45 protein-coding genes, 1 tRNA gene and 4 pseudogenes (2 of these 50 cut by a window edge) are annotated in these 57671 nt (G+C 53.7%); 32 read left to right on the forward strand and 18 right to left on the reverse strand.

Annotation, left to right across the window (positions count from 1 at the left end; genetic code table 11):
• On the forward strand, positions 1 to 371 hold the end of the coding sequence (locus tag WH277_RS08815) for an acyltransferase (RefSeq protein ID WP_133844713.1). The gene continues 625 nt to the left of window position 1, outside the view; the window shows 371 of its 996 coding nt (coding positions 626-996); its start codon lies beyond the left edge, outside the window; the stop codon is at positions 369 to 371.
• On the opposite strand, the gene WH277_RS08820 is transcribed toward WH277_RS08815, so the two are convergent.
• From WH277_RS08820 to WH277_RS08830, 3 genes are all read right to left on the reverse strand, one after another.
• Positions 364 to 801: a SemiSWEET family sugar transporter gene (locus WH277_RS08820; RefSeq protein WP_133844711.1), complete on the reverse strand. Its 438-nt coding sequence runs from the start codon at positions 799 to 801 to the stop codon at positions 364 to 366. The genes WH277_RS08815 and WH277_RS08820 overlap by 8 nt on opposite strands.
• A gap of 211 nt (positions 802 to 1012) precedes the next feature.
• Positions 1013 to 1933, reverse strand: coding sequence for a GlxA family transcriptional regulator (locus WH277_RS08825; protein WP_339505294.1), 921 nt, complete (start codon positions 1931 to 1933; stop codon positions 1013 to 1015).
• Position 1934: 1 nt separating this feature from the next.
• Positions 1935 to 2477 (reverse strand): isochorismatase family protein, encoded by a 543-nt coding sequence (locus tag WH277_RS08830; RefSeq protein ID WP_227535427.1) that lies wholly within the window; start codon positions 2475 to 2477, stop codon positions 1935 to 1937.
• Positions 2478 to 2648: 171 nt separating this feature from the next.
• Here WH277_RS08830 and WH277_RS08835 point away from each other — a divergent pair.
• The 6 genes and pseudogenes from WH277_RS08835 to WH277_RS08860 all read left to right on the forward strand — a co-directional run bounded on the left by WH277_RS08835 (position 2649) and on the right by WH277_RS08860 (position 8322).
• A tRNA-Sec gene (locus WH277_RS08835) sits at positions 2649 to 2743 on the forward strand.
• Between the two features lie 197 nt (positions 2744 to 2940).
• Positions 2941 to 3078 (forward strand): annotated as a pseudogene (locus WH277_RS28685) (Arm DNA-binding domain-containing protein); the annotation flags it as partial.
• 465 nt (positions 3079 to 3543) lie between these two features.
• The gene (locus tag WH277_RS08845) at positions 3544 to 3708 is read left to right on the forward strand and encodes a hypothetical protein (RefSeq protein WP_339505297.1); all 165 of its coding nucleotides are present in this window, start codon (positions 3544 to 3546) and stop codon (positions 3706 to 3708) included.
• Positions 3709 to 3760: 52 nt separating this feature from the next.
• The gene (locus tag WH277_RS08850; protein WP_339505298.1) at positions 3761 to 5809 is read left to right on the forward strand and encodes a hypothetical protein; all 2049 of its coding nucleotides are present in this window, start codon (positions 3761 to 3763) and stop codon (positions 5807 to 5809) included.
• Positions 5810 to 5840: 31 nt separating this feature from the next.
• Positions 5841 to 7274, forward strand: coding sequence for a hypothetical protein (locus WH277_RS08855; protein WP_339505300.1), 1434 nt, complete (start codon positions 5841 to 5843; stop codon positions 7272 to 7274).
• A gap of 443 nt (positions 7275 to 7717) precedes the next feature.
• Positions 7718 to 8322: pseudogene (locus tag WH277_RS08860) on the forward strand (virulence RhuM family protein).
• Here the strand turns inward: WH277_RS08860 and WH277_RS08865 are convergent.
• The 6 genes and pseudogenes from WH277_RS08865 to WH277_RS08885 all read right to left on the reverse strand — a co-directional run.
• Positions 8302 to 8493 (reverse strand): annotated as a pseudogene (locus WH277_RS08865) (integrase core domain-containing protein); the annotation flags it as partial. The pseudogenes WH277_RS08860 and WH277_RS08865 overlap by 21 nt on opposite strands.
• Positions 8494 to 8697: pseudogene (locus tag WH277_RS28690) on the reverse strand (hemagglutinin repeat-containing protein); the annotation flags it as partial.
• A 444-nt stretch (positions 8698 to 9141) separates the two neighbouring features.
• Entirely contained in the window at positions 9142 to 9996 is an 855-nt protein-coding gene (locus tag WH277_RS08870) for a hypothetical protein (RefSeq protein WP_339505302.1), read from the reverse strand.
• Positions 9997 to 10307: 311 nt separating this feature from the next.
• Positions 10308 to 10787 carry a hypothetical protein gene (locus WH277_RS08875; protein WP_339505304.1) on the reverse strand — a complete coding sequence of 160 codons (480 nt, stop codon included), beginning with the start codon at positions 10785 to 10787 and terminating at the stop codon, positions 10308 to 10310.
• Entirely contained in the window at positions 10787 to 18055 is a 7269-nt protein-coding gene (locus WH277_RS08880; protein WP_339505306.1) for a hemagglutinin repeat-containing protein, read from the reverse strand. The genes WH277_RS08875 and WH277_RS08880 overlap by 1 nt, the downstream gene beginning before the upstream one ends.
• Before the next feature lie 50 nt (positions 18056 to 18105).
• Positions 18106 to 19710, reverse strand: coding sequence for a ShlB/FhaC/HecB family hemolysin secretion/activation protein (locus tag WH277_RS08885; protein ID WP_339505385.1), 1605 nt, complete (start codon positions 19708 to 19710; stop codon positions 18106 to 18108).
• Between the two features lie 712 nt (positions 19711 to 20422).
• Between WH277_RS08885 and WH277_RS08890 the strand changes: the two genes are divergently transcribed.
• The 20 genes from WH277_RS08890 to WH277_RS08985 all read left to right on the forward strand — a co-directional run bounded on the left by WH277_RS08890 (position 20423) and on the right by WH277_RS08985 (position 43346).
• Complete coding sequence (locus WH277_RS08890; protein WP_339505308.1) at positions 20423 to 21457, forward strand: hypothetical protein; 1035 nt, start codon at positions 20423 to 20425, stop codon at positions 21455 to 21457.
• Positions 21458 to 21825: 368 nt separating this feature from the next.
• Positions 21826 to 22476 (forward strand): hypothetical protein, encoded by a 651-nt coding sequence (locus tag WH277_RS08895; protein ID WP_339505309.1) that lies wholly within the window; start codon positions 21826 to 21828, stop codon positions 22474 to 22476.
• A 178-nt stretch (positions 22477 to 22654) separates the two neighbouring features.
• Positions 22655 to 23137: a hypothetical protein gene (locus tag WH277_RS08900; protein ID WP_133844691.1), complete on the forward strand. Its 483-nt coding sequence runs from the start codon at positions 22655 to 22657 to the stop codon at positions 23135 to 23137.
• Between the two features lie 82 nt (positions 23138 to 23219).
• A complete protein-coding gene (locus WH277_RS08905; RefSeq protein WP_133844689.1) occupies positions 23220 to 24368 on the forward strand; it encodes a tellurite resistance domain protein in 1149 nt (382 codons plus the stop codon).
• A 50-nt stretch (positions 24369 to 24418) separates the two neighbouring features.
• Positions 24419 to 25930: an SrfA family protein gene (locus tag WH277_RS08910; protein ID WP_159338596.1), complete on the forward strand. Its 1512-nt coding sequence runs from the start codon at positions 24419 to 24421 to the stop codon at positions 25928 to 25930.
• 18 nt (positions 25931 to 25948) lie between these two features.
• A complete protein-coding gene (locus WH277_RS08915; RefSeq protein ID WP_133844685.1) occupies positions 25949 to 29017 on the forward strand; it encodes a virulence factor SrfB in 3069 nt (1022 codons plus the stop codon).
• Positions 29017 to 31725 (forward strand): virulence factor SrfC family protein, encoded by a 2709-nt coding sequence (locus tag WH277_RS08920; RefSeq protein ID WP_339505312.1) that lies wholly within the window; start codon positions 29017 to 29019, stop codon positions 31723 to 31725. Before WH277_RS08915 ends, WH277_RS08920 begins: the two co-directional genes overlap by 1 nt.
• Entirely contained in the window at positions 31719 to 32792 is a 1074-nt protein-coding gene (locus WH277_RS08925; RefSeq protein WP_133844681.1) for a hypothetical protein, read from the forward strand. Before WH277_RS08920 ends, WH277_RS08925 begins: the two co-directional genes overlap by 7 nt.
• Entirely contained in the window at positions 32789 to 34759 is a 1971-nt protein-coding gene (locus WH277_RS08930; protein ID WP_133844679.1) for a vWA domain-containing protein, read from the forward strand. The genes WH277_RS08925 and WH277_RS08930 overlap by 4 nt, the downstream gene beginning before the upstream one ends.
• On the forward strand, positions 34759 to 35496 hold the full coding sequence (locus tag WH277_RS08935; RefSeq protein WP_159338593.1) for an ABC transporter ATP-binding protein: 738 nt from the start codon (positions 34759 to 34761) through the stop codon (positions 35494 to 35496). The genes WH277_RS08930 and WH277_RS08935 overlap by 1 nt, the downstream gene beginning before the upstream one ends.
• Positions 35486 to 36700 (forward strand): ABC transporter permease, encoded by a 1215-nt coding sequence (locus WH277_RS08940; RefSeq protein ID WP_339505315.1) that lies wholly within the window; start codon positions 35486 to 35488, stop codon positions 36698 to 36700. Before WH277_RS08935 ends, WH277_RS08940 begins: the two co-directional genes overlap by 11 nt.
• Positions 36701 to 36745: 45 nt before the next feature.
• Positions 36746 to 38302: an SUMF1/EgtB/PvdO family nonheme iron enzyme gene (locus tag WH277_RS08945; RefSeq protein ID WP_133844673.1), complete on the forward strand. Its 1557-nt coding sequence runs from the start codon at positions 36746 to 36748 to the stop codon at positions 38300 to 38302.
• 229 nt (positions 38303 to 38531) lie between these two features.
• Positions 38532 to 39014, forward strand: coding sequence for an Hcp family type VI secretion system effector (locus WH277_RS08950; RefSeq protein ID WP_339505318.1), 483 nt, complete (start codon positions 38532 to 38534; stop codon positions 39012 to 39014).
• Between the two features lie 25 nt (positions 39015 to 39039).
• Positions 39040 to 39663: a peptidoglycan recognition protein family protein gene (locus WH277_RS08955; protein WP_159338333.1), complete on the forward strand. Its 624-nt coding sequence runs from the start codon at positions 39040 to 39042 to the stop codon at positions 39661 to 39663.
• Complete coding sequence (locus tag WH277_RS08960; RefSeq protein WP_159338334.1) at positions 39657 to 40091, forward strand: hypothetical protein; 435 nt, start codon at positions 39657 to 39659, stop codon at positions 40089 to 40091. The genes WH277_RS08955 and WH277_RS08960 overlap by 7 nt, the downstream gene beginning before the upstream one ends.
• Positions 40092 to 40327: 236 nt before the next feature.
• The gene (locus tag WH277_RS08965; RefSeq protein WP_159338335.1) at positions 40328 to 40939 is read left to right on the forward strand and encodes a peptidoglycan recognition protein family protein; all 612 of its coding nucleotides are present in this window, start codon (positions 40328 to 40330) and stop codon (positions 40937 to 40939) included.
• Between the two features lie 68 nt (positions 40940 to 41007).
• On the forward strand, positions 41008 to 41370 hold the full coding sequence (locus tag WH277_RS08970) for a hypothetical protein (RefSeq protein WP_339505321.1): 363 nt from the start codon (positions 41008 to 41010) through the stop codon (positions 41368 to 41370).
• Between the two features lie 191 nt (positions 41371 to 41561).
• On the forward strand, positions 41562 to 41708 hold the full coding sequence (locus WH277_RS08975; RefSeq protein ID WP_171149447.1) for a hypothetical protein: 147 nt from the start codon (positions 41562 to 41564) through the stop codon (positions 41706 to 41708).
• Positions 41709 to 41886: 178 nt separating this feature from the next.
• Positions 41887 to 42648 (forward strand): 2-dehydro-3-deoxy-D-gluconate 5-dehydrogenase KduD, encoded by a 762-nt coding sequence (gene kduD / locus WH277_RS08980; protein ID WP_159338338.1) that lies wholly within the window; start codon positions 41887 to 41889, stop codon positions 42646 to 42648.
• 59 nt (positions 42649 to 42707) lie between these two features.
• On the forward strand, positions 42708 to 43346 hold the full coding sequence (locus WH277_RS08985) for an RpiB/LacA/LacB family sugar-phosphate isomerase (RefSeq protein WP_133844663.1): 639 nt from the start codon (positions 42708 to 42710) through the stop codon (positions 43344 to 43346).
• Positions 43347 to 43417: 71 nt separating this feature from the next.
• On the opposite strand, the gene WH277_RS08990 is transcribed toward WH277_RS08985, so the two are convergent.
• Complete coding sequence (locus tag WH277_RS08990) at positions 43418 to 43738, reverse strand: cupin domain-containing protein (RefSeq protein ID WP_212813516.1); 321 nt, start codon at positions 43736 to 43738, stop codon at positions 43418 to 43420.
• A gap of 3 nt (positions 43739 to 43741) precedes the next feature.
• Positions 43742 to 44923: an oligogalacturonate lyase family protein gene (locus WH277_RS08995; RefSeq protein ID WP_339505325.1), complete on the reverse strand. Its 1182-nt coding sequence runs from the start codon at positions 44921 to 44923 to the stop codon at positions 43742 to 43744.
• Between the two features lie 504 nt (positions 44924 to 45427).
• Between WH277_RS08995 and WH277_RS09000 the strand changes: the two genes are divergently transcribed.
• From WH277_RS09000 to WH277_RS09015, 4 genes are all read left to right on the forward strand, one after another.
• Complete coding sequence (locus WH277_RS09000; RefSeq protein ID WP_167864179.1) at positions 45428 to 47002, forward strand: MFS transporter; 1575 nt, start codon at positions 45428 to 45430, stop codon at positions 47000 to 47002.
• 83 nt (positions 47003 to 47085) lie between these two features.
• Positions 47086 to 49167: a right-handed parallel beta-helix repeat-containing protein gene (locus WH277_RS09005; protein ID WP_339505328.1), complete on the forward strand. Its 2082-nt coding sequence runs from the start codon at positions 47086 to 47088 to the stop codon at positions 49165 to 49167.
• 24 nt (positions 49168 to 49191) lie between these two features.
• On the forward strand, positions 49192 to 49872 hold the full coding sequence (locus WH277_RS09010; RefSeq protein WP_133844653.1) for an oligogalacturonate-specific porin KdgM family protein: 681 nt from the start codon (positions 49192 to 49194) through the stop codon (positions 49870 to 49872).
• A 236-nt stretch (positions 49873 to 50108) separates the two neighbouring features.
• Positions 50109 to 50771 (forward strand): hypothetical protein, encoded by a 663-nt coding sequence (locus WH277_RS09015; protein WP_159338341.1) that lies wholly within the window; start codon positions 50109 to 50111, stop codon positions 50769 to 50771.
• A gap of 66 nt (positions 50772 to 50837) precedes the next feature.
• Here WH277_RS09015 and WH277_RS09020 read toward each other — a convergent pair whose 3' ends face one another.
• From WH277_RS09020 to WH277_RS09050, 7 genes are all read right to left on the reverse strand, one after another.
• A complete protein-coding gene (locus WH277_RS09020) occupies positions 50838 to 51779 on the reverse strand; it encodes a metallophosphoesterase (protein ID WP_159338342.1) in 942 nt (313 codons plus the stop codon).
• Positions 51780 to 51790: 11 nt separating this feature from the next.
• Positions 51791 to 52618 (reverse strand): carbohydrate ABC transporter permease, encoded by an 828-nt coding sequence (locus tag WH277_RS09025; protein WP_374760147.1) that lies wholly within the window; start codon positions 52616 to 52618, stop codon positions 51791 to 51793.
• A gap of 8 nt (positions 52619 to 52626) precedes the next feature.
• The gene (locus tag WH277_RS09030) at positions 52627 to 53538 is read right to left on the reverse strand and encodes a carbohydrate ABC transporter permease (RefSeq protein ID WP_133844645.1); all 912 of its coding nucleotides are present in this window, start codon (positions 53536 to 53538) and stop codon (positions 52627 to 52629) included.
• A gap of 9 nt (positions 53539 to 53547) precedes the next feature.
• Positions 53548 to 54828, reverse strand: coding sequence for an ABC transporter substrate-binding protein (locus WH277_RS09035; protein ID WP_339505331.1), 1281 nt, complete (start codon positions 54826 to 54828; stop codon positions 53548 to 53550).
• A gap of 28 nt (positions 54829 to 54856) precedes the next feature.
• Positions 54857 to 55960 (reverse strand): ABC transporter ATP-binding protein, encoded by a 1104-nt coding sequence (locus WH277_RS09040; protein ID WP_159338344.1) that lies wholly within the window; start codon positions 55958 to 55960, stop codon positions 54857 to 54859.
• 162 nt (positions 55961 to 56122) lie between these two features.
• Entirely contained in the window at positions 56123 to 56734 is a 612-nt protein-coding gene (locus tag WH277_RS09045) for a hypothetical protein (protein ID WP_259152182.1), read from the reverse strand.
• A 129-nt stretch (positions 56735 to 56863) separates the two neighbouring features.
• Positions 56864 to 57448 (reverse strand): HD domain-containing protein, encoded by a 585-nt coding sequence (locus WH277_RS09050; protein ID WP_133844637.1) that lies wholly within the window; start codon positions 57446 to 57448, stop codon positions 56864 to 56866.
• A 63-nt stretch (positions 57449 to 57511) separates the two neighbouring features.
• On the opposite strand from WH277_RS09050, the gene WH277_RS09055 reads away from it, so the two are divergent.
• Positions 57512 to 57671, forward strand: the beginning of a protein-coding gene (locus tag WH277_RS09055; protein ID WP_133844634.1) for a MarR family winged helix-turn-helix transcriptional regulator. It continues 299 nt past the right edge of the window; the window shows 160 of its 459 coding nt (coding positions 1-160); it begins with the start codon at positions 57512 to 57514; its stop codon lies off the right edge, out of view.

Raw genomic sequence — 57671 nt, forward strand, 5'->3', positions numbered from 1 at the left:
GGGTGTTTGTGGCCTGTGTGCTGATGATTGCCTTTGGCACCAAACGGCAGTTCGCGATCAATGGAGCTTTTGCCGATACCTGGTATCTTTACTGCGGCCCGGCGGTATTTTTCGCCGCCGTCAGCCTGTTGGTGCTGTTTAAAAACACCCTTAACGACCACGTTAACCCGTTCTTTGCCCTGATTTCCCGCTGTTCACTGCCGATTTACGGCTTCCATGCGCTGTTTATTCACTTTATGCGCACCCACGACCTGGATAACACCGACCATCCGCTGATCGATATCCCGCTGATATTCGGCATTACCCTGGCAGGCAGCCTGCTGCTGGCACTCGGCTTGCAGAAGCTGGATAAACGCCACCTGGTTAGCTGACTTTTTTCCCCTGCTCCGGGGCGTTTTTCAGCGGACGCAAACGGCGGATGCGTGGATTAAGGATCACTCCGGGCATGCGTACCAGCCTGCGGCGGTTAGGGTTAGGCAGCGGGCGCTCGTGCCACAGTTTGAGCAGAATCACCGTCAGCGCCAGCAGGGAGGTAATGCCGTTGGCGACCATCACTGGCACATCGTTCATCCGGTGGCCGTACCACGTCCAGCAGGAAACGCCAAAGAACAGCGCTGCCCACATCCCCAGTGACAGGCCGCTGGTATCCTTATTTTTCACGATATGCAGCACCTGCAGGCAGAACGAGCCGGTCGTCACCCAGGCCGCCAGCGTCCCCAGCCAGACCGGCCACGGCGACAAAAAGTAAATCGACAGCAGTGCCAGCGCCACGGTAGCGGCAACAATTAACAGGTTCTTCATAATGATGTGCCTCGTATTTTGTTAAGCCGGAATCGCCTCTTATGGTAGCTAAATCGGTTTAGCTTTTAGGGCGAAAAAGGGCGAATGTTACGAGTAACACTAGCACAAACGTTGAGCAAATTGAAATCGGGTGGGGTGCTCACTGGTGAGAGTGAGCAGAACGGCCTTTTTTCTGACGACGATTATTTCAGGGTTTTATCACCCTCCTTTTTCACGCCTGCCAGCGCTGTAGCGCACGGCGCAGCTGGCGCGAGGAAGAGAACCCGGCCGACAGTGCTGCGCGTTCATTGCCTTCGCCCTGTTGCAGACGCTGTTGGGCAATCGTCAGCCGCAGCTGTTCGTGATAGTCACGTACGCTGATGCCCAGATGCTGGCGGAACAGACGCGTCAGATGGCGTGCGCTGACGTGCACTTTGGCGGCAATATCCTCCAACGGCCACTCCTGCTCCGGTTGCAGGGTCAGCAGATCCTGCGCACGGTGGATCGCCGGATGGATATGGTTGCGATAGCGCAGCCAGGGCGACAGCTGCGGATCTTCCCCCGAACGCCGGAAATAGACCACCATTTCACGTGCCACATCCATCGCCGTCTGCGCGCCGCACAGGCGGTTAATCAGATGCAGTGACAGATCGATCCCGGCGGTAATCCCTGCGCTGGTCCAGATACCGCGATCTTCAACGAAAATGCGGTTTTCTTTCACGATCGCACCGGGTTCAGCCACTTTCAGTCGCTCGATCACCTCATGATGAGTCGTACACTGCACGCCGTTCATCAGCCCGGCTTTTGCCGCCAGCAGTGACCCGGAACAGACGCAGACTAAGGTCACCTCGCGGGCATGAATGGCGGGCTGAATGCGCATCAGCCAGTTGCGGGCTGCCACCGCCTGCGGCGTGTCGAACCACACTTTTGAGTCACTGACGCCGGGGATCACCAGCAGGCTCCCGGCGGGCAATGCCTCCGGCAGCGGTTCAATGCGGCTGATAACCATCTCTGTGGAGGTGAGAACGCTCTCATCCGGGCCGATATAGCGCAGTGAAAACGCATCCCTCGCCAGCTTCAGCGTTTCCGCCGGACCGGTGAGGTCCAGCGTCATCACACCGGGCAGGGTTAAAAACCACACCGGGGTTGTCATGTTATGCAAGCTCCTTGAGGAGGCCCTCAACGGTACGGATATCGGCAAAACGATTGATCAGCACGCTTTCGGTACGGTGACGTAAATCGGCAATGCTCAGGGTAATCCCATCATGGGTGATTGGGAAGGTCAGCGTCGCTTCCGTCACATAGGTCACGTGGTAGCCGAAGTCCGACGCCACGCGGGCGGTGGTTTCACAGCACTGCTCAGAGCGCAGGCCGGTGATAATCACGTGCTTCACCGCGTTCTGTTCCAGCCACTGTTGCAGGCCCGATTCCGTCAGGGCGTTGTGCACTTTCTTACGGAAGCTGGCGACCGGTTGGTGATCCAGGAACGGCAGACGCACCACCAGACCGGATTCCGGCGCAAAGGCACCTTCACTTTCCACATGGAATACATCTACTACCGGAATGCCCTTCGCCTGACAGCCCGCGACCAGCGTGGTTAACGCTTTTTCGAAAGCCGGGGTTTCCGGGGCTTCATTGTAGCCACGCTCATAGAAGGATTGCTGCGCATCAATCACTAACAGTACGGTATCGGTCATTTCTGGACTCCTGCTGAATGGGATTAACGCTATGATGGACGGGATTAGGCAAGGAAAGAAGACCAAAAACGGACAGCTTACTGTCGGTGGCGGACATCAGTGAAATAATGATAAAAACCGGAGTTTATTTGTGGTCATTGGCGATGCTATACTCAGCGCCTCTGCAGTAAGGGAAGATCGTCGTCTCCGGTGAGGCGGCTGGACTTCAAATCCAGTTGGGGCCGCGAGCGGTCCCGGGCAGGTTCGACTCCTGTGATCTTCCGCCAACTCTCCCCTTTTTGCGTTAACTAACCTCAATAAATCAAAAAAAATCAGCTATTTAAGTTGAAATTATACATCTCCTGATGTCAATCTATCTCTACTGAAATCTACTCCCAATTAGGGGGTTAAAAATCGCTGTGAAAATCGATATCCCCAGAAGGAGACGCAATGGCATGACGTCAAGGCGCGCACGGCAAAGCCCTTGGATAAACCTTACAAGCTTGCGGATGGTGGCTTGCTGATCAGTGTAAATGGCTCTCGCTACTGGCGGATGAAGTAGCATGTTATGGGGCGGGAGAAATTATTGTCTATCGGTGTCTATCCTGATGTGTCGCTAGCTTTCAATACGCATGAAAACCTTGTTAAGATGATTACCTGCCCGCCTCAGCCGGAACCGGCCACGGCGACGCCACCTCCGGCGCCGGGGTGGGAAAAACAGACGCTGGGGCGATACGGCTCCGCATTCAGACACTGATCACAACTCCTGCGTATCCCTGCCACCCGGCGGGGATTTTTTTGCCTCAAAACTAAAGATTTTCTGCATGGTGACGAGTATAAATAGTGATGCATGCAAGAGCTGCATGGTTTTGCATGCATAAAATGCACGCCCAGAGGCCCGTCAGCGGCAGAGCTGACGCCGCCTGAGTGCCTGCATGCACTTGCATGAAAAGCGATGCATAAAGCGGGCAGGCGTGGCGGGGATAGCATTGCGCGCAGCTTCTGAAGAGTGATCTTAGTTGCGATCACATTAGACAATAGTGTAAAATACGAACAATTACGTTTGTGCAAACATGAAGGTACTCCAATGAGCGACGAGGATTTTATCCGGATGACAAGCCAGACTGTTATCGATGATCGCTACATCGACGAGCTAAGAAAACGTCTGAATGAGGCTGAGACGGCTTTTGAAAACGAAGCAAGAGACAAGGCAGTGGACGATTCTTTCTTAGCCAGAACTTACAGTTTGTAATCATGTTCTAATCAGCAGCTCCTTAGAGCTGCTTTTTTTTTGGCAAAAACAAATGACACCATATTTAATTTGTAAGTTTGAAAAGCAGACTTTAACTAATCTGGTAAAAGAATGCTTTGGTTCTGACTTTCCCGATATCTTTAATAAGAAACAGACTGATTATATATATAATTACCTTTCAGATATTAATTGTAATTCTGTCCTCTTAGAGTTTGAATATCTTGACAAAGATTACTTAGACGATTACATAAGATATTACTCGAAAAGTTATAATAACAGAGGGGCTAAGTCAGCACGCCTTCATTTTTTTTCGAATGAGATAAATCACACAAGATTTGAGGAAATCCTTCGTTCAAACGTCAACACAATTGAATTGCAGGAAAATTATCTTGGTTTTATGGTTGTTAAGCCTCTGCAGAAAACATTTATTGGCAGAACATGCTTAAAGAGGTATCCGGACACTGATAAATCCAGAAAAGTGATTTTATCAAGAAATTATAACGTTGATTTATTTGGCGTAAAACTTGAGGTGAATTCAATTGCGTTTCAAGAACAAGACAAGGTTTTATCAGCATGTGCTGCGACTGCAATTTGGTCATCATTAAACGCCATTCAATCTAAGGGCGTAAGAGACATACCATCCTGCAGCGAAATCACTACTAATGCAATTAACCACATAGCTAAATCTAACAATAGCTTTCCAAAAAAGGAACTGTCAAACAAGCAGATTTTACGAGCAATTGACTTTGAGGATCTAAAGCACCACTCTGAATCAGTAAGAAAACTTAGCATACAAAAGTTTATCGACATTGTAAAACTGCACATTAATAGCAAAGTGCCAATGATATTAGGAGGGCAGATTTACTCTATCGATGATGATGGAAAATTAGAATATAAAGGTGGGCATGCTGTATCCATTATTGGATACAAACTTACTCTTGAAGATAATAGAACATTAGCCATTTATATTCATGATGATCGTCTTGGTCCTTTTGTAAAAGCGACTTTTGAAACGATAGAGAATAAGTACACAAACAAAAGCTCCTATTCTATTAGTGAATGGGGCATGGTAGTTCAAAAGAAAGATTGTTCTGGACAATGGCTTAATGCCCATGAAATCATAATACCAGACAGTTTGATAATATTAACAAATAAAAAAGTGAGGTTGCCTTACAATTTCATGATGGCAACATCAGATTTGATAATTTCTGAATATAAAAATCACCTATCCATACTTAATGTTGCTGACGAAAAAAGATTCAGTGATATTCGATTTGAAATAGTATTAAAAGAAATATCAGAAGTGCGTCAAAAATGTATATCTATTGATTATATAGAGGAAGAATTAAGTACTGAGGATTTAAATTCTGCTCAAGAAAACAAGGTATCATTTTTGACCAAGAATTACTCTAGATTTCAATGGGTATCACAGTTCTATCTTGAAGATGTTGAAGTTTTCTGTTATTTAATTGATGCAACAGACATCCCTCAAGGAGATGCTGTGACAGGTATATTCATCGATAACTACAAAAAATCCAAAGTTATCCTAACATATTTTAATACTCTTGCTAACTCATATACTCCCCAGCAAAATGCAATATCTGATGCCAACTCTAACTTCTATATCTCTTTTATTAAGAAACTAAAAGAGAATAAAGATAACTTATTCTCATACTTAGATAATACTTATGGGAAACCACGAGCGCCAAAATATTTAAAAAGCAATGAAATCAGTAATGGTGCACTTGCGCAAAACCCAACATTAAAAATTTATTATGGAACAATTGACAAAACACTCACTGAATCATATCCAAATTTAATTAGGGATGATGAAAACTCATACCTTCTTTGGGCAATATCTTATGATGGTGCACTTCTCATCGGTGAGGAAAAGAAAGGGATTGGCCACCCAAGCCTAACTGGATTCAAACCTGCGAGAATTGCTGGAGAATTGAAGCGTGTAACAGGGGGATGGAGCTTAAGTTCTAAATCAGGTAGATACAGCGGAGATTACGCTAATGCAGGTAAACTAGTTGACAATGTAATTATCAAGATAAAAACAATATTCAAAGATGATAAAAAAGATTTCTTTAAACACTAATAACTACATTAATAATTAACATGGGGTGTGTATGAAGTTTTCAGAATATTTTAAATTAGATCGTTCCCAACCTTATCTTGACTTTGTTGATATTCCACTAGACACCGACATCCCGGTTTTTCTTGAGCCTGGAGCTATAAAAAGCTTACATTCAAATTGGGGGCATGAACTAACATCATACCTCCAAAATTTTTTTGAAACAGTTTTGAATTTAATAAAAAAAGGGGAAAACTCAAAAGCCCAACATTTACTAGCATCACTAAATGAAAGGAATGAATATCATCTCGGTTACTCATCCGGGAAATCTAGAGGGCATGGTTTTGGGCAAGGATCAGCCCATTCCGTTTGGAATGCACTCACAAAAAGTAAAGCAGTGTCTACCGGTTTGCTTACAGATTTAGAGGATACAGCTTTACTTATTGAAGGTATCGGAACAGATATGATTTCCGATGCAATTAGCAATATTTTGAGAGGTCCATTCATAAGATACACACAGGAAGTTTGTGCAAACTATGGTATTCCTTTAACACAAAATATTAATTCTGGTCCCATATGGGATCCCCAAGACGAAAAATGGTATAGCACATTTGTATCGTTGCCATTGACTGAATATGGAAAAGTTATCCTTGTTCCAAAAATCATAGTCAGACATAGGCTTTGCATGCAGTACGATGAATTTTATAATCATTACTTGCTACCAGAGATGCAAGATGAACATATTAGGAACCATTCATCCTTAGTCAAGTTGTTAAAAGATGGAACTCCTCGAGTAACTAAAAAAAGTCTCAAAGAAAAATATGGGAGTGATAAACTATCAGTTATAAATCAAACAGTTGAAAGACCGTCTGTTTATGAGGATTACAAAAAGCATAAGGAAACCAATCCATCTTTACCGCTGTCGCATGAAAAATTTAACGAGTTAGAAAATAATGATGTAAAAAATGATGTTTACCCTCTACTAAAAGAATTGCTAACTATAAATCCCGGAAATGCTCATGCTTCGAAGTATGAAGATGTAATTGAAAAAATTTTCTCTAACATTTTTTACCCCTCACTATTTTTCCCAATAAAACAGCATGAGATTCACAATGGTCGTAAAAGGATTGATATAACTTATGTAAACGAGGCGAAGTACGGATTCTTCTATTGGCTGTCACAGCACTATACTTGTCCTAAAATCTATATTGAATGCAAAAATTACACCTCAGAAATAGCAAATCCTGAGCTTGATCAATTATCAGGGAGATTTTCTCGAAATAGAGGGAATGTGGGAATATTAGTCTGTAGAAAAATTGAAAACAAGAAACTATTTAGAAATAGATGCTTAGACACTGCTAATGACGGACGTGGATATATAATATCTTTAGATGATGAAGATGTTAAAATATTATGTGAAGAGTATATGAACGAAGGAGGGCAATCTTTCAAAAGCTTAAGGGATATCTGGGGGCGCCTTATAGATTGAAACGAATAAACGATGCCACATCTTGCTAGACTAGCAGGCAGGATGTGGGGGTATCAATGGGGGTGCATAAATAATAAAATTAAAAATTAGCAATGATTAACAAACACTTAAACCAAAATAACAGTCCTGTGATCTTCCGCCAAGAAGCATCTCTCACACTCTCCTGAATTTAATAAATCCTCCGTCATTACTGGTTATTAACCATGTCGTTGTCTTTGCAACTCAACCAGTAAATATCATGCTACCGCACGTACCAAGACACTATCTCGCCGGGCTGAGTTCATGGCTTATCTCTAATGGATACTACTGACTTGCCAGAACATGGTGAAAGCTGAAAGCGGGATATATCAGTAACAGTCGATTTTTTGAGTAAAGAGATCCCGCCCCGATCTCTGGCATACTAAACAACTCAAACACGCTAAATCAGACCAAGCGGAGGCAACATGAAAAAGGAACACATTATTCAGTCCCCGGCAGGCGAGTTTGTCATGTTTGCCAGCAGTGATGGTAGCGTGCGCGTCGAATGTCGATTTGAACAAGAGACGCTGTGGCTTTCGCAAGCAGCTATCGCCGATCTGTACCAGGTTACACCTCAAGCCATTACTCAGCATATCAAGGCAATTTACGAAGAAGGCGAACTTGAACAAAACGCAACCTGTAAGTCTTACTTACAAGTTCAAAAAGAAGGTGCTCGTCAGGTAAGCCGCAATACGCTTCACTATAGCCTGCCAGTTATTCTCGCTGTGGGTTATCGCGTCCGCTCCACCCGGGGCACTCAGTTCCGTCAGTGGGCGACCCAAACGATCGAGGAATATCTGATAAAAAGTTGGATCAGTTCCTGCAATTCAATGATCGTGAAGTTTTGGAAGGCGCAGGAAAGATCAGTAAGAAAATGGCAGATGAAAAAGCACAGGCTGAATATGTACAGTTTGCTGAGCAGCAGCGCCGCTTAAAAGAAGCAGATGGGGAGAGAGATATTGCCAGTTTACTACAGTGGAAAACAGATACCAGTGTAAGTATCCCGGCTTTAGTTCCACGCACTTTTTGAGAGTTCCGGTTTTTCAGCCATCAGCTGGTAGTCTTCTGGCGTCAGGTTGTTCAGGGATTCATGAGGCTGCTCGCTGTTATATTCAGTCAGCCAGCGCTCCGTAATTTCACGCGCTTCATTCAGGGTTCTGAACAGATAAAAATCCAGTATCTCCGTCCGGTATGTCCGGTTGACCGCGCCGTTAAGCTGGGTGTGTTCACCGACGGTAACGTCAAAGCCGCCTTTGCCCGCGAAGATGCCGGTCTGCTCAACCACGCTGTCGTAGTTGCTGTGCATTTTGTCACGGCTGAGGTTGACGCTGGCGGAGCCGGTCATGGAGCCGAAGGTAAAGCTGCCGCCGACGCTGGCGTTCTGCTGCTTCGAGTCGTAGCGGTCTCATAAAGTAGACAGAAGGAATTTGTATTCCGAAAACCTACCTATACCATCTCATCTATCGTGAATAAGTGTTTTAGCCTGTCATGAATTACCTATTCTTTTTATGTTGAAAATATTGAATAAGACAAGATACTGTGCTTAAAAAGCAACCCGAACATATCGCGATCGCTGCATATTCAATGAGACTTTCATAACTGAAATAGAATATACCTTTAGTTACATAGAAAAATATGGCCGCCAATAGTTTAATTATAATGAATATGAAGACCATCATTGATGAGAAAATAAATGAAAGGTAGGTGAAGTAATATATTTTCATCTCGTTTCTATTTTTTAGATGCATGTCCATTTCTCGGGATTCGATGAGTGACGAATCTATCACTACGCCGCACAGCATGATGAAAATATAGGTCTTATTATTAAGGCAAGACCTATATTTTTTCTTTAATGCTTTTTTCTATTGGTGATTAAAATAACAATGAACCATAATGCGCCAAATATGGGGCCAATTAATAACCCTGATTTTATATCACTCAATAAATTCATAGTGGTATAAGGATTCCATTTTCCTTGATCTATAAAAATATATCCTCTCGCGACAAATGCCGAAAAGAGGTTTAATACAATAAATAATGTAATGGAAATAGCCATTACAAAGGAAAAGAAAATATATTTTTTTAATTTTTTCATTTTATTTTTTTTCTCTGTTTGCTCTTCAATTTCTTTACCACTTCTTTCTGATGCATATGAGCCACCTGATGCACCTATTATGGATGGTAAGTAGTTGGTTTTCGGCGGATTTGTTATAGCAGGGAATACAGTATTCGGTGAGTCCTTGAAACCGTTTCTCCATGGGTTAAAATATTTTTTATCTCCGATTTCAACAATCTTCCCGAAAGAATACCCTACAAGAGAGCCTCCTGCTGCACCCACCATTTTGGGGATTGGATTTTTACCATCAATCATACCATCTATGCCAGCACCCACGGTGCTGACGATAACAGTTCCCGGTATTTTCATGCCAGTACTTACTCCCGCAGAAATCGTTGCAATAAACAAGCTTGCAGGATTAAATTGTTCTTTCGGGTCGTTGAGCATGTTTTGTATTTGTGAGGTTGTATTGGCTGCACCTGCAATACCTGCACCAACAAGCCTCTGAGCAACCGCCTGGCTTCCTACCCATTCACCAATTGCAGGTGCAACCGCTTTACTCAGCACGGGTATCGCCAAAGAAATAGTCGCAATTGCTGCTTTAGGTATATTGTTACTCCATTGCAGTTTCTCATAGTTATCAATCACTGGGTTAAGTTGATTAATACTATATTATGTCAGTTTCTTGCAATCTGTGTTGCAGCCTGGGGATTGAATTTATCTGAATAATTAATCTTTTTGTTGAGTCAGTTATTCTTTTGAAATCTCCCCCATCGTTCTGCTGCTGAGTAGCTTCAGCTTTGGATACAGGCTCTATTAGTCGATTTCGTTCTTCATTTGTGGAGGAAGGTTTTTATTTTTCTAGCCAGGGCGTGGTCTGTTCCGCACTCAGATAATTACTCTCCACTGTCTGGTTGTAAAAAAATCCCGTCAGCTAAGGGCGGGATTTTTATTAATTATTAATAAGGTAAACAATATGCCCCGTCTAAAGATTCATACTGTGTGATAGCATCTCTACCTTCTGCAAGATACTCAACATCGATTGGTTCTGGCGGGAAGTCTTTTGTATAAGATCCTTCCAGGAATAAACGATACTGCTCCAGCACATATAATGTTTGCTCTATGGTTAAAAGCACCTGTTGCTCTTCCACATACTCACACCCAATAAATACTTTATCATGCGTAACCATCACCCAATGGGCATTACCTATTCCGAAGTTGCCTTCAGTTGTTTTTCCTGATGCAAGCTCAGTGAGGTTTTTTACCCAGATATCAACAGAATGAATACCATATTGAATGTCATTGGATAACCACCCTGAAATCTCACGTGCTCCATACCCCAATACCCCTCCATCAAAGGAGTTACGTATTTTTCCACCTACAGGAACAAATAAATTACTATTTTCATCCCACCAGAAAATGATTTTATCATTCAACATTACTTATTCCTCCCTGTATAAACAGGCCATGCAGTCGCACCTGTTCCATCGGGTTTGCCATAATAGCCTTGAATCTTCACACCGCTAGATGATTTCCCGCTCCACATTTCTGTATTAGGTATTCTTTCAGAATTTTTGAACGCACTCTCAATCTCCTGAGCCGTCTGTCTTTTTGACCACTGCTCAGGGAAGAATGTAGTTTCAGCTTTCTTATTTATCCATTGTCCCGTTGCTGGATCTCTCACTGATATATATCCTGTCGAAACGCCATTGGAATCAGGTGTACCCGTTACCTTATCTACTTTAATATTTGAATCACGAATATAGTGGCCACCAGATCCAGCTTTTGTCCCATCCTTGAGGGTTTTCACTTCCCCGTTAAGGATATGATCCATCCTGATATATGCAGTTTGTGAACCTTTGCCAGCCTGCTCTTTAACCAGTTCCAGAGGTGTGGGGGAAGGTTTAAAGTCATCAAGATAGTCACCTGCTTTCCATGATGGGTTATTCTTCGCCGCATTAGCCGCCACAGTTTCTGCTTTCGCAGCAGCAGCTTCCGCCGCTGTCTTCCCTATCCCAACAGCACCCCCGGCCCCCACTCCGCCCGGGACGATAATCTCTGAAGCTTGAAGCCCAAGATTATTAATACACAGTGCCAGTGCTCCGGAACAGGATTCAATTCCAGCCTTCAGAATAGCGGCAATTTCAGGCGTCGCCGCTGCTAGCACACCACCACCAAGTCCAGCAGGAAGTGCTACGATCAGAGCTTCATTCATAGCCTGACCACGTTGACACGCTGCACCTGTCGGGTTATCTGTACAGGATGCTACATCCTTTCCATGCTCCTGTACAAACTTCGTCTGGCCTTCTTCAGTCCCGCCCATCAGGTTATTCTCCGCCGTCGTCTTCCCTGCCTGCGCGGCATAAACGGCACTTTCGGTACTGTCCCCGGCCAGGCCACCAGCCAGCCCGGATGACAGGGTTGCCAGAGCGCTCAGGGTCTGTTTCTGCGTTTCGGTCAGGTCAGCAGCCGGGGTATCACCGTACAGCTGGTCCTTCAGTATCCCCGCGGTTATCTCACCGAGCGCCGCGCCGGTCGCGCCCGCCGCCGCATTCTGCCCCTGGGCGGCCGCCAGCGCTGCGCCGACGATGGCGTGGGCCACCGCTTTTGCTTCTGGGTTATTGTCGATGCCCATTCTGTGACCAATCGCTTCGGCCAGATACGGTGCTGAACCGTTAGCAATGGCCGCAGCGATATCGCCGCCCGCCAGGCCCTGCACCACGGCGGTGGCGGCCTGGATACCCTGCTGGACGGCGCCGCCGGTGCCGAGCCCGGTGGCGTTAAACGCCTGGTCGTAGAAGTTCTGGTAAACCTGGCCGTTGATGGCGTTCTCATCCGGGGTCTGACCCGGATGGGCTTTCACCCAGTCTTTCTGCGCCTGGTCTCTGTCGGCATCGGTGATACTGCCCATCTTGTCTTTTGCATCTTTCGCCGCGCTGATGGCGCCCTGGGTACGCACGATATCGGACACCTGGGTGCTGATTTCACCAATCAGCTGCGCCTGCTGAATGCGCTTCTGCTCTTTCTCTTTGTCGAATATCTGGCTGATGCTGCCGTTGGCGTTCTCCGCGTCGCGGCTGAGGTTCGCCACGTCCTGGGCCTGTTTATCCTGGTCGCGGATGACCAGGGTGCCGTCGCTGACGGCGGCTTTCGTGGTGCCGCTGTCGTGGCCGTCTTTGTTGACGCCCACCAGCAGGGTGTTGGCCATGTTGCCGATGGCCTGGCCGCCGATGCTGCCCCCGGTGCTGAGGCCGATACTCTGGTGCTCGACCTTATAGTCGGCCCGGTTGTGGATGTCGCTGAATCCGAGGGTGCCGGTGTCGAGCTTATTGTTGTCCGCGGTGGCGGTGGAGCCGATGACCGCGCCGTTCAGCTGGGTGTGTTCACCGACGGTAACGTCAAAGCCGCCTTTGCCCGCGAAGATGCCGGTCTGCTCAACCACGCTGTCGTAGTTGCTGTGCATTTTGTCACGGCTGAGGTTGACGCTGGCGGAGCCGGTCATGGAGCCGAAGGTAAAGCTGCCGCCGACGCTGGCGTTCTGCTGCTTCGAGTCGTAGCGGTCGCTGTCCTGCTCGCTGGTCATCGTCAGGTTGCGGGCGACGTCGGCCCTGACCGTCTCGCCGCTGACCTGCGCGCCCGTCAGGGTGGTGTCGCGGCCGCTGACCAGGTTCACTGCCTGCCCGGCGTTAAGCAGCGTCTCCGTATGGGTGGTGCCATTGCCGCTTTCGTGGCCTTTGCCCTTGTTGAGGCTGGCGGAGACGCTGATGCCGAACCCGCCGGAACCGACGCCGAGACCGACCCCGACGCTGCCGCCGCTGCTCTTGTTGCTGCCGGTCAGCAGGGAGGTGTTCTGCGCGGACGTCAGGGTGATATCGCGGTTAGCCGTCAGGTCGATGTTTTTTCCGGCCTGCACGGTGGTGCCCTGGAGCAGGATATCGCCGTCGGTGCCTTTGGTGCCGCTGCCGTTCGCGGTGATTTTTACGTTATTCCCGGCGGTCAGGCTGCCGCCCCGGGCGGTAACCTGCTCGCTGTGCTGTGTAGAGGTCGACGACTGAGAACCGTAAGAGAGGCTGATCCCGACCGTATTGTCTGACGCGCCCGGCGTCCCGGACTGGGCGCTGGCCAGGCTCGCGGCCTGAGCGGCCTGCACCCCGGAGAGTGCCGCTTTGGTCTGCTGCAGGGCGGCGATGCGGCTGTCCTCGGTTTCCTGCGCCTGGTTGGCGGTCTCGACGGCGGTGTTGAGCGCGCTGCCGACGGCGCCGGAGAGGGCGAGGGTTAAGCCGCTCTGTTTCTGCTCGACCCTGTGAGTCTGTGCGCTGCTGTCGCTGGCGGCGGTAATGGCAACGTTTTTGCCCGCCAGGCTCATCTCTTTCGCGGCAATCAGCTCAGCGCTGCGGGCGGAGAGGTCGTTGCCTGCTTCAAGGCTGAGGCTGCCCGCGCTGCTGCCGACGGTGCTGATGGCGTGGGCGGTGCTGTTGCCGTCGTCGGTGGTTTTGACGCTCTGACGGCCGTAAGAGAAGCCGATACCGCCGGTCCCCATCAGGCCGGATTTGCTCTCTTTGATAAGATGGTTTTCCTGACGCTGCTCTTCAGCGGTGTCGAGGGTCAGGTTATTGCCCGCCGCCAGCCGGACGTCGTTTTCGCCCGCCACGTTGCTGCCGCGTACCGTCAGATTGTTACCTGCCAGCAGGGTCACGCTGTCGCCGGTCACGTTGCTGGCGGTTGCCTGGGTGGCCTCGATCTCATCGTGGGTCTCCAGCGAGCGGCCGGAGAGGAAGCCCTTGCTGGTCTGCCTGCTGTGTTCGGTCAGATGATACGCGGACTCCCCGGCCATGATATTCATATCGTTCCCGGCTACCGCGCTCAGGGCATCGGTGGCACTGATCGAGGCCGCAAGGGCGTTCAGGTCATTGCCTGCCGACAGCTGCACGCTGCCGTTGCCGGCGATCTGGCTGCCGACGTCGCTGCGCTGGGTGAGGTCGCGATAATTATCGCCGCCCCAGTCGCCGCGTTCGCTGTGGGTGGTGGCGATCGTGCCGAGGTTAATGTTGTGCCCGGCGCTCAGCACGGTGGTGCTCTCTTTGCCGTTATTACCCACCAGAGTGGCGTTAAGGTTGATGTCGTTCACGCCCTGCAGGACCAGTTTACCGCTGTCATTCTGGACGTAAATCCCGGCGGTGCGATCCAGGCTGCGGTTGCTGTCATCGCCGCTCAGGGTGCTGGTACTGTTCAGGTTGCGTCCGGCAGTGACCTGCAGGGCATCGTCCGCCAGCAGTGTGCCGCCCACGTTGTTGAAATCGGTGAGGGTGGCGATATCGATCGTGCCGCCGCGGATCAGACCGCTGTTAGTGACGTTGTTCGCCGCGATGGCAGTGATCTCGCGCCCGGCGAGGGTGCCGCTGTTGTTGAGGTCGTCTGCGGCCTGCAATGCCACGCGGTTGCCCGCCATCAGGGAGCCGTTACCATCCACGTCGCCCTCTTTCACCCGCACATACACCTGCGGGACCAGCACGCGCTGGCTGCTGCCGTCCGGGAGCTGAACGGTCTGCTCTACCATCCACACCATATCCGATGTCAGCAGGGCCATCTGTTCCGCGCTGAGCGCCACGCCCGTGGTGAGGTTGTGCTCACGGGTAAAGGCGACTCCGGCATCCATCAGGGCCTTGTACTGGGCATTATCATCGTCGAAGCCGCTGAGATAGCGCTGGCCGGTCAGGCTGGTGACCTGGTTGCGGATCAGCTGCTGTTCATAGAAGCCGTCGCCGAGGCGTTTAAGGATCGTATCCCCGTTCGATGACAGGGCGTTCTGCATATAGTCGGAGCCCAGCCAGGTGCGCTCTTGGGTAAAGCGCGGATCGGTCTCCACCAGGTAGTGGCTGGTCGTGGAGGCGTGAACCGTATAGAGGCTGCCTGAGGGAACGCGGGTGTCCCCGACGCCGGTGCGCACGACTTCGCCGCTGCTGTTTTTCGCGCTTTCCCACGTCTGGCCTGCAGGCAGCGCCACCGGGCGATCGCTGCCGCCCTGGGCCGGGTTATTGTCTTCCCATGCCATCGTACTGAGGGAGATAGTCTGGGTCACCGGAGAGGGGCGGTAGCTGTTGGTATCTTTCCCCTGCGAGGTTTTGGTACCGCCCAGTTTCTTTTTCTTTTTCTTCGCATACCAGCGGGTCTGGCTGCCAATGTCGGTGATGATTTTCACCCCACTGGTGGCATCATTATTGAGCAGGCTAATCACCCCACCCAGCACCTTCGCGGCGATGACCTGGCTGTCCAGGTTATTCATCTGGTCGCTGTTAATGGTGAGGTTGCCGCCAGAGAGAATTTTCCCCGGATCGCTCTCAATAACACGCGTTTCCTGGACGGTGCGGGTGTAGTTGTATTCGTAGAATTTATCGCTGCTGCTGCCGTCCGGCATTTTCGCCGAGTGGACGCCGTACTTATTTTTCTGACTGGTGTTAACCTGGCTCCAGTCGTAGCGCTGAGTCTTGCCGCTCAGCACGGCTTCATGGTGGCGGCTGGTCCCCGTCACCACCACGTCCGTCACCAGATGGTTATTCAGGTTATGGATAGTCTCCATATCAAGGCGCATATCGCCGCCCGACTCAATGGTGGCACCGCGATTGGTCAGCACTCCGCCGCGCCCGGTGGCGTTCAGATTCGTGTCCAGGCTGCCGCCTATGCCCATCGCACCCGCGCTGTAGATCAGCCCATGGCCGGTGTTGTTCAGCGTCCCGGCGGCGATATCCAGCCGATCGCGGGCCGCCACGGTCGCGGCCACGCCGTTTTCTGCCCCGTTATCCAGGGTGTTCGCCTTAATAGCGATATGGTCGCCGTAAATACGCCCGGCGCCGAGGTTGGTGAGGGTGCCGGTGTCAATATGGGTCAGGGTGCCGTCGATCAGGCCCCGGTTGACCAAAGAATCGCTCAGTAAGAGATGGGATTCACCGCCCCCCAGCTCCGCGTCCCGCGCATTGGTGACGCTGACGGCCTGCAGCGTCAGCATCTTACCCGCCAGCAGTTTGCCCTGGTTGTCCACGGTGCCGCCGCTGGTCAGCGTCAGGTCGCCATTTGCCAGCAGCAGGCTCTGGTTGGTCATGCCCTGCTGCAGGCTGAGGTTCAGATCGCCTTCGGAGAGGATTTTTCCGTCGCCGCTGACCGTATCCGCCGTGATGTCCATGCGCTGCCCGGCGACAAGGTTGCCCTCGCGGTTAGTGATGCTGCGGGCGTTGAGGTCCACATTTTTGCCGCTCAGGGTGCCGCCGTCATTCAGCAGGCGGCCTGTGCTGCGGGCCTCAAACTTGCCGGTGGCGTCCACGCTGGCCAGGCTGAGATCCAGATCGCCATGACCGGCGTCCAGGGCGGTATTGCCTGTTGCCGTCCGGCTGCCGCTGGCATCAATCCCCTGAGCGTTGGCGGTGAGGGTGCCGCCGGCAATATTTTGTCCCTGCAGGGTCAGGCGACCGTGGCTGGAAAGGGTGACGTTGCCATGCTCGCCTGCCTGCCCGTCTTTATCGATACCGGCGGCAACGGTGCTTTGTGCGGTCGCGGTGATGCGGTTTCCGCGCAGGGTCAGATTATCGGCGGTGGCGAGGGTGCCGCTGTGTTCGATTTCGCCCCGGCTGTTCACCTCCGCACTCCCGCCAGCGTAGATTTTTCCACTATTTCTGACGCTGCCTGCGGTCAGCCTCATATCACCCGCGCTGTTCAGGTTGCCGCTGTTGTCAATCTGGCCATCGGCGGTGACCACCACCGTTCCGGCCTGGGCCCCGATATTCCCGGCGTTGCGCACGCCGACACCCGCTTCGCTCCCGGTGAGGCGGATTTTTCCTGCATACATCCCGCCAAGGCTGGCAACATCCACGGCAAGCTGAGGACGCGTCGCCGCATCACCGTTTTTGGCCACGATTTTTTCATGGGCGGCATCAACGGTGCTGGCCCCGGCGGTGACCTTAAGGTCATTGGCCCAGAGTCCGGCGTTCACTTTTACCGAACGGGCGATAATGTCGGTGTAATCCTGGCGGGAGGTATCCATCCCTTTGCCCTGAATAACGATATCGCCCTTGCTGACGTCGTAGCCGGTCAGGTTGCCGTTGTTCAGCTGCGCCTGCCCGGTAGTCAGGGTGGCGCGGTTGGCGTTGATAAAGCCGCAGCCGTCGCAGGTAATGCCCGACGGGTTGGCGATCACCACCTGGGCCTTTTTGCCCGCCACTTCAATGTAGCCGTTAAGCTGACTCGGATTGCGCGAGTTTACTTCGTTAAGGATGATTTTGGCTTCACCGCGCGACAGCCACGGGTTGCTGGCCACCATACCGCCGATCTGGGTGGAGGCATGGGTACGGCTGTTGTTGAGGATGACGCCTTTATTGTTCACGTCGAACTGGCTGTAAACGTTGCGGGAAACCCCGCCCTTGCTCGGTGTCTGGATATTGACCTGGGGTGTACCGTTGGCGCTGCTGATAATAGTCGGCTGCTGCGAACCCGGCGCGCTCTTATCGGCCACGACATTGGCCGTTGCCGGTTGCACTGCGCCCAGCGCCAGCAGCAGGCCGAAGGCGAGGGCATTCAGGCGAGTGATGCACTGACGCTGCACGCTGGCGGAGCCAGACGCCGGGCAGGCTACCGCACGACAGCTTCGGGTGATTTCTGCCACCACGACCAACATACCGCGTGCTTTATTGAACACGATACGATACAGATTTTTATTCATCCTTAAATCCCACTCATCAATGGAAACCCGTTATGTCGTGAGGTGACGACTCAGTAACTCCAGTTCAGGCTAAAACCCAGGGTGTACGGGCTGGTTTTAAAGCCGTCAGGTCTCGAGAAGGGCACGCCCGCAAAGGCGTCGTACCCGGTATTAAAAACAGTGCCGCGCAGGCCGGCAACGCCGCCTGCCAGATGTTGACCAATCAGCATGCCTGCGCTGCTGGTGCCGCCGACTTCGCCGTAATCCGCGCCCAGATAGAACTCCTGTTGCGGCAACGGCGTTTGCCAGGCGAGGTCATTGCGCACGAACCAGCCACGGCTGGCGCTCAGGTTGCGTTCGCCATCGAAGCCGCGCACCGTCCAGCGTCCGCCGATGGAGAATTCATCCTGCGGCGTCAGGGGCATTGAACTCATCTGGCGCAGATACTGCACGTTGTAGCGGAACGACTCGCCGACGATCTCAAAGGGGATATCCAGACCGGCGCTGAGGGTGACGATTTTGCTCTTCGCCGTGGCGTCGCCGTTGTACTCCTCCGGGGCCGGAATGGCCCCAAACCAGCGGGTACCGCGCTGATAGCTGATGCCCGCATCCAGCGTGCTTTGCCCGATATAGTGACGATGGGACAGCCCCAGCCGCCAGGCGGCGGTCTTGCGATGCTGCACCTCGACCTCGGTATCGGCGATGTAGTTGCGCGATTCACTGGTCAGCACGTCCCAGCTGACGGACGTCTTCTGCGTGCCGCTGCGGTGCAGTACCCGGCTGAGCTGGACGTCGAGGTTTTTGCGTTTGCCGCTGTAGAGATAGTCCTGATTCAGGCCCGCCACCGTCTGGTGATAGTCATAATCGCTGGCCGTGGCGCTGGCCATCCAGTAGCCAAAAGGCACCGAATAATGGGCGGTGATGTTTTTACTGCCCTTATCGTCGCCGGTTTTGAGGCTGCGGGTGCCGGAAAGATAAAAGAGATCGCTCAGGGAGAAGGGGTTATCCAGCGACAGGGTCGCACCACCCTGATAACGCCCGGTGGCGACGGAACCTGAGTCATCCAGCGAGGCCCCCAGGCGCCACATCTTGCGCTGTTGCCACTGCACCACGATATCGCTCTCGCCCGGCAGCTCGCCGGGTGCCACTTCCATATTGGCCTCCACCGTTGGCAGACGCTGCAGGTTTTCCAGCCCCTGTTCGATATCACGCAGGTCGAGCAGGTTTCCGGCATGAGCCGGGAAAGCGCTCCAGAGGGTCAGCCAGCGATCGCTGTCGGGGCTCCGTTTCACCTCGTGAACGTAGCCGGGTAGGATCACCAGCGACAAGGTTCCACGGGTCAGATCCTGATTCGGGGCCAGTACACGGGAAGTCACATAGCCGTGGTCAATCAGGCGATTTTGCAGGGTGCTCATCAGCTGATTAATGCCCTTCCCGCCGAGGCAGTGGCCTTCACCCTGACGGGCGAGGCGCTGCAGCGGCAACCAGTGCGGCAGGGCCTCCTGGCCGCTCAGTTTTACCCGGTCTATCTGAAAGCAGGGAGTTTCTGGCGCAAAGTGAATGCGGCCAAACGAGGAGGAAGGCGGCGAACGGCGCACGTCCGGGGTGGGCGGTGTCAGGGTTTCTTCCAGCGCTCTTTGCCGCTGCTGCTGGGACTGAAGCGTCCGGTCGATCATGTTCTTTTCAGCCGCAGGACGCTCAGGTGGAGGGACCGGGGCGGCAGACGGGGAAGAGGGGATCATCAGCGCGATAAGCGTGAAAGCTGAAAAAATGAACGGCGTTGTGCCGCGGGCCGTCCCTGTCGGTGTGTTGCGCATCATCCCTGTGACTTCTCTTGATTTTTTTATGAAAGTGCTTAATAAACAAACTGCGCGGATGATAAAAGAATTGTTAAGAGCTGTAAATATAAGTGTGAGTGTTAACAGGGCAGTTTCCGATAATTCTTAGAATAAAATTTTAAAAAATCTCTGGGACTGAGAGTGGCGTTTACAGCCCGGTTTTATCCGGTACTACGGATGGTTTCTTCGTGTTTATTTCGCAATTTCAGGCGCTTTTAGGGAGGGTACTGTCTGGGGAACACGGTATTGTCCAACACAACAGGGCCAGTTGTTTCATGAATTATTCAGCAATCCATGGCCCCAATCGCAAGCCTCTCGGGGTTGGCGAGGGACGGATATCCGCAAAAGGGAAAGAGGAACGTTCAATATCGTTAATGGAACGCCTGGTCGACATTTTTATCAGAAATGAACGGCTGGCCCGCGGTGTGCTCACTCTTTCCCCGGCGTACCCCGACCAACAACAGGCCCCGGATAGACGATGCATCGTCACCCCTTGCATCTTCCCCTCACTCCCTTAAAATTTCCCCCTCTCTGGCGTAAGGAACATCGGATGTCACAGTACTGGTGGAAGGACCTGCACGACCGCAATCATGCCTGGCTGGGGCTGGAATTACAGAGCCCGAAACCCACCATGCAGCCCATTCTGGAGATGCACAGCGGGCATCATGGCCGCATGGCGCTATCACTGCGCGGTGCGCCGCTGTTCTGGGCTTCGATGCTAAAAGACCATTCCGGCCTGTGGCGGGTGTTTAACGCTGAGCATCCTGATCCATATGCGTTATTACCGCCCATTACTTCGCTGGCGCTGGAGTCGATTCGTCGCTCCGGGCCAGAGGCGTGGATGGGCGAATGGTGCCGCTATTTTGCCCGCCATTTGCTGACGCCTGACGTTCCACTGTTATCCGCGGGCCGCTGGCTGTTGCGTCCGATGTTACCCACCGCCCCCGTCGCACCTTATTCCCTTCAGCAAACGTCTCCGGTGGAAAGCTGGCGTTTTCACGCCCCTGCCCGCAGCGGGAATATCGGTTTTAGCTGGTCACTCTTCGCGGAAGATATCCCGAATCTGATGGCCCCGACGCGCGTCTCGCAGGTTGACTGGTGGTGGAATGGTACCCCGCTGCTGGCCCGTTACGCCCTTCAACCGCACGCAGGACGCCTGAAATGGTGGCGCAAGAAGAGCCGGGAAGGGGCGCTGCCGCCGGTACTGGTGCGCTTCATTGCCGGGCTGGGTTCATTCGTTATTCTGGATGGTCACTACCGTTTACAGGCCGCCATCGAAGAGGGCATGCCGCCGCCGTTTCTGGTGCTCAGTGAACTGGGGGAAAGAACCTTCCCGACGGACCCGGCGCATCAGGAAAAGATCGTGCGTGCGCTGGCTGCCCAGCAGCAAAAGAACCCCGCTGTGAATCTTGATGGCGTGAATCAAACGCTGATTAATCTGTATGACAGCCACGATCTCTATGCCCCTGCGTACAGTCGTGCCGTGCTCGGTGATGGCGAAGGCTGGGCGCGGGAGGTCACGGAGTATTTGTGCAGAGATGATGAGCAAGCGGTATTAGAGAAAATCCTGAAGCGTATCGTCTGACCGAGTGCTTGCGCCCCTCAGGCGGTCCCGCCCCCCTAAAAGCCCCTCTCCTCCATTCGTAGAAGAAAGCCTGAACGGTCAGGTTCAAATTTGATTACATTTATTCATGAAACAATGTATAAAAACATAAAAAAATTTACGAATAATCTTATGTACAAAAAATAACCAGAATCAGGATGTCGAGCACTTGTGCCCCCCGATGAGATTATTTAATCCTCTCTGCTGGCCGCCAGATGTTATCCCGCGATAACACCTCTTCCGTTGCGCGATAATCCTGAAAGAATATCTCTTCTTAAGACAAATTTTCACAAAAATGAAATTAACGGGTCACACACACAGCCCGTCCATTATTTAAGGATGAAACACTGATGAAGATTTTTAGCCGTAGCGCAACCTGTTTACTTGTTTCTGCCACTCTGCTTCTGAGCGGCTGTGCCAATACCGGCAGTTCTCTGTTGTCCGGTACAAAAGCCGACCCGCGACTGACCAGCGGTGAGCAGGCTAAGTTCTTTAGTGCATCGGGCGCACAGGGTTGTGGAGTGGGTGCCTTAACGGGTGCTCTGGCGGGCGCGGGTATTGGCGCGCTGGCCGGTAACGGTAAAAAAGCGCTGGTCGGTGCTGCCATTGGGGGCGCCGCGGGTTGTGCGGTGGGGATGACGGCTAACTACTACCTGGATAGCCTGAAAAAAGATTACGCCACCACTGCTGCTCGCCTGCAGGCAATGGGCACCGACATCCGCAAAGATACAACGGCGGTAGAGAAAACCTCTACGGCGATGAAACAGGTCATCAGTGACAACCAGGCAACTCTGACCCAAATCAGCATCCAGAAAGATAAAGCCGGTTTTGATAAAGCCAGCGCCAATAAGCAGCTGGATCAGATTGATGCCAATATCAAAGAAATGAAAAGCCAGATTAAAGTCATGAAAGACAAAGATGCTGCTTATAAAGTCGCCCTGCAGGGACAATCAACGACGAATAAAACAGATAAAACCAATCTGACCGCATTAAATAAATAATATACCCAGCTTAATAGCAAAATCGCCGCTCTGGAATCAGAAGCGAACGGTCTTTACAGTCAGCGCCAGGCTATTTCACTGGGTTAATGCAGAGGGGCTGACAGAACTGTCAGCCCCTTTTCACACCTGTCACTGGCCTTAAAACCTTATTTGTTTTCCTCATTTCATGGAACATTTCATGAGAAAATATGTATTACTCGCTTCAGTATTGCTTACCGGTTGTGCCACCTCTCCTCAGGACTGCGACCTGCAGGCGCAAGATCCCAGCTTCCTGACGAAATTGAGCTGCACCACCTCCGGTGGCTATCGGCAGAAAGTCAGTGAAGAAGAGCAGAAGGTCCAGCTCAGTCAGTGGGAAAATCAGCGCGCCAAACAGGATCTGGCCAATACCCAGAACCGGCAGCAGGTCACGGATCAACAGCTGAGCAATGAACAGGTGCGACTGCAGGCAGCGCGTACCGATCTGGCGCAGACAATGAAACGCCTTAAATCCGACAACGTCAAAAGCAAAGCCAGCCAGAAAGAGATTAAACAGTTGCAGGCACTGCAACAGCAAGCGCAGCAGGCCACCAGCGCCAGCGACGTTGCCGCTATTGAGAAAAAAGTGGCCGACGCCAGGAAAAGGGTGGAAGCACTGGAGCAGGCGAACACGCTGCAGTAACGCGCCCTTTGATGTGACGATATGCTGATCCGCCGCGAACCGGCGGCGGATGCCAACGATAACCACAAGACGACCCTGTGTAATGCAACGATTAACACGTGCAGCGCCGATTAATGATTCTACTCTGGCCACCTATGAGGAGACGGTTGCGATTATCCAGCGCTATCTCCCTCCGTCTCTTGCGCTGGTGTTTGCCACCGCCCGGCGCGATCCTGCCGGGCATCTGGAGTGGTGGACCGACCGCCAGGGCGTTGCCCGGCCATTGTCGGCACTGAATGAAGCGGAACAGCAGGCGCTCCACAGCAAGCTCCAGAATTACCGTGGAATACTGGCCGGGCTGATTGAGCAGCTGACCGCCCGTGGCGAGGAGCAACCCGCTCAGGCGTTGCAGCAGTTACTCGTCCATTCACAGCAGCTGGACTGCTATGCGGTCGGCGATGAACCGGTTCTGGTGAACTGGGTCATTGTGGCACCGGAGGCCCCGCCCCCGGTGGTGGTGGTGCCGTGGTGGCGACGCGCGCTGCCCTGGCTATTGCTGTTGTTGCTTTTACTGTTACTGCTCGCCCTCGCCTGGTGGTGGTATCACCATCGTGCCCACCCCGATCCCGTGGTGCCGGCACCGCGTGAAACCCCCGCTGCCGTTGCCCCCACGCCACCCGCCAGTACTGAACTGACGCAGGATAACCCCAGTATTAACCTTGCGAAACGCAAGGATTTCGGGCGCATCAAAATCAACCTGACCTGGAAACAGGGCCAGCAGCAGCAGCCTATCGACCTGGATATCGCCGCGTTTGTCCGCTTTAAAAATGGCGACATCAGCGGGGTGGAAGCCCTCAGCCACGCTGCGGGCGACTATGAAAAACCGCCTTACATCCAGTTGAAAGAAGATTTGCGTAACGGTAACAACCAGGACGGTGAGTGGCTCTTCATCAACGGCAGCCGCTGGGCGGAGATTGATGAGGTACTGATTTACAGCTTCATTTTTGGCGGAGCCAGTAACTGGCAGGGCACCGATGCGACGATCACGGTGCATGTACCGGGCCAGGCGCCGATCAGCACCACCCTGAAGGAGGGCAGTCAGCGCAATAATGTTGCGGCGATCGCCCGATTAAAAAACGTCGATGGCGAGATAAAAGTGGAACGCCTTAACCGCTTCTTCCGCGATCGGGAGCCGATGGATAAGTATTACGGCTGGGGATTTAAATGGAAGCCGGGTGCGAGCAAAAACTAGCCACATTCATTATAACGTTCGTTCATTCACAGCGTGACAAGGTTTAGACAATGCGAAATGCGATTCAGGGACCACTGCTACGTACCGGACATAACTCCTCATTTAAGGCGCTGGGTGAAACGGGCTACCCCGTGTTCAAGATGGCATTTCAGCTACGCGAAGCGATCTACCGTCTTGATGCCGGACGTGACCTGGCCCGTCACCTTGCCGTCCCGCATAACGATCAGGGGGGCGATCGCACCGACTGGTACAGCAGCTTTCCTGGCGACATTATTCCGTGGAGCAGCGCCAGTGAAACGGAGCGCGCCTCCGCGCGTCAGCAGTTCAGCGAATTCCAGATCGCGGTACAGGCACTCAGTGAACAGCTGCTTAACGCTGAGAACAGCGGTGCCGGTGGCGATCGCCGGGTCTTTGCTCAGCTGCTGAAATCAGTCAGCCATTTCCCCGATTATGATTTTGTCTATCTGGTCAACGGCGTGCTGGTGATCACCTTCTGGGGCTTTGTTCATCCCGGTGGTGAAACGCGCAGCCCCCTGCACTGGCTGGAACCTGCATCGGTGCCTGCGCCGTCGGCGGCGATGATCCCTGGCACTACGCCGCCGCGTGCGGCCGCTACCGTGGCCAGCCCGCCAGTGGTGGAGACGGTCACACGTGGCCGCCGCTGGAACTGGCGCTGGTTACTCTGGGCGCTGCTGGGGCTGCTGTTACTGGCCCTGCTGTTTGGCCTGCTGCGTGGTTGCGTTCCTACACTGTCATTGCCGGGCCTGCCGGGTTTCCCGGGGAATAAACCCCCCGCGCTGTCGGTCAACAATGAGGGCCATCCTCAGGTGCCCGACGTGAAGCTGCCGGAAATGCCGGCCATGCCGGACCTGAAATTGCCGAATGTCGCAGGGCAAAACGGTGCCGTCGCAGGCGCGCCTGGCGCCAGCCTGCCGGGCAGCGCTCAGGACGTGGGGGGCGTTCCGTCAGCGACGGAAGCACCACAACCCCTCGCCAGCGACACGCCACCCGCGGCAGACGATGCGCAGGCTACGGAGCCCGCAGCCACGACGGATCCGGTTCAGCCCGCACTGACGCCGGAAGCTGCAGCGAATCCAGAGGCCACGCCCACCACGCCGCCAGAGCCGGGTGCTGAAGCGCCCGCAGTGGCACCCAATACCGTCCCGCCGGTGATCCCGCCTGCGGGCAAACCGCTGGCAATCCCGCCGACCCTGCCTAATGGTCCGGCACAGTTTCTCAACGGCCAGTGGCGGGTAAACGGCGGTATCCAGGACAAACTCACGGGCCGCCCGCTGCAGTTGCAATACAACTTTAAGCAAGGTGAGGGCACCGTCAGCGTGCGCCAGTCGAGCGGTGTCACCTGCCAGGGCCCCGCCAGGGGCGACGTGCAGCAGGGGGCGCTCAGCATTACTAACCCAGAGCAGATGAAATGTAGCGACGGTTCAGACTTTATTGCGCCCGTCATCGCCTGCAAATCGCCTGCCGCCGATCACGCCGAGTGTGTCGGCAGCAACGACGGGGAAAAAACCTTCCCTATTCGTATGCTTCAACCCAATACCTGAACAGGGACGGATTAAATTATGTTGCCTGAGATTGTTTCTTTTGATCGTCAAATCACCCTGGTCGGCGACTCCGGTATCCAGTTTATGGATTTCGGCCTGACGCCAAAACGTCTGCCTGCGGGGGAGTTTGTTAAATTAGCCAATGGTGTGCTCACGCGTCTGATTTACAACGAGCAGCGCGATTACTATTTCTATCAACCGACGCCTGACGCGATTGAGAAGGCCAAAAGCCAGTACGATATTCCGGTGGATGCCAGCCTGGCGCTACTGGACAGCGTCTGGTTACCGCTGCCCCTGTTCCGTTTCAGCCCGCCGAATGTCTATCAGGAAGGGCCGCTGAACTGGGCGCGTTTTCGTCTGGTCAAACTGCCGGAACCGGACATGGATGGCCACACTCACCGCATGACGCTGGCGATGGATACCCGCATCATGGCCCGGCAGCAGTCGGCAGCCGACCTCAGTCCTAATCAGGAAGACGTCAACGCCGGTGCGACCTTTGCCGTGGCAACCGCCACCTATGCGCTCAACTGGTATCTGACGCAGGACTGGGTCAAAGACTGGCTGAAAGAGGTGTTCAAAGAGAGCAGCAAAGGCCGTGACCTGGATGAACAGGAGCAGGAGCTGGCGCAGCACTATCCTCTGGCGCACTACCTTAACCTGCTGTCACTGATGGCCATTCCGGTGGAAGGGCTGCAAACCCAGACCGCGCCTGCCATCGAACTGCCGCAGTTCCGCATGATCGCCAATCGCGAAACCAATGCCATTAAACCGATCCCGGTGGATCTGATCCTCGACGTCGGTAACTCACGCACCTGCGGGATCCTGATTGAAGATCATGGCCAGTCAGGTTCCGGTCTGATGCACAACTATGTGCTGAAACTGCGCGATCTCAGCAATCCTGAGCACATCTACACCGATCCCTTTGAAAGCCGGGTGGAGTTCTCTCAGGCCTTTTTCGGCAAAGACCATTGCTCTGTGCGCAGCGGCCGACATGACGCGTTCCAGTGGCCGACCATCGCCCGCATCGGCGGGGAAGCCACACGTTTAGCGGCACGCCGCCGCGGCAGTGAAGGCTCCACCGGTCTGTCCAGCCCTAAGCGCTACCTGTGGGATGAGAAGTTTTATGGCCAGGGCTGGCGTTTCAACGGCAGCTACGTGCAGGACACCAACCCGCTGGCGACCGCGGCCCCCTTTGCCAACCTCATCGACGAAAAAGGCGAGGCGCTGCACACCATTGAAGATGAGATGGATCGCATTCCGGTCTTCACACCGCGCTATTCACGCAGCTCGCTGATGACCTTTATGCTGTCGGAAGTGCTGACCCAGGCCATCAGCCAGATTAACAGCGTGGAACAGCGTACCCGTCAGGGCCACGCCGGTATTCCTCGCCAGCTCCGTCATATCATTCTGACGGTGCCGCCAGGCCTGCCGATGGCTGAACGCTGTATCCTGGATGACCGCATGCGTCAGGCGGTGGGGTTAGTGTGGAAATCGCTGCGCTGGCACAACGGCGAGAATGACCCGTATCTGGATGAACAGGAGTTATCCACCCAGGGGAATATCCGTATCCCCTTACCAAAAATTCGCGTGGAATGGGACGAGGCCTCCTGTGCGCAGCTGGTGTATTTGTACACCGAGATCAATCAGAACTTTGCCGGCCACCCGGAGGTGTTCTTCAATACCCTTGGCCGCCCGGACCGCAAAGATCGTGAAACCATCACGCTGGCATCCCTCGATATCGGAGGTGGAACCACGGACCTGGTGATCACCGACTACCGTCTGGATCGCAATGGCCTGGAAGGCAGCGGCGCTAACGCACATATCATTCCCCATCAGCGTTTTCGTGACAGCTTCAAAACCGCCGGTGACGACATTTTGCTGGATGTGATCCAGGCCTATGTGTTGCCCGCCTTCGAGCTGGCGCTGCGTGATGCCGGAGTAGTCACGGTTGAAACGCTGATGTCGCAGCTGTGCGGATCACAAAATATCAGTGCTGCTGAAGCCGTACTGCGTCAGCAACTCAGCCTGCAGCTGTTTGTGCCACTGGCGCTGCATATTCTGAGCAGCTACGAGCACTTTGATCCGCTGGATGAGCAAACCCACCTGCTGATCAACCGCAAGGTGAGTGAGTTACTGCCTGCTGGCAGTATTCGTGACGAAGTCGATGGCTTTGTGCGTCGCGAAGTGCAAAAAGCGGGTGGCCCGAATGATTTCAGGCTGGTGGATATCACCCTCAACCTGTCGCTGGTGAAGGTGCATAACGATCTGTGCTCGGGCAAGTTCAACATTGATAAGGTGCTCACGGCCCTGTGCGAAGTGTTGTCCTGCTATCACTGCGACATGCTGCTGCTGACGGGGCGGCCTTCGCAGTTACCGGGCATCCAGGCGATCATTCGTCGCAATCTGCCGTTACCGCCGGGACGCATTCTGCCACTGCATGGCTACCAGACCGGCACCTGGTATCCGTTCCACAAAAATGGCTATATCGACGATCCGAAGAGCACCGCCTCGGTCGGCGCCATGCTGGCACAGCTGTGCGCCAATCACAGTATTCCTAACTTCCATTTCCGTGTCTCGGCGCTGAAGCCTTACTCGACCATTCGCCATATTGGCATTATCGATATGGATAACCTGCTGCGTGATGCCGATGTGGTCTACCGCCATATCCAGTCAGAGAACGGCCAGATCACCCTGCCGGGAGAACGCAGCGAAGAGGGCGAGGGCGCAATGCAAAGCATCGTGATGCGTGGCGATCTGCGGCTGGGATATCGCCAGCTGGATGCCGAACGCTGGTCTGCCGCTCCGCTCTACACCCTGCGTTTCAACGAAAAGGGCCGTCAAAAATTCTCCACGGCGCAGTCGAGTGACAGCGGCTCCCCTTATCTCAGGGTGCGGCTGACCGTGGATAAAGGCAAACGCGCGCGCCAGTTAGGGCTGATCAGCGATCGCCTGACCATCGCAGATGTCAGCAGCAACACCGATAAATCCTTTAGCAAAGGGGATTTAGAACTGGAACTGAATACCATGCCCGATACCGGGCTCATTGACAGCCGGCACTGGCTCGATAGCGGGAGTGTGAAAAAATAATGAACAGCGAACCAGAATCTCTTACCCAAGGTTGGGCAGCGATCGCCCGGAGCTGTCAGGATGCACGCGGCTGGGTAGAAACCGTGCGTGTCGGCTCGCGCCGCCTGGATAACGAGGCGGACAAACTCAACCTCAGTTTGCTGCGTACCCGCAATCTGGCCAACAATCTGCAACATGTCGCCTCGACGCCGATGACGGTGGGTTTTTTCGGCATTTCTCAGGCGGGCAAGTCCTACCTGATCTCAGCGCTGGCAGCGGGCAGCCACGGCAGCCTGAAAGCGGCCTATGGCGACCGACGAGTCGACTTTATTAAAGAGGTCAACCCGGTTGGGGGGGGTAAGGAGGCCACGGGCCTGGTCACGCGCTTTACCAGACAGGCACCAGAAGCACCTGCGGGTTACCCTGTCCCGCTGCGTCTGTTTAGCGAAATCGATATTGCCAAAATCCTGACGAACACCTGGTTTAACGACTTTAATCAGGAGCAACTGGGCGATGAACTCGATGAAAGCCACATTGAAGAACACCTGCGTCCCTTCCTGCTTCGTGCCGAACAGCGTGAAATCTGCGCCGGCGTCAGCAGCGAAGATGTGGTGTCTTTATGGGACTACCTTGATACATCGTTCAAAAGATCCGTGGGAAAACTCAGATCGGTTTACTGGCCGCAGGTACTGAAAATAGCCCCTGGGCTGCGTCCGGAAGAACGTGCAGAATTGTTCTCTCTGCTGTGGGGTAAACAGAGCGCACTGACGGAAACCTATCGTTCACTGGCCAGGGTGCTGGTGAAAATAAACCATGCCAGAATGGTGTTTGCGCCGCTGGAGACGCTGACCGATCACAGTAGCGGCAGCATCATGAACGTCGATAGCCTGAATCGCCTCGGTTCCCATCAGGATCGCAATGTTGATATCCGTTACTGGAACGACGATCAACAATCCGTCAGCGCCTCTTTGTCACAAGCCGAACTGACCGCGCTCACCGCGGAGCTGATTTTCCCGCTGGCGGAAGTCCCGCAGGACAGCATTGTGGAGCAGGTCGATTTGCTTGATTTCCCGGGTTACCGCGGACGCCTCAAAATTGACAAGCTGGAAGATGCCGGTCAGGGCGGGCTCAACCCCATCTCGCAGTTACTGCTGCGCGGTAAAGTGGCCTATCTTTTCGAGCGCTACACCGATAACCAGGAGATGAATGCGCTGGTGGTGTGCGCCAGTGCCGCCAAGCAGAGCGACGTGGCCGATGTCGGCCCGGTGTTAAACCGGTGGGTTGAAAAAACTCAGGGTAAGGCGGGTGAACGCAGCGGCGCCCCGGGTCTGTTCTGGGCCATCACGATGTGTGACAAACGCATCAGCGACAGCCTGGAACATACTGACACTCAGCTAAAAATGGGCTGGGAAGATATGTTGCATATCACCCTGCGCGAGCGTTTTGCTCATTACGAATGGCTCCAGGAGTGGATGCCAGGGAAACCGTTCCAGAATGTCTTCCTGGTGCGTAAACCGGGGATTGATAATCCCTTCCTGGACCTGGTGCGTGAACCCGGTCAGGAGGTACTTAAAGAAGTGTCCCTGGCTGAACGCTATCACGAGGTGCTCGACAGAATGGGCAATACCTTTATCGATGGCGAGCTGGTGCGGAAATATCTGGCCGAACCGCAGGATGCATGGAAGGCGATGCTGACGCTGAACGATGGCGGGATGCGTCGCCTCACCGAAGCCCTGCGCCGCGTTGCTCATCTGGATTTCAAACTGAAGCGCCTGCATCAGCAGTTAGTGCAGTGCCGCCATGAAACCGGCGATCAACAGCTTGGCCGCTGGTATGAACAGGGTGGCGAAGATCAGCGGGCGAAGAAACAGGCGATTGCCAAAGATCTGTGGCAGGGGTTATCCGCCAGTGCGCACAGCATCGGTGAAATGATCAGTCGCCTGGAACTTCCCACGCCTGAACTCAACAACATCTATCTGAGTATTCGCCATGAGGATCAGGTATCCGCGGCGGCCGGTGACCCGCGCCCCGTTCAGGTGCTGGCGAGCAATCCGTTTGGCGATAATCCGTTTGGCAGCAATCCGTTTGCCAGCGATCCCTTCTCCGGTTCAGTGACGGCGGAGGTGGCCGCCGTTGCCGACACCGCGCCTGCGTCTGTAAGGGTGAGCCAGGAGGACGAGTTCGCCCATCAGGCCTTCAAAGCCTGGGTGGCTCATCTGAGGGAGTTACCGCAGCAAACGGCCCACTGGTCCGCCCTCGGCCTGAACAGCGAGCTGATGAATCTGCTCACTGAAGAGTTGATTGCGGCCGCCACTCGCCTCGATCTGGAGGGCACCCTGAAACAGGCGCTGGCGGGTCAGGAGCAGGCAGATACCCATCATGACCAGCTGAGGGCGCGTCAGGTGCTGCGTACCCAGCTGGCGATGCGTGATTTTATTGCCTGGTTCGGCTATCTCTCTCTGCCGGAAGAACAGGTGCCCAACAGCTATGTGGGTGAGAAAAAGAAAGTGTTTGCGCGTCAGACACCGCTGACAGGCGATGCGTTACCTCAGTTGGCAGCCGTGGCACCGCAGCCCGGTGTGGCCTGGATGGGTGACTGGTTATCGGCCTTGATGACCGTCATTCTGGACAACGCCGGCCACAGCGCCACGCGCGATATCTCCTTCGAACATAACCAGCAGCTGGGTCAGATTATCCGCCAGTTGAAACAAGAGAACACCCCATGCTAGCTAAAATCTTTGCCTGCCAACCGGCAGCGCCGGGTACGGCACAACTGATGGTGCGCCTGCGCGGCGAGCAGGCCATCCTGTCTGATCTGACCTTTATTCTTTGCAACAACGAGCAGGATTACCTGCAACCTGATGGCAGATGGGGGGCGGCACAACACTGGTTTACCGTCGCTGGCGGCTATGCGCTGGCAGGCGGCAGTGGTTTTCGTCTTGGCCCAACGATCCTTGACCCACTGCTGGCCAATGCCAGCCAGGTGCAAATCCAGGTCAAACTGGCCTCAGGTGAAGTGCGTAACACCACGCTCCAGCTGGCGCGCGATGAGCTGTTCTCGTCGGAGGCGCGTGGCCAGACCGGCAACTACAGCAGCAGCAGCGTGCTGCCCACGCCGGAACCGGTGTCCCCGCCGGTAGCCGCCCCGGTTGCCCCGCCCGTTGTCCAGCCTGCGCCCACGGTTGCCGTGTCTGCCGCGGATAAACCCAAAGGGAAAAGCACGCCATCCCGTGTACCGCTGATCGCCATTATCGCCGGTGCCGTGCTGGCCCTGCTGCTGATCGCCGCCGGGCTCTGGTGGTTCCTGGGGCGCGATACTGCCACCCCTGCTGCTGCCGATGCGCAACAGGAAGCCACGTCCGCCGCCGCGGTGCCGCCAGCGTCCGCCACGACGGAACCCTCTTCGGCACCTGCGGCAGGCGCAGAAAAAACGGCAGAGACCACCGCTGCCAGCACCTGTACCGTTGCTAACCTGAATAGTCAGAAAGAGCTCGATTTCGTGCAGGGCTGTGTTGAGCAGAAGCTCGACAGCGAGGCGTTACTGACCATTATTCAGGCCGCCAAAGAGGCGAAGAAATGCGGCGTGGCACAGCGTTTGTATGCCAACCGCGCACAGGGGGGTGACAGTAAGATCGCCATCGCTTACGCCCGTGAATACGATCCTGAATCCCATCAGCCGGGCGAGTGCTTCAAAACGGCGGATAAAGACACGGCAGCCTACTGGTACGAGACCGCACTGCAGGCTGAACCGGACAATAAACAGGTCAAACAACGCCTTGAGGAGCTGGAAAAATGATCCCTTCCCCGATGTTGCGTCTGGCGCTGCCGCTGTGCGCCCTGCTGCTGTCCAGCCATGCGCTGGCCGCTGATGGCGATAAACCGCTGCTGCAGGAAGGGAAAAAAACCTTATTTCAGCGAGTACTCACCACGCCGGGTTGCACTCTGAGCAACGCTGCTGGCGAAGCGAAAGGCACGATACAGCCCGCCTTCAGCAGTCTGTACGTTTACCAAAAAACAGAGGTGAAGGGCGCAAGCTGGATCGAAGTCGGGCCCGACAGCTACGGCAAAAAAATCGGCTGGTTACCCCAGGCCTGCACCGTTGACTGGAAAATGCAGCTGACCCTGGCCTTCACCAATCCGGCCAACCGCGACCGCCTGCTGTTTTTCAAAGAGCGAAAAAATCTGGACGATATTCTCTCCGCAGCAGACCCGGTTTCTCTGGTTGCACCGCTGCGTGCCAAACTGAAGCGTGACGGCCATGCAGACGGGGTACAGGCCCAGGAACCGGCGTTATTTGTCGATCTGCAAAAGCAGTTTTACCTGCTGCCGATCCTCAGCGGTGAAGAGGTGATGACAGAAGAGGGCTTCTATACCCGCCTGCTGAACGTTGCTTCGGTGAGTAAAGCCGACGCCACCGCCGCCGCCGCCAAAGAAGAAGAGAGCGTTAACAAAATCAAAGGGTTCAACGCCTCGGTGGTGTTTGTTATCGACTCCACCATTTCAATGGGACCGTATATCGATCGCACCAGGGAAGCGGTGAATAAGATCTACGATAAAATCAAACAGGAGAATCTGGGGGAGCAGGTGAAATTTGGTCTGGTGTCCTATCGCTCAAACACCAAAGCGGTGCCGGGCCTGGAATTCAGCACCAAAATCTTCGCCGATCCCAATCAGGTGAAAGATGGCCCGGACTTCCTGAAAAAGGTCGCCGACCTGAAAGAAGCCAAAGTCTCCAGTTCGCTGTATGACGAAGATGCCTATGCCGGTGTGATGTCGGCTATCGACGACATCGACTGGAGCCCGTTTGGCGCCCGCTACGTGGTATTAATCACCGATGCCGGTGCCATTGAGGGCAGCAATAAACTGTCAGGTACCGGTCTGGATGCCAGCCAGCTGCGCCTGGAGGCGGGCAATCGTGGCATCGCCATCTATACCCTGCACCTGAAAACCGCCAGCGGCAAAGATGACCACGCTAAAGCAGAAAGCCAGTATCGCGATCTCTCTAACTTTGACAGCACGCAGTCCAACCTGTACCAGACGGTGGATGCCGGCGATCTGTCCGTCTTTGGTCAGCAGATTGATGCCCTGGCCTCTGCCATTACCGCGCAGGTGAAGTCCGCCTATATGGGGGATGCAGCCATCGGCAGTGCGATCTATGCCAAAGATGATGGTAAGAAGCTGACGCCCGAGCAGAAATTACTGCAGGATACGGCGCTGATTGGTCATGCAATGCAGCTGGCCTATCTCGGCAAAAAGAACGGCACTCAGGCACCGTTGGTGTTTAAAGCCTGGATCAGCGACCGTGACCTGATTAAGCAGAATATCCCCACCACGGATGTGCGGGTGCTGCTGACTAAGGGACAGCTAAGTGATTTAAGCGATGTGGTCAGTCAGATCCTGCAAGCCGCGAACGAGGGCATGATCTCCCCGGCAAAAATGTTTGAGCGTTTACGTACTGTCGCCGCCACTATGGGCGCCGATCCTAACCAGCTTAAGCAGCAGGAGAATGCCAAAATAAACGATCTCGGGGTGCTGGGCGAATATCTCGCCGACTTACCTTATCGCAGCGACGTGTTGAATCTGGACGAAGAGACATGGAAAAGCTGGGATGGGCTGTCGCAGGAGAAATTTATTCGTACGCTGTCCGCCAAGCTGCGCCACTACCAGAAATATAACGCCGATGTTGATCGCTGGGTTGAGCTTGCCGCTGGCAGCGATCCGCGCGATCGCGTCTACCCGGTGCCGCTGGAAATGATGCCCTGATGCTGCACATTGAGGACCTGTGTATTGTCCGGGGGCAGGGAAGCCAGGCCCACCGTGTCTCGTTGCCGCAGCTGGCACTGCGGCCGGGCGAGGTGATGGCCGTCACCGGCGAAAGCGGCTGTGGTAAAAGTACGCTGCTGGAAGCCATCGGCTTATTGCTGCGCCCCAGCCACATCGGGCGTTTTATGTTGAGCCAGGCGAGCGGGCAACGGGATGTTGCCGCCTTGCTCAATGGCGATCGTCAGGCGGAGCTGGCCGATATGCGTGCACGGCAGTTAGGGTTCGTCTTGCAAAATGGCGGCCTGCTTCCCTATCTGAACGTGCGCGACAATATCCGCCTGCCCTGCCAGCTGCTGGGCAAAACGCCCGACAAAACCCTGCTGAACCGGATTATCGACACCCTGAAACTGGGCCCTTTACTGGCCCGCTATCCGGCGCAGTTATCCTTTGGTGAAAGACAGCGAACCGCCTTTGCCCGGGCCATTGTCCATCGTCCCGCGCTGGTGCTGGCGGATGAACCCACCGCCGCGCTGGATCCTCACAATGCGCAGCAGCTGTTTAATCTGTTTATTGAGCTGGTGCGTCAGGAAGGGATGATGGCGCTGGTGGTGTGTCACGACTGGCCACTGGTCGAACGTTTCGGCTTACCTTGCCTGATCGCCCGCACCGATGCCCCAGCCGTGAATCCGGCCGATTCATCAGAGCCTGTCCAGGGGGAAACCCGCTTTGTCCTTTAACCGAACTCCGCTGCTTGCCCGGCTCGCTTTGCAGGACCTGTGGCACGACCGCACCATCTCCTTTTGCATCATTTCTTCGCTGGTGGCGGTGATAGCCCCTCTGCTGCTGCTGTTCGGCCTGCGTTTTGGCATTGTCAGCCAGTTACAGGACGACCTGGCGAAAGACCCGCGTAATCTTGAGATCCGCATGTTGAGCAGCAACAGCTATGACCAGGCCTGGATCGAACAGTTGCAACAGCGGCCCGACGTGGGCTTTGCTATCGGGCAGACGCGTTCGCTGAACACGCTGGCCGATCTGCAAACCGACAGCACCCATTTTATCGAAAGCGCCGAAGTGATCCCCACTGCGTCAGGCGACCCGTTACTGGGCAGTCTTATCCTGCGTCATGACAATGAGGTGGTGTTAACCCAGGAAGCCGCACGCAAGCTGGCCGTCAGCGTCGGGGAGACGATCGATCTCCGGGTGAACCGCCTGTTTGAAGAGCGCCGCGAGTGGGGGCGTCAGCGTCTGACCGTGGTGGGTATTTTACCGGCTACCTACTTCAATCGCCCGGCCATCTTTACTCGCCCGACCCTGTTACTGATGCTGGAATATTTCCGCGACGGCTTCGCTACCCCGGCCCTCGGCGTCAGCAGCGGCAACCCCCTCAGCGACATGTCACCGCGCTATGCCCGCGCCCGACTGTACGCCAAAGATATTGATCAGGTGGCCGGTCTTGAGCGCGATCTCCGGGCGCAGCGCATCGAAACCGCCAGCCGCCTGGCAGATATTGAAAATGTGAAAAGCATTAACCGGGTGCTGGGGGTGATTTTTAATACCATCGCCGCGACGGCCCTGATCGGCTGTATCGCCTCGCTGGTGGGCTCTTTTATCGCCAACGTCGATCGCAAACGTAAGCATATCGCTGTCCTGCGCCTGCTCGGCTTCACCGGCCCGGCCGTCGGCCTCTACGTGATGATACAGGGCTGTCTGCTCAGTTTGCTGGCGTATGTCGGTGGCTACAGCATCTATCTGATTGCCAGCCAGGTCTTTAACCGGGCGCTGGCGGGTAGCCAGGCCACGGGGCAGATGCTGTGCAAAATCACGCCGATGCATAGCCTGCTGGCCATGGCCCTGACGGCGGTGGTAGCGCTGCTGGTCGCCAGTATTGGCGCTTACCGTGCCATCCATATTGAACCCGCGCAGAGTCTGCGCGAGGTTTGATGCTGCCACCCTTATTTTCTTATTACTGATTAGCGGAGACTGTTCGTGACCTTTACGCCTTCCTCATTGTCATCCTGGCTGTTTCTGGCTTTGCTCGCCAGTGCCGCACCTGCCCTGGCCGAGCCCTGGACAGGCGATAGCTACAATCCTAAACCTGATGATGACGATATCATTCTGCCGATGCCCTGCGAGGGATCGATGGCTTTTCGACGGGTCGAGATTCCTCTGGCTGGCCCCCTTGATGACCTGCCGATCACGCTGGGGCAGGATGGCGGAGAATGGGGCTTTGTTGAACACAGCTATCCGGCCTTTATCGCCGGGAGTTTCTCCGATGCCGGTAAGAGCAAAGGCCGTTATTACCTGATGGCAAAATATGAGCTTACCGCATTGCAATATCAGGCACTGACGCAGGGAACCTGCCCCACGCCGTCGCGTAAACTCAGCGTGCCGGAGACCGGTATCAGCTGGTTTGATGCGGTCAGCGTGGCGAATAAATACAATGAATGGCTACGCAGTAATGCGGCCGATAAACTGCCGAAAGAAGACGGTACCGCTGGCTTTTTACGCCTGCCTACGGAGGTGGAGTGGGAGTTTGCTGCCCGTGGCGGACTGAAGGTCAACAGCGCGGAGTTTCGTGATGTCCATTATCCAATGGATGACATGAAAAACTTTGAGTGGTATTCCGGTGCGCAATCGTCCAATGGCAAGGTGCAGCTGATCGGGCGTCTCAGCCCGAATCCTCTTGGCCTGCATGATATGTTGGGCAATGTCTCGGAGATGATGTTTACCCCGTTCTATCTCAATAAACTCAATCGCCTGCACGGTCAGGCTGGGGGCTTTGTGGTGCGCGGGGGCAACTTCCAGACCAGTGCAGCGGAGATCCGCAGTTCGGCGCGCAAAGAGGTGAACTATTACGACAGTACCAGCCCTGCGACCAGTAAAACCACCGGGCTGCGTCTGGTGCTGGTAGCCCCCGCGATGACCTCAACGGGCCGGGTTAAGCAGCTGGAAAAAAGCTGGGCTGCGCTCGGGGCAGACAGTAGCGGTGCAGATAAGAAAAAAGATGAAGCGAAAGACACCGTCAAAGCACTGGGAACGCTGGCCTCAGGGGTAGATGATGCCGCACTGAAGAAAAAGCTCAATGACCTGGAAAGTCAGCTGCGGGCCAGCAATCAGCAGCAGCAGGAAGAGCGAGCGCAATCGATCCGCGCCAGCCTTAACCTGGGATCGTTCCTCTGCACCAAGCTGCAGGATGATGGTCGCTTCCTCGATTTCCTCACACATAACTATGAGGCGCTGTGTAAGGATAAAGACAGCAGCGATCAGAACTGTGCTATCCGTAAAACCAAACTGGGTGAGCAAACAAAAAGTTTACAGCAGGTGACCAGTTACTACGCCAGTAGCCTGGTAGATTCGGCGACCTTATATGGGCAGGAAGGGCTGAAACATGAGGTTGGCGTCTTTGATCAGATGCTGACCCTGAACAAGCGTCTGTCCGGGCTCAAACCTTTCCTGGCCGCACACTGGCAGAACCAGCAGAAATATCTGGAGAACGGCAAGATTGATACCGCCGGCTGGCTGGAAAGCTGCAAGAAAATTTAACGCCTTTACTTGAGGCCTCGCCAGGGTTGTGTTAATCGCACAGCGGATAGCAGGCCTCATCTCTTCAGCAACAATTAGAAAATCATTTTTTTACTATTTATAACCCTCCTCAATTAGCCGTACCTTCCCTTGTTTATAAATATTCAGCTTATTAATTATTCCACTAATAAGCTCAGGCTAAACCAATAGCCATGAGTTTTATCGTTTTACTCATATACAAGGAGGACGTATGGCTCAGGATATTTTCATTACATTTAAGGGGATTGAGGGTGAATCTCTGGATTTTTCACATAAAGGTGAGATTGAGGTTATACGCTGGAAATGGGCCGTCAGTCAGCCTGCCAACATGCACTCAGGACGCGGCGGGGGGGCCGGAAAGTCGACCGTCGGCGATCTGTACTTCGATCACCGCCTCGATAAAGCCAGCCCCAATCTTCTTCAATACTGTCTTACTGGCAAGCACATACCGGAAGTCGTGCTGACCGTTCGCAAAGCCGGCGGCTCTCCGCTGGAGTATCTGCGTGTGACCTTAGAGGAGGTGATCATTACCCGGGTTGAGTCTTTCGGTTATGACACCATGCGCAGTCCGCGAGAAAAGGTCGGGTTATCATTCTCACGGGTGAAAATGGATTATGTTTTGCAAAATGCAGAGGGCGGAATGGCAGGCACGGTTTCCATGGGGTATGACATTAAAGCCAACGCCATTATTTGATTTTTGTAACCTAAGGAAGGGACTTATGCTTTATATCGACGAGGGTGGTTATATTGATGCAGAACGCATCATCCTGAAAATATTCAATAATATTGAGCGTGGAAAGATGGATGCGGTTAATGGCATCGTTGTGCATCAGACCAATGCGCCGACAGCCAGCAGTACCTTTCATAGTTATCAAACGAAAGGCGCCACCGGCGCTCACTTCCTGATTGACAGAGATGGCACCATCTATCAGACCGCTTCGTTATTCCAGATCACCTGGCATGTGGGAAAATTACAATCCCGCTGTTTTCTGACCAAAAAATGCGAACCGACGGATTTTCAAAAAGTGGCTGAACTGGAAAAGTCATGGAGAAATTCTGACAAAGTGCATCAGATTGAGAAATTGAAAAACTACCCTGACCGATTCCCGAGCAATGTTGATAGTATTGGGATTGAGATTGTTGGAAGGTCAACAAGGGTGATAAATGAGAATACGGGTAAGCCAGAGTATATTTATGAGGAAGTTAATGATAGCCAGAATGGATCTTTAATGTGGTTGATTAAAGAACTGGTGGCAACGTTAAAGGTTTCTACTAGTGAAATATATCGGCATCCAGAAATTGGTAGAAAAAACTTCACTGAGGCAAGCACAGCGAAATGGTGATCTTAAAAAAAACACGTTTTATTATTACGTTAATTTCTTTTTTTATTTCATTTCAAACTCAGGCCAGAGTGGTTAGTGAGATTAAAATCGATGAAGTTGGCGCATATGATGAAAGACGTGGTAATAAAAATGAAGAAGAAGCCTGCAAGGTGTATAGGCCAACAAAAAAGCAAATGATTCGCTTTTTCAATCTGGCTAAAGAATTGCAAGAAAGTGGGAGCTTGCTTCATGAGTATTATTCACCTTGCCTGACGACCGGTAAAATAAAGTTTAAAGACGGGGTATCAGGAGTCTGGACTGTGCAATCCAGCGGCCTGGGGCTTGCTATTTTTGATAATGGCGACTCAGCCACTTTTTTCCTTAAAGACAACCAGTGGACCGATCCTTATGCCTGCACCTATGGCTTAGGTGATGATCTAATATGTTAAATAAATCACTGCGCTGTTACTGGCGCAGTTTGTTGAAAGGAGTAACGGTTTAAAAATTCTCTGTTTTAAAACCTATCGCAGGCACCAGTCTGGCCTCAGACCTGTTGCTGAGTACCATCTGATAAAAATGGCTGTGGCCCTCAGCCTTACGCGACTGAAATAATCAGGGAAAATAGTTGAAAAGTGAATCTCCGTTGCGTAAACATTTTATTTTTTTTGACCTAAGGAAGGGACTTATGCTTTATATCGACGAGGGTGGTTATATTGATGCAGAACGCATCATCCTGAAAATATTCAATAATATTGAGCGTGGAAAGATGGATGCGGTTAATGGCATCGTTGTGCATCAGACCAATGCGCCGACAGCCAGCAGTACCTTTCATAGTTATCAAACGAAAGGCGCCACCGGCGCTCACTTCCTGATTGACAGAGATGGCACCATCTATCAGACCGCTTCGTTATTCCAGATCACCTGGCATGTGGGAAAATTACAATCCCGCTGTTTTCTGACCAAAAAATGCGAACCGACGGATTTTCAAAAAGTGGCTGAACTGGAAAAGTCATGGAGAAATTCTGACAAAGTGCATCAGATTGAAAAAGTGAAAAACTACCCTGATCGATTCCCGAGCAATGTTGATAGTATTGGGATCGAGATTGTGGGTGAGTCAGAAAAAACAGGACCAAAGAAAAAACTCATCTACGAACCCGTCAACGATCGGCAAAATGATTCACTTAAATGGTTAATTAAAGAGTTAACTACCACGTTAAATATTCCTATGCACGAAATATATCGTCATCCTGAAATAGGAAGGAAAAATGCCACGGAGGCGAGCACAGCAAAATGGTAATAAAAATAAAATCACTCTATTATATTATTTTCTTAGGCACATTCATATCAACACCAGTTCAGGCGAGAGTGGTTAAAGATATTGAGATTACAGAGACTGGTACACATGATGAAGGGCGTAATGATATAAATGAAATTGAAGCCTGCAAGGTATTTATACCCAAAAAAGAACAGTTAATTCGTTATTTTAATCTCGCCAAAGAGTCAAAGGAAAGCGGGAATATTCTTCATGAGTACTACTCTCCTTGTCTGTCTACCGGGTTGATCACATTCGAGGATGGTGATTCTGGGAGTTGGATTCTGCAATCCAGTGGTTTTGGCTATGTGACGTTCAGTAATAATGAAACAACCTATTTTTTCCATAATCAAGACAACCAATGGACCGATCCTTATGCCTGCACCTATGGCTTAGGTGATGATCCAATATGTTAAATAAACCAATGATAAAGGGTCGTTCGGAAAAGATGATCGACCCCTACGAGAAATCGCAATCGCGTTGGGTTTTTAAAACCGACAGCGAGTACGATTTTGCGGGGAGGGGGCCAGCTTGAGGTAAGCCGGGCGTCACGCGCCAGGACGGCGCGTGTCGAGGCCCGCATGGATGCGTCTTTTGCCGATCCGGCGTGCTCAAACTGGCCCCGGACCTGACGCCGGATGAGCAGCCACTCCTGTTTGTGATGCAGACCTGGCCCGTGGTACACACCATCCGCCCGGGCCGATCGGAAAAGATGATCGGCCTCTACATCATTCCTGAACTCTCCAGGATGTGATCCCCGCAGCAAAAATAGATACTCAGGTTTATATAAAATGAAACATCGTTTCATTTTGTTGAGTTTACCCCACTTTGCCGTTAAGCTGCCTGTATCAGTTTTGGTATCGGGCACTGTCCGCACACTTTAGGGTCACGGCAAGCGCCTGAACATGTTTGGTCAAACTCAAGGAAATAACATGATTCTGGATAATTTCTCCCTGTCGGGAAAAGTGGCGGTGGTGACCGGATGCGATACCGGTTTAGGCCAGGGCATGGCGCTCGGCCTGGCGGAAGCGGGCTGCGATATTGTCGGTATCAATATTGTCGAACCCACAGAGACCATTGAACGCATCGCGGCAACCGGGCGTCGTTTCCTCAGCCTGACCGCCGACCTCAGTGACACCAAAGTGATCCCGGGATTGCTGGAGCGCGCAGTCGCGGAGATGGGCCACCTGGATATTCTGGTGAATAACGCCGGGATTATCCGCCGTGAAGACGCCATCGACTTCAGTGAAAAGAACTGGGATGACGTGATGAACCTGAACATCAAATCCGTGTTCTTTATGTCGCAGGCGGTGGCAAAACAGTTTATCGCGCAGGGAACAGGCGGGAAAATTATTAACATTGCGTCGATGCTCTCTTATCAGGGTGGTATCCGTGTGCCTTCTTATACTGCCTCGAAAAGCGCGGTGATGGGCGTCACCCGTCTGCTGGCGAACGAATGGGCGAAGCACCAGATCAACGTCAACGCGATTGCACCGGGCTATATGGCCACCAACAACACTCAGCAGCTGCGCGCCGATGAAGCCCGTAGCGAAGAGATCCTCGGCCGCATCCCGGCCGGGCGCTGGGGCCTGCCTGCCGACCTGATGGGTCCGGTGGTGTTCCTCGCATCTACAGCATCTGACTATATTAATGGCTACACCATCGCCGTCGACGGCGGCTGGCTGGCGCGTTAATACCCCCTAATTCACTGATGTGCAGCGGGCGATCCCGCTGCACCCAAGAGGACGTTAAAATGAAAATTGCACTGATGATGGAAAACAGCCAGGCGGCTAAAAACGCGATTATCCTGAAAGAGCTGAACGCGGTCGCCGGGGAGAAAGAGTACCCGGTGTATAACGTTGGCATGTCAGACGAGCAGGATCACCACCTGACCTATATTCACCTGGGGATCATGGCCAGCATTCTGCTGAACTCGAAGGCGGTGGACTTTGTGGTGGCGGGCTGTGGCACCGGCCAGGGCGCGCTGATGTCGCTGAACCTGCATCCGGGCGTGATCTGCGGTTACTGCATTGACCCGGCAGACGCCTTCCTGTTTGCCCAGATCAACAACGGCAATGCGCTGTCGCTGCCGTTTGCCAAAGGATTTGGCTGGGGTGCCGAGCTGAACGTGCGCTTTATCTTCGAAAAAGCCTTTAGCGGTGCGAAAGGTCAGGGCTATCCGGCCGATCGTAAAGAGCCTCAGGTACGCAATGCCGGCATCTTAAATCAGGTGAAAGCCGCCATCGTTAAAGAGAACTACCTGGATACACTGCGCGCTATCGATAAAGAGCTGGTAAAAACGGCGGTCTCCGGCGAGCGCTTCCAGAAATGCTTCTTTGAGAACAGCCAGAACAAAGAGATCGAAAACTTTGTGCGTGAAATCCTCGCATAACGCGCTCTCTTTCTTCAGGCATAAAAAAACCGGTGCTGAATCAGCACCGGTTTTTTATTGGGCACGATAACTTATAAAAAGTCCTGCCGCTGCGGGGTAAAGGTGTCTAACAGCACGCCTTTTTCCAGGCAGATGCAGCCGTGAACAATGTCCGGCTTTTTATACAGCGTATCGCCCGCGCCTACTTCGTGAGTTTCATCACCGATGGTAAAGCGGAAGCGGCCGGAAAGCACATAGGTAAGCTGCTCATGCACATGGTGATGCATCGGGCCGATGGCCCCGGTCTCAAAGCTGACCTCCACCGCCATCATGCCGCCGCCGTGGGCCAGAACGCGACGGCTCACACCATCGCCCAGGTCTTGTAAGGGTCTGTCTTGCTTGTAGATAAACACGTTTTAATCCTTCCTTAATGAGTGGCGCAGGGCGTCCGGGATCTCCGCCAGATAGAGCGCGGGCAGCCCTTCGTAATCCGTGGTGAATAGCACGTGGCGATCGTCCGGCGAGAAAGAGGGGTGCGGATGGGTTACCTGGCGGTCACCGTCCAGCACCTGCCAGGAACTGTTATGTGCAGCCAGCGGCGCGTACTGGCGCGTTTGGGCGTCGAACAGGTATAGCCACGGGTCGTTCTCAATCGTATGGCTGGCGGTATCTTTCACATCTACCGGTGTACCGGAGCCATCGCCGACCAGCAGTGTGCCGTTATCATTGCTCATCAGATGCGAGCAGGCAGGCATGGTCATCAGGCTGATGTCTTCCCCTGTTTGCGGGTCGAAGCGGCGAATATGGCGGTCGTGCTGGCCCTTCAGATAGGAAACATAGATCAGCGCAGAGCCGTCCGGCACCCAGAACTCATGAGTGCAGCTTTCCCCTGGCGCGTGTTCTTTCACTTTACGCACGTTGCTGCCGTCTTCATTCACCAGCCACATACGCGCATCCACCAGATCGTGCGGGCCTTCATGGCAGAATGCCACGGTGCTGTCGTCAAACGGACGATAGATCGGGTGCCCCAGCCACTCATTTTTTTCATGGATGACGTGAGACTGGCCGCTGAGCAAGTCGATGCGCAGCAGGCGGCAGTGCGGGTTACTGTGATAGAACGACTGGAAAATGGTCCAGTCAGAGAGCGGCGTCCAGTCCTTGCGGTCGATCTCAATCCCTACCAGGCTGGTGCACTCGCTGTTGGCCACCCAGGTGCCGTAACCGACCCAGGCATCCGGCACCTGATAGACGGTTTCCTCACTGAAGTCAGCCAGCGTAACGCGTTGCAGCAGGCGTTCATTTTTAACGTAATAAAGGTGCTGGTCATCCGGCGACAGGAAACCGCCGAAGGTGTTATCACCTGCGCCCTCCGTAAGTTGTACCGCCTTCTGCGTCTTCAGGTCGAGCAGGTAATAGTTGCGATGACCGTCAAACTCTCCGGCAAACAGCAGCTTGCTGCCGTCGCGGGTAAAGCACTTCTGATAGAAGTAGTTACGGTGGCACAGCACATCAGGTGGCGTTAAGCGCGTCACCCGGGCGCCGGTCTGCGCATCCTGAACGGTGTGGAAGTTGAATTGGATCTGAGAACCTTTTGCCATGATTCACTCCATCGGTGGCCATGAGTGTCGCCCTGTGTTGAGCGTCTTCATTTAATTGAAATGCTGTTTCATAAATATGAAAACACATTACCACCGTGGAGAAGGCTGCGGGGTCAGTCGCTGCCAGAAATGCAAAGCCGATCACAAAACAGCCGCTTTTTGTTCAGAAAAGCGGGATAGATGGCGCAGGTAGTGGGACGTTTTTTTCTTTTCTCACCGAGATGCTTCGGACAAATTGTTATATTTAAGTGTCTGTATTGTAGTAAAAATAACAGCAATGTCGTTATTTTTATGCGGCATTACGGGGGGCCAGGTGAGGCTGGCTTAGTCGTTTTATTGATAAGAATGTTACATGTCTCGCAAATCTGTCTGAGAAATCACCGCCCGCTGTTTTAACTGTGAGTTAATTCACATCTATTCAGTGGGGAGATCTATATAAAACACCGTATCTATAAAAATAAAACAACGGTTCATTTTTATAAAATCTCTCTGGGCGGGGCTCACATGAACGTAGAAAAACCAATTCTCTTCAGACATCAGCTGGCATACGGCGGTGGTAATTTACTCGGTAGCGGGGCGCTGGCGATTGCCGGTATCTGGCTGCTTTACTTCTATACCACTTTTTGCGGGCTGACGCTGTTACAGGCGTCGGCGATCTTCTCGGTTGCCAGTATCATCGATGCGATCAGTAATCCGCTGATGGGCTATCTTTCGGATAACTTCGGCAAAACGCGCCTCGGCAAACGCTTTGGCCGCCGTCGCTTCTTTATCTTACTCGGCATCCCGCTGATGATGGTCTATCCGCTGCTGTGGGTGGAAGGCTTCGGCTTCTGGTACTACCTCTCAACCTACGTGCTGTTTGAGCTGATCTACACCTCGGTGATGGTGCCTTATGAAACCCTCGCCACTGAGATGACCACCGACTTCTCGGCGCGCTCCAAGCTGACCGGCTACAAGGCGATTTTCGGTAAGGTTGCCAATTTCCTCGCGGCATTTATCCCTGGCCAGTTCATTCTCATTTACGGTAAAGAATCTGCCGAGCCGTTCTTCTTCACGGCGCTGACCTACGGCGTGATTTTATGCGTGGCGATGATCATGCTGTATATCTCCTCCTGGGAACGTCCGGTAGAAGAGACGACGCCGGTCGATGAGAAGAAAATGACGCTGGCGAAAACCATGCTGACGCTGGTGCGCGATATGAAGTCGACCTTCCATCTGCGCGTGTTCCGCAAACATCTGGGTATGTACCTGTGCGGGTTCGGCGCCGAGTGGCTGTTCGCCTCGGTCTTCACCTACTTCATCATCTTCGTGTTGCAGTACGACCCGGCGATGGTGGCGGGCCTGAGCAGCCTTAACTCCCTGTTACAGCTGTTCTCCACCGCGATCTTTATCGGCATCTGCGTCAAGCACGGTTTCAGCAAACCCTACATTCTGGCGCTGGGCATCGTGGTGTTCTCCGTGGTGTGTTACAGCCTGCTGCACTTCCTGCATTTGCCGCAGCAGTACGCCACCGCCGCCATGCTGGGCATCACCGTGGTATTCGGCATTGGTACGGGCGGCGTCTACTACATTCCCTGGACGGTCTATACCTTCCTGGCGGATATCGATGAAGCCTTTACCGGCCGTCGCCGTGAAGGGATCTACGCCGGTGCCATGACCTTTTCCGGCAAGCTGATGCGTTCGATCATTGTCTTCGCGATGGGCGCCATCCTCAGCTTCTACGGCTTCCAGTCTAAATCTCAAACGCAGCCGGAAAGTGCTATTACGGCAATTGCGCTGGTGTTCTGTGTGGGCGTGATTGCGCTGGCACTGATGGCGATGGTCTTCAGCCATCAGATGAAGCTGAACCGCAAAACGCACCTGGTGGTGCTGGGCGAAGTCGCCAGAATCAAATCGGGTGGGCTGATCGGCCATGTTCAGCCAGACGTGCGCTTAGTGATGGAAGAGCTGATCGGTTACCCCTATGAAGAGTGCTGGGGCAACAGCAAAGTGTGCCGCAAAATCTTCGATACCCCTGCCGTTGAACTGGTTGAGGAGCCTGCACCGAAACCGCTGGTGAACCGCACACAGCATCCGTAATACCCCGATTTAACACGCGATTTATCCACCTACCGACTGGCCGGAAAACCCGGCCAGCGGCGCCCTGCGCCTAAAGGATGAGAATGATTATGTGGGAACGTCAACTCTGTATTATCACGTTGTCCCTCGGGCTGAGCGCGCCCGTTGCGGCGGCGCTGCCGGAGCCCGGCACGCTGGTCTGGCACAGCATCACCTTTGGTCAGTCGACCGACGTTAATTTTGCCACCAACGTACTGGCAGACAAAATCGGCCGCAATGAAACCCTGCTGGCCGGGGGTAAGGCGGTGCCGGCAGAAGGCAGCCTGCTCACCACGCCCTTCACGCTGGAAAGTCGTGGCGGCAAGGTGGGCAACAGCCACGATGGCCTGACGTATTTCTATACGCGCTTACCGGCGGACGCCAATTTCCTGCTGGAAGCCGATATCACGCTGAATCAGTTCGGCCCGGAAAACGGGGCAAAACCGGCAGGGCAGGAAGGCGCGGGATTGCTGGTCCGCGATATTTTAGGCCCTGCACGCGCGCCCGCTGTTCAGCCGGGCATTGAAGAGTTACCGGCCGCCTCGAATATGGTGATGAATACGGTGATGGCGATCGGTGACAAGCCGCCCGTGGTGGCGCTGGTGGCCCGTCAGGGCGTGCAGCAGCCCTGGGGCAATACCGGCATCGGCATCGTGCGTGAGCCGTATCAATCGTTGAATACGCCACAGCATTTTTCACTGCGTCTGAGCCGAACAGACAGCGGGTTTGAGGTGGCGTATGCCCCTCAGGGCGGCAGCGCATGGAGCCGCAAAACGGTGGCGGGTGCAGACCGTATCGCCCAACTGGATAAAACGCAGTATTACGTCGGCTTCTTTGCGTCACGTAATGCCAGCATCACGGTGAATCACGCCACGCTGACGCTCAGTGAGGCACATACGCAGCCCGGTGCGCCGTATATCGCGCCTGTGCTGCAATCGCGTATTGAAGTGATGTCATCCCCTCGCCTCACCAGGCGTGACGGCGTGTTCCAGCTGCGCACCAACGGCAACGGTCTGATCACTATAGAACGTGGTGACACCGTGCTGCTGCGCCAGAAAAGAGTGCGTGGCGGCGACGTAGTGGCGCTGCCGGTGAAGGTCACATCGACGCCGCGCGATCTCAAGGTCACCTTTACACCGGATAACGGCCAGCGTTTGACGCAAACGTACCCGCTAAGCCTGGCGCAGGTCAGTCATCCGGATACGCTATACGCTTCCGCGCAGGGGGCTGCGGATAACGATGGCTCACGTGAACATCCGCTGGATGTAGCCAGCGCCGTCAATCTGCTGGCGCCGGGCGGCACGCTGTGGCTGGCGGAGGGCGAGTATCCGGCCACGGTGATCCCTGCCACGGCCAGCGGCACCGGGCAGCACCGTAAAATGCTGCGGCCGCTGGGCGACAACGTGGTGTTTAACGGTCTGACGCTCGATGCCAGCTACTGGCATATTCAGGGCATCACCGTCACGAAGAAAAGTTTCCATATTGCCGGCAGTCACAACCATATCGACCGCGTCCGTGCTCATCATGCCGATGATACCGGCATCTGGGTCGCCTCACCGGATGGCATCGGCCGCGCGCTGTGGGCCAGCCATAATCTGATCAGCAACGCTGAGTCCTGGGGTAATCAGGACCCGGGACGGAAAAACGCTGACGGTTTTGCGGTGAAAATGCGTGTCGGTGAGGGCAACCACCTGGTGAACTGCTATTCCCACGACAATATTGATGACGGTTTTGACCTGTTCAACAAAATTGAAGACGGCCCGAACGGCAGCGTCACCATCGAAAACAGTCTGTCGGTAAATAACGGCAGCAACGGCTTCAAACTGGGAGGCGAAGGGCTGCCCGTGGCACATGTGGCGCGCAACAACATGGCACTGAACAACGGCATGGATGGCTTCAGCGATAACTTCAATCCTGGCGCGCTGATTATTGCAGGCAACCGGGCGCTGGATAACCAGCGGTTTAACTTCCTGTTCCGTCCGTCGCCTTACACCCCGCCAGATAAACAGGGCACGTTTAGCGGCAATATTTCTCTGCGTACCGTACCGGGGAAATATGACGATGTGGTCAGCGGTAATACCGATGACACGAATGTTTTTTATCACGTGAAAACGAGTGAATTAATCAAAAGTACGATCCAAAAATAACATCAAACTCTCTGGGATACCAAAATGAAAAATAACAGACTGCTGCTCTGCGGTCTGCTGCTGGCCAGCGCCAGTAGTCAGGCCGTCACTCTCGACGTTCGCCATGAGTGGCTGGACGACAGTAAACAACACAAAGATCGATTCATGGTGTCACACCGGTTTGATAATGGCTTTGGTTTTTCACTGGAAGCCAAATGGAAATCGGGGGGCGATAATAAGAATAAAGCCTTTACCGATCTGGTGGATAGCGGTACAGAAAGTACCGTCAGTTATCAGTACAAAGTCACGCCCGCCTGGTTCCTGCAGCCGGGGTTCACCCTGGAATCCAGTTCGGATAACAGTATTTATAAGCCATTTTTAACCACCGGATACCAGTTTGAAAACGGTATTTATTTTAACGTGCGCTACCGTTATGAATATACGCGCTCGACGAAAGAAAATACGGATGATAAGAAAACGAACCGGGGTGAACTCTGGCTGGGTTATCGTCTTGCGGACTGGCGCTTTGAATATAACTATATTTATAAGCACAGTGACCAGGTGTTATACGACAACGACAAATGGGATTATGAGCAGGATCTGAAGGTGGCGTATAACATCAATAAGCAGTGGACGCCGTATGTGCAGGTGGGTGATGTTTCTGTCAGGAAAACCGCCGATGACAGGCAGACCCGCTTGCGCATCGGGGTTCAGTATAACTTTTAAAGCTCACGGCTGATGCGTTGCGCCCGCCGGGGTTCCGGTGGGCGCAACGTCTGATTTTCAGGTCTTTCACCGTCCCTGAAAAAATAACAGGAAAATTCGCTTTTTTTCGCCTCAAAATAGTATTTTTACTCATTGTCGCTATGACCTTGAACTGATAAGTTGCCACCGCGTTTGGGAACGCGAAAAACTCAGAAATCAAATGAATAACATGTTGAAAAATATAAAGGATTATATTTATGAAGGTTCTTTTTGTCGGAAGCGGTCTATCGGCCCAGCAGGCGCGTAGTGATAAATATCACGACCATATCAAAGTGTGCCTCAATAATGCCTGGCGTATCTATGAGGGAGGCGAGTTTGATTACTGGATACATCCTAATGATTTTCCGAAGGAGAATTTCCCTTCTTGCGTGAATTATCAACATGAGATCAGGCATGAAGAATACTCTGCGGTTATTCATGAAGGTGCCCGTCGTTTGGGTATTCAGGCGGATACAGGCTTTGATATTGAAATAAATATTGGCTACACCTCTTTTTTCCAGGGCCTGTACTGGATAATGCTGGGTTTATCGCCAGAAAGAATTGGTTTGCTTGGGTTTGACCACGACTATAACAAAAATAAAACGGATAAATGGGTCGCGGACGACAAGCCTAATATTCAGAATTTTTTTAATAATAAAAAAGAAAAAACCATAAAAGAGTGGGCGGATAATTATTTTCAGGGGTTTGAAAAAGACTTTTTCTATGGCCATGGTACGCCTGATCCAATGCGATATGGCCCGGAATATATCGAGAGAAAAATGGTCCTGGCGCAGGAGAATGCAAAAACCCTTGGGATCTCGATCGTCAACTATTCTGAGCGCGAATCGCCCTATAAAATATTTGAGCGTCATATTATTTAATATTTTTCTTTTCGTCATGCCGATTCTTTCTGCCGTCCGCCCGTTGCCGCAAGAATCGGATAAGTACTAATCTTTTGTCAGTATCCGGCTGATTTCATTTCCGTATCCCCTTACAGTCACGACGCCATCCAGCAGTTCCACCACCGCGTAAGGGACGTCTTCCGCGCCGTCGAGCATCCCTTTCATAATAATAAAATCGGTATTGTCGCGCCGCACATAGCCACCGCGATGGTCATGCCCGGTAAAGCAGGCACGTACCTGATAGCGGCACAGCAAATCAGCCAGTTCACCGCCATTCCACAGGATATGACCCGTATGCGGGGCCAGCGGATAGTGACCAAACACCACCACGGTTTCTCCCAACTGCTGGGCCTGTTGCAGCTGCGTTTCAATCCATGCCAGTTGAGCACTGCTCACCGCGCCGTTCCACAGCTCGGCCTGCGGTTGCTGACGGGCCACCAGGTCGGCCAGTATCGCTTTCGCCTGCTGACGGTCATCACCGTTGCCCTGATTGCAATACAGGCTGATGTCATTACCGTCGAACACGATAAAGCGGTAGCCCGCAAGGCGGAACTGATAATAGCTTTTCGGTAAGCCCGCTGGCGGCGTATGCGCCGATGTCAGGCGGTCAGAAATCACCTGCGCATCATGGTTGCCAATCACAATCGCATGCGGATGATGCAGTGTTTCATACAGCGGCAGTAGCGCCTGATAGCTTGACCAGTGGCGATCCACCAGGTCACCCAGCGTGACGACAAAATCGAGCGGCTTGCGGTTAAAGGTGGCAATCGCCTTAGGCAGCTTGTGCAGTGCATGGCGATAATAGAGATTTTTCGGCACATCTGCCTCCACATCAGCGTACTGCGGGTCGGCAATCAGGCCAAAGCGCAGCGTGCCGTCGGCGGGATGAGTGGAGCGCATCACCGGTGGCTGATACAGCATGGCCGCAGCGCCCAGCGCCTGACGTTGCAGAGAAGAAAGCGGGTGCGGTGTGGTTTCAAAAGACATATATCGCTCCGTTAGCGGATGCCGGCACGCATAAACGACTGAACAAACTGACGCTGGAAAATCAGGAACAGCACCAGCAACGGCAATGACGTCATCAGCGTTGCGGCCCCGACCAGCGCCCACTGTACCCCTTGTTCCGGGGCGGAAAACAGCTGCAAACCGACGGTAATGGGCCGCACGTTGACCGAGTCGGTGATCACCAGCGGCCAGAGGAAATCGTTCCAGTGGAAGCTGATCGACACCAGCGCAAACGCGATATACACCGGTTTGGCCAGCGGCACATAAATACGGCGCAGAATGGTCCAGCGGCTGGCACCTTCAACGATCGCCGCTTCTTCCAGCACCAGAGGAATACTTTTAAACGTCTGACGCAGCAGGAAAATAGCAAAGGCCGAAGCAAGATAGGGCAGTGCAATGCCCCACAGTGTGTCGCGCAGCCCCAGCGCGCCCACGGTTTTGTAATTGTTGAGGATCAGCACGTCGGGGCTGATCATCAGCTGTAGCAGGATCAGGGCAAACAGCAGACCGGAGAACTTGAGGCGAAAACGGACCAGCGCATAGGCAGCCATTGTCGCCAGCACCAGCTGGCAGATCACAATCATCAGCACCAGCAGCGTAGTGTTGAGGAAATAGCGGGCGAACGGTGCGGCGTGCCAGGCATCGATAAAGTTCTGCAATGTCAGCGGGGAGAACAGCACAAAGGTGCCCTGATCCGATGCAGGATGAATGGCAACCCAAACGGCCACCAGAATCGGTAGAAACCACAGCAGGGCGGCCAGCCAGATCGCCAGATTCAGGCACAGACGGCCCAGCGAAAACGACCGTGCGGGAAGCGTCATGGTCAGGCTCATTGGTAATGCGCTCGCTTATCCAGCAGGTGGAATTTGATTAAAGCAATCGCGCCGAGGATCACCAGCAACACCACGGTCATGGCGGAAGCGGCCGGTAAATCCCAGAAGCTGAAAGCGGTACGGTAGATGTAATAGAGCAGCAGACTGCTGCTGTTATTCGGTCCACCGTTGGTCATGGCGATCACCTGGTCGACGATGCGGAACGCGTTCATCGAGGCATTGATCAAAATAAACAGCGTGGTGGGCATCAGTAATGGCCACTGCACGCGGCGGAAGAAATAGCGGCGTGAGGCGCCTTCAATGTCTGCCGCCTCACTCAGCCGCGGGTCTATCTGCTGCAATGCCGCCAGATAGAAAATCATAAAGAACCCGGCCTCACGCCAGACGGAAACGGCCATCAGGCTCCAGAGCGCACTGTCGGGGTCCCCCAGCCAGTTGACGGGCGGCAGCGAAAACAGCGCCAGTAGCTGGTTGAGCAGGCCGAGCTGGGGCGTGTAGAAAAACAGCCACAGGTTGGCGATGGCAATCATCGGCAGCAGTGAAGGAATAAAAAAAGCGGCGCGAGTCAGCGCGCTGCCGCGCAGGCGGCGATTCACCGCCAGCGCCATCAGCAGGGCCAGCCCCACCGCCAGCGGGATCGTGACCGCGGCATACAACAGGTTATTACGCAGCGACAGCATAAAAATGTCGTCATCCAGCAGCGCGGCATAGTTATCCAGCCCGACGAACCGGGCCGGATGCCCGTTGCGCGCCGCAGAGAACAGGCTCTCCCACATCGTGGCCACCGCCGGATAATGGGTAAACGTCAGCAAAAACCCCAGTGCCGGTAACAGCAGCAGGTAGCCATAAATCTGCATTGACAGACCCCGATTGCGGGCAGCCGGTGCCAGAGTGTGAAGAGAGCGCATAGGTGTCCGTTACTGGTAAGGTTTCAGCAAGCGGTCAGCCTGCTTCTGAGCCGACTCCAGCGCCTGCTCAGGGGTTTTCTCCTGAGTGACGGCGGCTTCAACCGCATGGTTCAGGGCATCCTGAATCTGCACGCTGTTGTAGGTCGAGAGTTCCGGTTGTGAATATTTCAGCTGCTCACGCGCGACCAGCGCCTGTGGCACCTGTTTGACGTAATCCTGCATCACCGTGGTGTCCCATGCGGCAGGTGAGGTTGCCACGTAGCCGGTGGCGATACTCCAGCGAGCGGCCTGCTCAGGTGCTGATACCCAGCGAATAAATGTCATCGCGGCTTTTTGCTGCTCAGGAGTGGCATTTTTGAACACGTAGAGGTTACCGCCGCCGGTCGGGCTGCCGCGCTGGGTTTTCTCCGGCAGCATGGCGACGCCGAACGGGAATTTGGCGTTGTCACGCACGGTGGTCAGGTTACCGGTGGTGGTCACCATCATGGCGGTTTTGCCGCTGATAAAGTCCTGAGGTGTGGTGCTCCAGGCAATTGCGCCTTTCGGCGACACGCCCTCTTTCTGCCCAAGGTTGGTCAGCCACTGCAAGGTTTCGACGTTGGCCGGGGTATTAAAGGCCACGGCTGTGCCTTTGCCGTTATCCAGGCGGCTGCCGTTGGTGGCCGCCAGACCCTGGAAGTTCCAGTAGCCGTTCGGCGTGGACGGGATCTCAATGCCCCACTGGCTGACGCCTTTGTCGTCTTTCACCACCAGTTTTTTACCGAAGTCGACCACCTGCTGCCAGTTAGCGGGTGGGGTTTCGCTGTCCAGACCGGCTTTCTCAAACGCCTGTTTGTTCCAGTACATCACTACGGTGGAACGCTGGAACGGGATGCCCCACACCTTGCCTTCGATATGGCGCAGGAATGCCGGGTAGAATCCTTCAATCCACTTTTTGCCATCGGCATCATTCGCCAGGTCGCTGGCCGCGGTAATCGCACCGGCGTCGATCAACGAATAGGCTTCGATATCCCCAATCACGGCCAGCTGTGGCGCATTGCCGCCGCGAAACGCTGTCAGGGCTTTGGTCACTGTCGTGGCATAGTCACCGGTATAAACAGGCTGAATGCTGACATCCGGGTGCAGTTTTTCAAAGTCAGCGACCAGCGTATCGACGGTGTGGCTGATTTTGCCACCTACGGCAATCGGGTAGTACATCTGAAGTTTTACAGGGTCGGCCGCGAAAGCAGACGAGGCAGCACAAAGTAGCAGGACAGACGTCAGGCGTGAGAAACGGAGAACTGGAGACATGGTTTTCCCTTGAGCGATAAAAGAGTGGTTAAACAGCATATTTTTGTTCTGACGGTAAAACGTTCTGTTCCGCGCCGTAACAGCGTTTGCCGCTGGCGCTGACAAAGAAATAGTGTTTGCTCGCAGACCATTGCAGCCCGACCTGGCTGTGCTCGCTAAAGCGCCTCATGCCGGCCACTTTGACGGTGATTGGCTCCTGACAGGCGGCGATTTGGCAGACCAGCAACGTGTCTGCGCCCATGTATTCGTAGCTGAGCACACGGGCAGTCAGAGCGGCATGTTCGGCTGAGGTCAGTTGAATATCCTCGGCGCGCAATCCGAGGCTCAATCCGGCTTCAACGCCGTACTGCACCACCGGGATCGGCATCTCGCCCAGGTAGTGATGGTTGCCTTCACGGCGCAGCGGGATGATGTTCATCGGCGGGGCTCCGATAAATTGCGCAGCAAATACCGTGGCCGGGTTGTTGTAGAGGTTATCCGGGGTGTCGTGCTGTTCGATGTTGCCGTCATTCAGCAGAATAATTTTATCGGCCATGCTCATTGCTTCGGTCTGATCGTGGGTCACGTAAAGCATCGTCAGGCCGAGCTTTTTCTGAATGGCGCGGATCTCGCGGCGCATGCTCTGGCGCAGTTTGGCATCGAGGTTGGAAAGCGGCTCATCCATCAGGCACAGTTTATTGTTGGCGATCACGGCACGGCCCAGCGCCACGCGCTGCTGCTGCCCGCCGGAAAGCTGGGACGGCAGACGGTCGAGCAGCGGTTCCAGCTCCATCAGGCGGCTGACATCGGCCAGACGTGAGGGAAAATGACGCTTATCTTCACCCCGGGCGCGCAGCCCGAACAGCAGATTTTCCCGCACATTCAGATGCGGGAACAGCGCGTAAGACTGGAACACCATCGACAGTTTGCGCTGTGAAGGCGGCAATGCTGTCACATCGGACTGCTGGAAATAGATCGCGCCACTGTCGGCCGATTCCAGCCCGGCAATGGTGCGTAGCATGGTCGATTTGCCACAGCCGGAAGGCCCGAGCAGCGCGATAAAATCACCCTCTGCCACCTCAAAGCTGATGTCGTTCAGCGCGGTTTTGGTGCCCCAGGCTTTGTGAATATGGTGAAGAGAGAGATAACTCATGCCAGCTGTGCGTCTTTGCAATAAGAAGTGGGCCTAAGCTAGCGGGACTGGATGAACTTTTTATTAACGCAGGATGACGCTTAGAAGACGGGGATCGCTGACGCCGGGCAGGGGGACGCCGCAGTAGCGTCCCGTCAGCAGGACACTGACGGGACGACAGGTTCAGACGCGGCGTTTTTCCTGACATAAGTAGCCGAAAGTCGCAAACAGGCAAAGTGAATACCCCAGCAGTTCACTGCCTTCTTCCGCCATGTTTTTCACCGTGCGGTTATAGCCATCCAGCATCAGATGTTCCCAGAGTTCGTGCATACCGAACAGCCGTGAGAAGACCAGAATTGTCAGCATCCCGGCAGACAACAGGCCCCATGCCGGTTGGCTCACAAAGGCGGCAAGACCCGGGATGATGCTACGTGCGTTACGCAGCGCGACTGCCACGCAGGCCAGGGTCACCGCAAGGGCAAACCAGAGCCAACAGCCGTGTCTGATCGTATCAAACAAAAAATCCAGCTCACGAATGAGCATGCAACTGAAGAAACCGGCCACCAGAATCATCACCGGCCGCTGCGCCGGAGAACGCCAGGCGCGATGAAAAAACAGACAGGCAATGACTGCCAGCATGATTTCCTGCGCCATTTCAGTCAATGAGGTTTCATGGACGGCATTATTCATCCAGACGACATCAGCAAAGAGCAACCCCATCATCATGCCAAGAAACAAAGCAGCGCCTAAAAATGTGAATATCTTATTTTTTATAATCGATAAATCAGTCGACATGTTACCCCCCGGTCAATATTGGGGGGCAATGATAGGGATGTTCCATAACAGAACTGGTCATTTTATGCGGTTGTCTTATATAGAGCACATAATGACATGTAATTTGCATTTTTTTAATTCAACTAATTGTTATGGATGGTATTTTTTCTCCTGCTGTTCAAACCAGCTGGCGGGAACGTTATGGGGAGGTTGTCCAAGCTGCGCAATCCCCTGTTCGATAACCTGATCGGCCATCTGGTGCAGGGTGGCATGCCCTGCGGTCAGCAGACGGATTTGCACCCGTTTTTCAATCAGATAGACGCGGGCAAAATGCGGATCAAAATGAATAATTGAGCGGGTATTATCGATAATATCCGCCAGCTTGATGGTCTGCGCGTCCGCAGAGGCCTGTTGAGTATGGCGAAAATGGGCCAGCTTACGTGCGGTGCGGTTTTGTCCGGCAACGGCACCCTGGTTGGTCAGCATTTCAACCAGCGATCTCACCCGCTCGCCGAAATGGGTGCGGATATCCTCCAGCGTACTGCTGGTGTCTTCAACAGTATCGTGCAGCCAGGCCGCAGCCAGCATCTCTTCATCGTCACTGACGCTACGCACCAGTTCGACCACCGCAGCGGGATGCACGATATAAGGCTCATCGGTGTATTTTCGGCGTTGATCTGCTGCGGCATGGGCTTTGCTGGCGTAGCGCTGCGCCCGTTCTTCCAGAGTTTGCATCGTTTTTCTCCCTGCCTGTAAAGTCGCTTGCAATTGTATAGTGCGCTATCTATATTATTTTTCATGACTACAGATAAAGATGACAAAAAAGCGGCGGATGCGCCACTGTTGCTCGACCGGCAGCTGTGCTTCGCGATCTATTCCGCTAACCTGGCGCTGCATAAGATCTACCGGCAGCTGCTGGCCCCGCTGGATATCACCTATCCCCAGTATCTGGTGATGA

The organism is Erwinia sp. MYb416, from assembly GCF_037479575.1.
Lineage (GTDB): Bacteria > Pseudomonadota > Gammaproteobacteria > Enterobacterales > Enterobacteriaceae > Erwinia > Erwinia rhapontici.

Coding starts and splice junctions, on each gene's coding strand:
- WH277_RS08820 (WP_133844711.1), bottom strand. CDS start 801: ATGAAGAACCTGTTAATTGTTGCCGCTACCGTGGCGCTGGCACTGCTG.
- WH277_RS08825 (WP_339505294.1), bottom strand. CDS start 1,933: ATGACAACCCCGGTGTGGTTTTTAACCCTGCCCGGTGTGATGACGCTG.
- WH277_RS08830 (WP_227535427.1), bottom strand. CDS start 2,477: ATGACCGATACCGTACTGTTAGTGATTGATGCGCAGCAATCCTTCTAT.
- WH277_RS08845 (WP_339505297.1), top strand. CDS start 3,544: ATGAGCGACGAGGATTTTATCCGGATGACAAGCCAGACTGTTATCGAT.
- WH277_RS08850 (WP_339505298.1), top strand. CDS start 3,761: ATGACACCATATTTAATTTGTAAGTTTGAAAAGCAGACTTTAACTAAT.
- WH277_RS08855 (WP_339505300.1), top strand. CDS start 5,841: ATGAAGTTTTCAGAATATTTTAAATTAGATCGTTCCCAACCTTATCTT.
- WH277_RS08875 (WP_339505304.1), bottom strand. CDS start 10,787: ATGTTGAATGATAAAATCATTTTCTGGTGGGATGAAAATAGTAATTTA.
- WH277_RS08880 (WP_339505306.1), bottom strand. CDS start 18,055: ATGAATAAAAATCTGTATCGTATCGTGTTCAATAAAGCACGCGGTATG.
- WH277_RS08885 (WP_339505385.1), bottom strand. CDS start 19,710: ATGATCGACCGGACGCTTCAGTCCCAGCAGCAGCGGCAAAGAGCGCTG.
- WH277_RS08890 (WP_339505308.1), top strand. CDS start 20,423: ATGTCACAGTACTGGTGGAAGGACCTGCACGACCGCAATCATGCCTGG.
- WH277_RS08895 (WP_339505309.1), top strand. CDS start 21,826: ATGAAGATTTTTAGCCGTAGCGCAACCTGTTTACTTGTTTCTGCCACT.
- WH277_RS08900 (WP_133844691.1), top strand. CDS start 22,655: ATGAGAAAATATGTATTACTCGCTTCAGTATTGCTTACCGGTTGTGCC.
- WH277_RS08905 (WP_133844689.1), top strand. CDS start 23,220: ATGCAACGATTAACACGTGCAGCGCCGATTAATGATTCTACTCTGGCC.
- WH277_RS08910 (WP_159338596.1), top strand. CDS start 24,419: ATGCGAAATGCGATTCAGGGACCACTGCTACGTACCGGACATAACTCC.
- WH277_RS08915 (WP_133844685.1), top strand. CDS start 25,949: ATGTTGCCTGAGATTGTTTCTTTTGATCGTCAAATCACCCTGGTCGGC.
- WH277_RS08920 (WP_339505312.1), top strand. CDS start 29,017: ATGAACAGCGAACCAGAATCTCTTACCCAAGGTTGGGCAGCGATCGCC.
- WH277_RS08925 (WP_133844681.1), top strand. CDS start 31,719: ATGCTAGCTAAAATCTTTGCCTGCCAACCGGCAGCGCCGGGTACGGCA.
- WH277_RS08930 (WP_133844679.1), top strand. CDS start 32,789: ATGATCCCTTCCCCGATGTTGCGTCTGGCGCTGCCGCTGTGCGCCCTG.
- WH277_RS08935 (WP_159338593.1), top strand. CDS start 34,759: ATGCTGCACATTGAGGACCTGTGTATTGTCCGGGGGCAGGGAAGCCAG.
- WH277_RS08950 (WP_339505318.1), top strand. CDS start 38,532: ATGGCTCAGGATATTTTCATTACATTTAAGGGGATTGAGGGTGAATCT.
- WH277_RS08955 (WP_159338333.1), top strand. CDS start 39,040: ATGCTTTATATCGACGAGGGTGGTTATATTGATGCAGAACGCATCATC.
- WH277_RS08960 (WP_159338334.1), top strand. CDS start 39,657: ATGGTGATCTTAAAAAAAACACGTTTTATTATTACGTTAATTTCTTTT.
- WH277_RS08965 (WP_159338335.1), top strand. CDS start 40,328: ATGCTTTATATCGACGAGGGTGGTTATATTGATGCAGAACGCATCATC.
- kduD (WP_159338338.1), top strand. CDS start 41,887: ATGATTCTGGATAATTTCTCCCTGTCGGGAAAAGTGGCGGTGGTGACC.
- WH277_RS08985 (WP_133844663.1), top strand. CDS start 42,708: ATGAAAATTGCACTGATGATGGAAAACAGCCAGGCGGCTAAAAACGCG.
- WH277_RS08995 (WP_339505325.1), bottom strand. CDS start 44,923: ATGGCAAAAGGTTCTCAGATCCAATTCAACTTCCACACCGTTCAGGAT.
- WH277_RS09000 (WP_167864179.1), top strand. CDS start 45,428: ATGAACGTAGAAAAACCAATTCTCTTCAGACATCAGCTGGCATACGGC.
- WH277_RS09005 (WP_339505328.1), top strand. CDS start 47,086: ATGATTATGTGGGAACGTCAACTCTGTATTATCACGTTGTCCCTCGGG.
- WH277_RS09010 (WP_133844653.1), top strand. CDS start 49,192: ATGAAAAATAACAGACTGCTGCTCTGCGGTCTGCTGCTGGCCAGCGCC.
- WH277_RS09015 (WP_159338341.1), top strand. CDS start 50,109: ATGAAGGTTCTTTTTGTCGGAAGCGGTCTATCGGCCCAGCAGGCGCGT.
- WH277_RS09020 (WP_159338342.1), bottom strand. CDS start 51,779: ATGTCTTTTGAAACCACACCGCACCCGCTTTCTTCTCTGCAACGTCAG.
- WH277_RS09025 (WP_374760147.1), bottom strand. CDS start 52,618: ATGACGCTTCCCGCACGGTCGTTTTCGCTGGGCCGTCTGTGCCTGAAT.
- WH277_RS09030 (WP_133844645.1), bottom strand. CDS start 53,538: ATGCGCTCTCTTCACACTCTGGCACCGGCTGCCCGCAATCGGGGTCTG.
- WH277_RS09035 (WP_339505331.1), bottom strand. CDS start 54,828: ATGTCTCCAGTTCTCCGTTTCTCACGCCTGACGTCTGTCCTGCTACTT.
- WH277_RS09040 (WP_159338344.1), bottom strand. CDS start 55,960: ATGAGTTATCTCTCTCTTCACCATATTCACAAAGCCTGGGGCACCAAA.
- WH277_RS09045 (WP_259152182.1), bottom strand. CDS start 56,734: ATGTCGACTGATTTATCGATTATAAAAAATAAGATATTCACATTTTTA.
- WH277_RS09050 (WP_133844637.1), bottom strand. CDS start 57,448: ATGCAAACTCTGGAAGAACGGGCGCAGCGCTACGCCAGCAAAGCCCAT.